58 protein-coding genes (1 of these 58 only partly in view) are annotated in these 53,290 nt (G+C 64.4%); 21 read left to right on the top strand and 37 right to left on the bottom strand.

From position 1 onward, the window contains the following. Positions 1–358 carry the 3' end of a carbon-phosphorus lyase complex subunit PhnI gene (locus tag RXV90_RS09425; protein WP_316648356.1) on the top strand. 755 nt of this gene lie to the left of the window's left edge, so the window shows 358 of its 1,113 coding nt (coding positions 756–1,113); the start codon falls outside the window, past its left edge; the stop codon is at positions 356–358. A 2-nt stretch (positions 359–360) separates the two neighbouring features. Here the strand turns inward: RXV90_RS09425 and RXV90_RS09420 are convergent, their stop codons facing one another. The 3 genes from RXV90_RS09420 to RXV90_RS09410 are packed head-to-tail and all read right to left on the bottom strand — an operon-like array spanning position 361 to position 1,011. Continuing rightward, positions 361–660 carry a hypothetical protein gene (locus RXV90_RS09420; protein ID WP_316648355.1) on the bottom strand — a complete coding sequence of 100 codons (300 nt, stop codon included), beginning with the start codon at positions 658–660 and terminating at the stop codon, positions 361–363. Positions 661–663: 3 nt separating this feature from the next. Continuing rightward, positions 664–822: a hypothetical protein gene (locus RXV90_RS09415; protein ID WP_316648354.1), complete on the bottom strand. Its 159-nt coding sequence runs from the start codon at positions 820–822 to the stop codon at positions 664–666. A gap of 12 nt (positions 823–834) precedes the next feature. Continuing rightward, positions 835–1,011, bottom strand: coding sequence for a hypothetical protein (locus RXV90_RS09410; protein ID WP_316648353.1), 177 nt, complete (start codon positions 1,009–1,011; stop codon positions 835–837). A 47-nt stretch (positions 1,012–1,058) separates the two neighbouring features. Here RXV90_RS09410 and RXV90_RS09405 point away from each other — a divergent pair, with 47 nt between their 5' ends. The 4 genes from RXV90_RS09405 to phnN are packed head-to-tail and all read left to right on the top strand — an operon-like array spanning position 1,059 to position 3,941. Then, a complete protein-coding gene (locus RXV90_RS09405; protein WP_316648352.1) occupies positions 1,059–1,916 on the top strand; it encodes an alpha-D-ribose 1-methylphosphonate 5-phosphate C-P-lyase PhnJ in 858 nt (285 codons plus the stop codon). A 10-nt stretch (positions 1,917–1,926) separates the two neighbouring features. Continuing rightward, positions 1,927–2,703 (top strand): phosphonate C-P lyase system protein PhnK, encoded by a 777-nt coding sequence (gene phnK / locus RXV90_RS09400; protein ID WP_316648351.1) that lies wholly within the window; start codon positions 1,927–1,929, stop codon positions 2,701–2,703. A gap of 12 nt (positions 2,704–2,715) precedes the next feature. Next, positions 2,716–3,399, top strand: a complete 684-nt coding sequence (gene phnL / locus RXV90_RS09395) for a phosphonate C-P lyase system protein PhnL (protein ID WP_316648350.1) — start codon at positions 2,716–2,718, stop codon at positions 3,397–3,399. Next, positions 3,396–3,941: a phosphonate metabolism protein/1,5-bisphosphokinase (PRPP-forming) PhnN gene (gene phnN, locus RXV90_RS09390; protein WP_316648349.1), complete on the top strand. Its 546-nt coding sequence runs from the start codon at positions 3,396–3,398 to the stop codon at positions 3,939–3,941. The genes phnL and phnN overlap by 4 nt, the downstream gene beginning before the upstream one ends. Here the strand turns inward: phnN and RXV90_RS09385 are convergent. Further along, entirely contained in the window at positions 3,923–4,594 is a 672-nt protein-coding gene (locus RXV90_RS09385) for a DUF1045 domain-containing protein (RefSeq protein WP_316648348.1), read from the bottom strand. The two genes, phnN and RXV90_RS09385, sit on opposite strands and share 19 nt — an antisense overlap. Before the next feature lie 34 nt (positions 4,595–4,628). On the opposite strand from RXV90_RS09385, the gene RXV90_RS09380 reads away from it, so the two are divergent. Further along, positions 4,629–5,786, top strand: coding sequence for an alpha-D-ribose 1-methylphosphonate 5-triphosphate diphosphatase (locus RXV90_RS09380; protein ID WP_316648347.1), 1,158 nt, complete (start codon positions 4,629–4,631; stop codon positions 5,784–5,786). 135 nt (positions 5,787–5,921) lie between these two features. Then, positions 5,922–7,133, top strand: coding sequence for an alpha-D-ribose 1-methylphosphonate 5-triphosphate diphosphatase (locus RXV90_RS09375; protein WP_316648346.1), 1,212 nt, complete (start codon positions 5,922–5,924; stop codon positions 7,131–7,133). Between the two features lie 161 nt (positions 7,134–7,294). Here RXV90_RS09375 and RXV90_RS09370 read toward each other — a convergent pair whose 3' ends face one another. The 7 genes from RXV90_RS09370 to RXV90_RS09340 form a co-directional block, all read right to left on the bottom strand. After that, a complete protein-coding gene (locus RXV90_RS09370; RefSeq protein ID WP_316648345.1) occupies positions 7,295–7,894 on the bottom strand; it encodes a biliverdin-producing heme oxygenase in 600 nt (199 codons plus the stop codon). Continuing rightward, complete coding sequence (locus RXV90_RS09365) at positions 7,887–10,769, bottom strand: bifunctional diguanylate cyclase/phosphodiesterase (protein WP_316648344.1); 2,883 nt, start codon at positions 10,767–10,769, stop codon at positions 7,887–7,889. Before RXV90_RS09365 ends, RXV90_RS09370 begins: the two co-directional genes overlap by 8 nt. Positions 10,770–10,948: 179 nt before the next feature. Continuing rightward, complete coding sequence (locus RXV90_RS09360) at positions 10,949–11,887, bottom strand: 3-hydroxyacyl-CoA dehydrogenase NAD-binding domain-containing protein (protein ID WP_316648343.1); 939 nt, start codon at positions 11,885–11,887, stop codon at positions 10,949–10,951. Beyond that, positions 11,887–12,621, bottom strand: coding sequence for an SDR family NAD(P)-dependent oxidoreductase (locus RXV90_RS09355; RefSeq protein WP_316648342.1), 735 nt, complete (start codon positions 12,619–12,621; stop codon positions 11,887–11,889). Before RXV90_RS09355 ends, RXV90_RS09360 begins: the two co-directional genes overlap by 1 nt. A gap of 169 nt (positions 12,622–12,790) precedes the next feature. Then, positions 12,791–13,588, bottom strand: coding sequence for an SDR family NAD(P)-dependent oxidoreductase (locus RXV90_RS09350; RefSeq protein ID WP_316648340.1), 798 nt, complete (start codon positions 13,586–13,588; stop codon positions 12,791–12,793). Between the two features lie 21 nt (positions 13,589–13,609). Next, positions 13,610–14,749, bottom strand: a complete 1,140-nt coding sequence (locus RXV90_RS09345) for an aromatic ring-hydroxylating oxygenase subunit alpha (RefSeq protein WP_316648339.1) — start codon at positions 14,747–14,749, stop codon at positions 13,610–13,612. Positions 14,750–14,846: 97 nt separating this feature from the next. After that, entirely contained in the window at positions 14,847–15,869 is a 1,023-nt protein-coding gene (locus tag RXV90_RS09340; RefSeq protein ID WP_316648338.1) for a GlxA family transcriptional regulator, read from the bottom strand. A 197-nt stretch (positions 15,870–16,066) separates the two neighbouring features. Here RXV90_RS09340 and RXV90_RS09335 point away from each other — a divergent pair, with 197 nt between their 5' ends. Together RXV90_RS09335 and RXV90_RS09330 are read left to right on the top strand one after the other, a co-directional pair. Continuing rightward, positions 16,067–17,014: a DMT family transporter gene (locus RXV90_RS09335; protein ID WP_316648337.1), complete on the top strand. Its 948-nt coding sequence runs from the start codon at positions 16,067–16,069 to the stop codon at positions 17,012–17,014. 158 nt (positions 17,015–17,172) lie between these two features. Continuing rightward, positions 17,173–17,544 carry a hypothetical protein gene (locus RXV90_RS09330; protein ID WP_316648336.1) on the top strand — a complete coding sequence of 124 codons (372 nt, stop codon included), beginning with the start codon at positions 17,173–17,175 and terminating at the stop codon, positions 17,542–17,544. 11 nt (positions 17,545–17,555) lie between these two features. On the opposite strand, the gene RXV90_RS09325 is transcribed toward RXV90_RS09330, so the two are convergent. The 6 genes from RXV90_RS09325 to acsA form a co-directional block, all read right to left on the bottom strand. Further along, a complete protein-coding gene (locus RXV90_RS09325; RefSeq protein WP_316648335.1) occupies positions 17,556–18,203 on the bottom strand; it encodes a phosphoribosyltransferase in 648 nt (215 codons plus the stop codon). A gap of 2 nt (positions 18,204–18,205) precedes the next feature. Next, entirely contained in the window at positions 18,206–20,584 is a 2,379-nt protein-coding gene (ppsA, locus tag RXV90_RS09320; protein ID WP_316648334.1) for a phosphoenolpyruvate synthase, read from the bottom strand. Positions 20,585–20,696: 112 nt separating this feature from the next. After that, a complete protein-coding gene (locus RXV90_RS09315; protein WP_316648333.1) occupies positions 20,697–20,942 on the bottom strand; it encodes an acyl carrier protein in 246 nt (81 codons plus the stop codon). Further along, positions 20,939–22,165 (bottom strand): dihydrolipoamide acetyltransferase family protein, encoded by a 1,227-nt coding sequence (locus RXV90_RS09310; protein WP_316648332.1) that lies wholly within the window; start codon positions 22,163–22,165, stop codon positions 20,939–20,941. Before RXV90_RS09310 ends, RXV90_RS09315 begins: the two co-directional genes overlap by 4 nt. Then, a complete protein-coding gene (pdhA, locus tag RXV90_RS09305) occupies positions 22,162–24,171 on the bottom strand; it encodes a pyruvate dehydrogenase (acetyl-transferring) E1 component subunit alpha (RefSeq protein ID WP_316648331.1) in 2,010 nt (669 codons plus the stop codon). The genes RXV90_RS09310 and pdhA overlap by 4 nt, the downstream gene beginning before the upstream one ends. Further along, a complete protein-coding gene (gene acsA, locus RXV90_RS09300; protein WP_316648330.1) occupies positions 24,168–25,916 on the bottom strand; it encodes an acetate--CoA ligase in 1,749 nt (582 codons plus the stop codon). The genes pdhA and acsA overlap by 4 nt, the downstream gene beginning before the upstream one ends. Positions 25,917–26,270: 354 nt before the next feature. Between acsA and RXV90_RS09295 the strand changes: the two genes are divergently transcribed. After that, a complete protein-coding gene (locus RXV90_RS09295; protein WP_316648329.1) occupies positions 26,271–26,405 on the top strand; it encodes a hypothetical protein in 135 nt (44 codons plus the stop codon). A 56-nt stretch (positions 26,406–26,461) separates the two neighbouring features. On the opposite strand, the gene RXV90_RS09290 is transcribed toward RXV90_RS09295, so the two are convergent. The 5 genes from RXV90_RS09290 to RXV90_RS09270 all read right to left on the bottom strand — a co-directional run bounded on the left by RXV90_RS09290 (position 26,462) and on the right by RXV90_RS09270 (position 29,741). Then, positions 26,462–26,800, bottom strand: coding sequence for a MerR family transcriptional regulator (locus RXV90_RS09290; protein WP_316648328.1), 339 nt, complete (start codon positions 26,798–26,800; stop codon positions 26,462–26,464). Continuing rightward, complete coding sequence (locus tag RXV90_RS09285; RefSeq protein ID WP_316648327.1) at positions 26,797–27,747, bottom strand: DnaJ C-terminal domain-containing protein; 951 nt, start codon at positions 27,745–27,747, stop codon at positions 26,797–26,799. The genes RXV90_RS09290 and RXV90_RS09285 overlap by 4 nt, the downstream gene beginning before the upstream one ends. A 17-nt stretch (positions 27,748–27,764) precedes the next feature. Then, the gene (locus tag RXV90_RS09280) at positions 27,765–28,199 is read right to left on the bottom strand and encodes a thioredoxin domain-containing protein (protein ID WP_316648326.1); all 435 of its coding nucleotides are present in this window, start codon (positions 28,197–28,199) and stop codon (positions 27,765–27,767) included. A gap of 212 nt (positions 28,200–28,411) precedes the next feature. Continuing rightward, the gene (locus tag RXV90_RS09275; protein ID WP_316648325.1) at positions 28,412–28,765 is read right to left on the bottom strand and encodes a phasin family protein; all 354 of its coding nucleotides are present in this window, start codon (positions 28,763–28,765) and stop codon (positions 28,412–28,414) included. Between the two features lie 274 nt (positions 28,766–29,039). Then, positions 29,040–29,741, bottom strand: coding sequence for a DUF1194 domain-containing protein (locus RXV90_RS09270; protein WP_316648485.1), 702 nt, complete (start codon positions 29,739–29,741; stop codon positions 29,040–29,042). A gap of 126 nt (positions 29,742–29,867) precedes the next feature. On the opposite strand from RXV90_RS09270, the gene RXV90_RS09265 reads away from it, so the two are divergent. After that, complete coding sequence (locus RXV90_RS09265) at positions 29,868–30,404, top strand: histidine phosphatase family protein (protein ID WP_316648324.1); 537 nt, start codon at positions 29,868–29,870, stop codon at positions 30,402–30,404. 53 nt (positions 30,405–30,457) lie between these two features. Here the strand turns inward: RXV90_RS09265 and RXV90_RS09260 are convergent, their stop codons facing one another. Together RXV90_RS09260 and RXV90_RS09255 are read right to left on the bottom strand one after the other, a co-directional pair. Beyond that, complete coding sequence (locus RXV90_RS09260) at positions 30,458–30,967, bottom strand: CIA30 family protein (RefSeq protein ID WP_316648323.1); 510 nt, start codon at positions 30,965–30,967, stop codon at positions 30,458–30,460. Between the two features lie 115 nt (positions 30,968–31,082). Beyond that, entirely contained in the window at positions 31,083–32,156 is a 1,074-nt protein-coding gene (locus RXV90_RS09255) for a flavin monoamine oxidase family protein (RefSeq protein WP_316648322.1), read from the bottom strand. A gap of 130 nt (positions 32,157–32,286) precedes the next feature. Here RXV90_RS09255 and RXV90_RS09250 point away from each other — a divergent pair, with 130 nt between their 5' ends. After that, entirely contained in the window at positions 32,287–33,114 is an 828-nt protein-coding gene (locus RXV90_RS09250) for a c-type cytochrome (RefSeq protein WP_316648321.1), read from the top strand. A 117-nt stretch (positions 33,115–33,231) separates the two neighbouring features. Here RXV90_RS09250 and RXV90_RS09245 read toward each other — a convergent pair whose 3' ends face one another. Further along, complete coding sequence (locus RXV90_RS09245; RefSeq protein WP_316648320.1) at positions 33,232–33,627, bottom strand: DUF2177 family protein; 396 nt, start codon at positions 33,625–33,627, stop codon at positions 33,232–33,234. Positions 33,628–33,776: 149 nt separating this feature from the next. Then, a complete protein-coding gene (locus RXV90_RS09240; RefSeq protein WP_316648319.1) occupies positions 33,777–34,766 on the bottom strand; it encodes an aldo/keto reductase in 990 nt (329 codons plus the stop codon). A 720-nt stretch (positions 34,767–35,486) separates the two neighbouring features. Between RXV90_RS09240 and RXV90_RS09235 the strand changes: the two genes are divergently transcribed. After that, on the top strand, positions 35,487–36,674 hold the full coding sequence (locus RXV90_RS09235) for a BaiN/RdsA family NAD(P)/FAD-dependent oxidoreductase (RefSeq protein WP_316648317.1): 1,188 nt from the start codon (positions 35,487–35,489) through the stop codon (positions 36,672–36,674). A gap of 348 nt (positions 36,675–37,022) precedes the next feature. On the opposite strand, the gene RXV90_RS09230 is transcribed toward RXV90_RS09235, so the two are convergent. From RXV90_RS09230 to RXV90_RS09215, 4 genes are all read right to left on the bottom strand, one after another. Next, the gene (locus RXV90_RS09230; RefSeq protein WP_316648316.1) at positions 37,023–37,235 is read right to left on the bottom strand and encodes a hypothetical protein; all 213 of its coding nucleotides are present in this window, start codon (positions 37,233–37,235) and stop codon (positions 37,023–37,025) included. A 206-nt stretch (positions 37,236–37,441) separates the two neighbouring features. Continuing rightward, on the bottom strand, positions 37,442–37,621 hold the full coding sequence (locus RXV90_RS09225; RefSeq protein ID WP_316648315.1) for a hypothetical protein: 180 nt from the start codon (positions 37,619–37,621) through the stop codon (positions 37,442–37,444). Positions 37,622–37,684: 63 nt separating this feature from the next. After that, entirely contained in the window at positions 37,685–37,960 is a 276-nt protein-coding gene (locus RXV90_RS09220) for a hypothetical protein (protein WP_316648313.1), read from the bottom strand. Between the two features lie 282 nt (positions 37,961–38,242). Then, positions 38,243–39,130 carry an alpha/beta fold hydrolase gene (locus RXV90_RS09215; RefSeq protein WP_316648311.1) on the bottom strand — a complete coding sequence of 296 codons (888 nt, stop codon included), beginning with the start codon at positions 39,128–39,130 and terminating at the stop codon, positions 38,243–38,245. 338 nt (positions 39,131–39,468) lie between these two features. Between RXV90_RS09215 and RXV90_RS09210 the strand changes: the two genes are divergently transcribed. The 7 genes from RXV90_RS09210 (at position 39,469) to RXV90_RS09180 (ending at position 47,067) form a co-directional block, all read left to right on the top strand. Continuing rightward, entirely contained in the window at positions 39,469–40,167 is a 699-nt protein-coding gene (locus tag RXV90_RS09210) for a glutamine amidotransferase-related protein (protein ID WP_316648310.1), read from the top strand. Next, positions 40,167–41,393 carry an amidohydrolase family protein gene (locus tag RXV90_RS09205; protein ID WP_316648483.1) on the top strand — a complete coding sequence of 409 codons (1,227 nt, stop codon included), beginning with the start codon at positions 40,167–40,169 and terminating at the stop codon, positions 41,391–41,393. The genes RXV90_RS09210 and RXV90_RS09205 overlap by 1 nt, the downstream gene beginning before the upstream one ends. Then, positions 41,390–42,790, top strand: coding sequence for an FAD-binding oxidoreductase (locus tag RXV90_RS09200; RefSeq protein WP_316648309.1), 1,401 nt, complete (start codon positions 41,390–41,392; stop codon positions 42,788–42,790). Before RXV90_RS09205 ends, RXV90_RS09200 begins: the two co-directional genes overlap by 4 nt. 4 nt (positions 42,791–42,794) lie before the next feature. Next, entirely contained in the window at positions 42,795–43,676 is an 882-nt protein-coding gene (locus tag RXV90_RS09195; RefSeq protein WP_316648308.1) for a TauD/TfdA dioxygenase family protein, read from the top strand. A gap of 109 nt (positions 43,677–43,785) precedes the next feature. Beyond that, positions 43,786–45,450 carry an ABC transporter substrate-binding protein gene (locus RXV90_RS09190; protein WP_316648307.1) on the top strand — a complete coding sequence of 555 codons (1,665 nt, stop codon included), beginning with the start codon at positions 43,786–43,788 and terminating at the stop codon, positions 45,448–45,450. Positions 45,451–45,501: 51 nt separating this feature from the next. Continuing rightward, positions 45,502–46,023, top strand: coding sequence for a DUF2165 family protein (locus RXV90_RS09185; protein ID WP_316648306.1), 522 nt, complete (start codon positions 45,502–45,504; stop codon positions 46,021–46,023). Positions 46,024–46,272: 249 nt separating this feature from the next. After that, on the top strand, positions 46,273–47,067 hold the full coding sequence (locus tag RXV90_RS09180; protein ID WP_316648305.1) for an alpha/beta fold hydrolase: 795 nt from the start codon (positions 46,273–46,275) through the stop codon (positions 47,065–47,067). A gap of 83 nt (positions 47,068–47,150) precedes the next feature. Here RXV90_RS09180 and RXV90_RS09175 read toward each other — a convergent pair whose 3' ends face one another. The 6 genes from RXV90_RS09175 to gstA all read right to left on the bottom strand — a co-directional run bounded on the left by RXV90_RS09175 (position 47,151) and on the right by gstA (position 51,159). Continuing rightward, entirely contained in the window at positions 47,151–47,381 is a 231-nt protein-coding gene (locus tag RXV90_RS09175; protein ID WP_316648304.1) for a hypothetical protein, read from the bottom strand. Positions 47,382–47,896: 515 nt separating this feature from the next. After that, positions 47,897–48,700: a serine O-acetyltransferase gene (cysE, locus tag RXV90_RS09170; RefSeq protein ID WP_316648303.1), complete on the bottom strand. Its 804-nt coding sequence runs from the start codon at positions 48,698–48,700 to the stop codon at positions 47,897–47,899. Between the two features lie 11 nt (positions 48,701–48,711). Continuing rightward, the gene (locus RXV90_RS09165) at positions 48,712–49,671 is read right to left on the bottom strand and encodes a DMT family transporter (protein WP_316648302.1); all 960 of its coding nucleotides are present in this window, start codon (positions 49,669–49,671) and stop codon (positions 48,712–48,714) included. 273 nt (positions 49,672–49,944) lie between these two features. Further along, positions 49,945–50,166, bottom strand: a complete 222-nt coding sequence (locus tag RXV90_RS09160) for a tautomerase family protein (RefSeq protein WP_316648301.1) — start codon at positions 50,164–50,166, stop codon at positions 49,945–49,947. A 4-nt stretch (positions 50,167–50,170) separates the two neighbouring features. Next, complete coding sequence (locus RXV90_RS09155; protein ID WP_316648300.1) at positions 50,171–50,551, bottom strand: nuclear transport factor 2 family protein; 381 nt, start codon at positions 50,549–50,551, stop codon at positions 50,171–50,173. Beyond that, positions 50,551–51,159, bottom strand: coding sequence for a glutathione transferase GstA (gene gstA, locus RXV90_RS09150; protein ID WP_316648299.1), 609 nt, complete (start codon positions 51,157–51,159; stop codon positions 50,551–50,553). The genes RXV90_RS09155 and gstA overlap by 1 nt, the downstream gene beginning before the upstream one ends. A gap of 108 nt (positions 51,160–51,267) precedes the next feature. Between gstA and RXV90_RS09145 the strand changes: the two genes are divergently transcribed. Further along, positions 51,268–52,140, top strand: a complete 873-nt coding sequence (locus RXV90_RS09145) for a LysR family transcriptional regulator (protein ID WP_316648298.1) — start codon at positions 51,268–51,270, stop codon at positions 52,138–52,140. A gap of 678 nt (positions 52,141–52,818) precedes the next feature. Here the strand turns inward: RXV90_RS09145 and RXV90_RS09140 are convergent. Continuing rightward, positions 52,819–52,950 carry a hypothetical protein gene (locus RXV90_RS09140; protein WP_316648297.1) on the bottom strand — a complete coding sequence of 44 codons (132 nt, stop codon included), beginning with the start codon at positions 52,948–52,950 and terminating at the stop codon, positions 52,819–52,821. Positions 52,951–53,290: the final 340 nt, after the last annotated feature.

The raw sequence follows: 53,290 nt of genomic DNA, 5'->3' as shown, positions 1-53,290 counted from the left end.
ATGCGAGACGGTGAACCAGTTCAGGGGGTCGAAGACGGAGCCGCCGCAGTTCACGCGCGGTTATGGGCTTGTCTTCGGCCAGTCGGAGCGCAAGGCGATTTCGATGGCGCTTGTCGACCGGGCGCTGCGCTGGGAGGAGCTGGGCGAGGATTTCGTGGGGGCGCCGGCGCAGGATGCCGAATTCGTCCTCTACCATGCCGACACCATCCAGGCGACGGGGTTTCTCGAACATATCAAGCTGCCGCATTACGTGGATTTCCAGTCGGAGCTTGAGCTTGTGCGCAAGCTCAGGCGCGAGGCCGGGGAAGAGCCGGGGGCGGATCCGGGCACGGGCCCCGGGACGGAGGCGGTGGAATGAGATCAGTGGCCGCTGAAATTCCGGTCGTCCGCGTCCCAGGCGATGCGGGGATCCGTCGGCGCGCTGTGGTCGGCGCCGTCGAGTTCCGCCCAGCGGTAGGTGTCGCCGTCGACCCGCACGCTTCGATAGCGGCGGAGCTTGCGGAGGCATCGGTGCGTGAACCAGAGGCCCGCCGCCGGCAGAAGCAGGAACACCGCCTGGAAGAGCAGGGCGCGGCCGTCCAGGAGGCCGAACGCGAAGAGTGCCGCGACGAGGGCCGCGGCAAGCCCTGTCCAGACCACGCCGAAGATGAGGTGACGCATCGCCTATTTGCGCCCCTTGCGGCGGCCGACCCGGCGAAGATCCCACCACTTCCGGGGCGTGTCGGGATCGTATCTGCCAAGGATCATCGGGCCCAGAACGTAGGCCGCGCACCCCGCGATGAGAAGGGCGAGGCCGGGATTGTCGCCTGCCCAGTCAAACATGCGGCCGCCCCGTCACTCGTCCTGCCCGTCGCGGCGGTGCCAGGGCGCGCCGCCGTCGTGATCGCGCCAGTTGGTGCGGAAGGTCGCCCAGATGCCGTAGGCGAGGATGCCCCAGAGCACGAAGGAGCCCGGCGCGCCGGAAACCATGTAGTCCAAGAGTTTGCCCCAGCCGCGATCGTCTTCGGTCATCCCGGTTCTCCTTCCCGGGCAATCTGCGAGGTGAAAGTGTCGATACCGTGACGGATGAAGCCTATAATTTCGCCTATCTCGACGAACAGACCAAGCGGATGATCCGGCGGGCGATCCTGAAAGGGCTGGCGATCCCCGGATACCAGGTGCCGTTCGCGAGCCGCGAGATGCCGATGCCCTATGGCTGGGGCACCGGGGGGGTGCAGGTTTCGGCCGCCGTGCTGACGCCCGAGGACCGGCTGAAGGTGATCGACCAGGGGGCCGACGACACGACGAATGCCGTGTCGATCCGCAGTTTCTTTCAGCGCACCGCAGGGATCGAAACGACGACGCGCACCGAGGAGGCCACGGTCATCCAGACCCGCCACCGCATCCCGGAGGCGGATCTGGCCGAGGGGCAGATCCTGGTCTACCAGGTGCCGATCCCCGAGCCGCTGCGCTTTCTGGAACCGCGCGAGAGCGAGACACGGAAGATGCATGCCCTGTCGGATTACGGGCTGATGCATGTGAAGCTTTACGAGGATATTTCGCGGCACGGCCATATCGCGACCTCCTATGCCTATCCGGTGATGGTGGAGGACCGCTATGTGATGGATCCCTCGCCGATTCCGAAATTCGACAATCCGAAGCTGCGGGATTGCCCGGCGATCCAGCTTTTCGGGGCGGGGCGGGAGCAGCGGATCTACGCCCTGCCGCCCTATACGGTTTCGGTCAGCCTTGATTTCGAGGATCACCCGTTCGCGCCATCGAAGGCGGATCATCCCTGCGGGTTGTGCGGGGCGGAGGAGAGCTATCTCGACGAGGTGATCGTCGATGACGCGGGCGGGCGGATGTTTGTCTGTTCGGACACCGATTACTGCGAGACGCGCCGGGCGGCGGGCCACAAAGGGAGGAACGCGGTATGAGCGGCCGGGTATGAGCGACGGGGCGCTTCTTTCGGTGCGGGGGCTTTCGAAGCGCTATGGCGCGCAGATCGGCTGTGCCGGCGTGTCGTTCGATCTTTACCCCGGCGAGGTTATGGGGATCGTGGGGGAAAGCGGATCGGGGAAATCGACGCTTCTCAACTGTATGGCGGGGCTGGTGCCGCCCGATGCGGGAGAGGTGATCTTCGACACCCGCAACGATGGACCCCGCGACACCCTGACGATGAGCGAGCCGGAGCGGCGGATGCTGTCGCGCACCGACTGGGCCTTCGTGCACCAGCATGCGCGCGACGGTTTGCGGATGGGCGTGTCGGCGGGCGGGAACGTGGGCGAGCGGCTGATGGCCGTGGGCGCGCGGCATTACGGCGACATCCGCGCGCGCGCCGTCGACTGGCTTGACCGGGTGGAGATCGATGCAGGCCGCATCGACGACCGGCCCACGACGTTTTCGGGCGGCATGCAGCAGCGGCTTCAGATCGCGCGGAACCTGGTGACGGGGCCGAGGCTTGTGTTCATGGACGAGCCCACCGGCGGTCTGGACGTGAGCGTTCAGGCGCGGCTTCTCGACCTTCTGCGCGGGCTTGTGCGGGATATGGGGCTTGCGGCGGTGATCGTGACCCATGACCTTGCGGTGGTGCGGCTTCTGGCGGACCGGCTGATGGTGATGAAATCGGGGCATGTGGTGGAGGCGGGGCTGACCGACCAGGTGCTGGACGATCCGCAGCATGCCTATACGCAACTTCTGGTCAGCTCCGTGCTGCAGGTCTGAGGCGGAATTTCCATGATCGAACTCAGAGATGTCGGGAAATCCTTTACCCTTCACACCCAGGGCGGCGCGGTGATCGACGTGCTTGAGGGGGTGGATCTGACGGTTGGCCCGGGCGAGTGCGTGGCGCTGACGGGTGCGTCGGGGGCGGGGAAATCGACGCTGATGCGCATGATCTATGGCAATTATCGCGCGCAGGGCGGGCATATCCGGGTGGCGGGGACCGATATTGTGGGCGCGGAGGCGCGCGAGGTGATCCGGATCCGGCGCGAGGTTCTGGGCTATGTGAGCCAGTTTCTGCGGGTCGTGCCGCGGGTGCCGACGCTTCAGGTGGTGGCCGAGCCGTTGCGCTCGTTGGGGGTGACGGCGGAAGAGGCGGAGGCGCGGGCGCGGGATCTGCTCATGCGGCTCAATATCCCGGAAGCGCTGTGGCCGCTGTCGCCCACCACGTTTTCGGGGGGCGAACAGCAGCGGGTGAACATCGCGCGGGGGTTTGCGCATGGCTATCCCGCGATGCTTCTGGACGAGCCGACGGCGAGCCTCGATGCGGCGAACCGCGAGGTGGTTCTGGGCCTGATCGAGGAGGCGAAGGCGCGGGGGGCGGCGATCGTGGGGATCTTTCACGACGAGGCGGTGCGGGCGCGGGTGTGCGACCGGGTGCTTGACGTGACGGTGTTTGCGCCCCGGAGCGCGGCATGACGGCGGGCCGGCTGATCGCCGTGGTCGGGCCGTCCGGGACTGGCAAGGACAGCATCCTGCAGGGGCTTGCCGCCGCCGCGCCGCAAATGCGGCTGGTGCGGCGCGTCATCACGCGTGCGCCCGGCCTTGGCGGCGAGGCCTATGAGGCGGTGACGCCCGAGGCGTTCCGGGCGGCGGAGGCGCGGGGGGCGTTCTGCGTGAGCTGGGCGGCGCATGGCCTGCAGTACGGGATACCGGCCGCCGTGCTGGAGGAGGTTCTGGCGGGGGCCGACTGTATCGCGAATGTCTCGCGCGGGGCGCTGGCGGAGGCGGCGGCGCTGCTTCCGCGGCTGACGGTTCTGAACGTGACCGCGGATGCGGCGGTGCTGGCGGAGCGGCTGGCGGGGCGGGGGCGGGAAACGCCCGGGGAGATCGCGGACCGGCTGAGCCGTGACGCCAGCCCCCTGCCCGAAGGGATCGAGGCGATCACGATCCGGAACGATGGCACGCTGGACGAGGCCGTGACCGCCGCCCTGGCCGCCCTTCAACCGGTGAGGGCGTAGCGTTGGATCAGTTCGAAGCACCCGTCCCGGCGTTCGCCGACCAGCGCGATCGTGTCGAGATCGAAGGGGGCGGGGAGGGGCGGAAGCGCGTCGCGAAGCGTGGCGTTCCAGAGATCGAGGGCCTCGGGGGCGAGGCGGCCCGTCAGGGTGATGTGGAAGCGGAACTCCTCCATCACGTAAGGGTAGCCCCAGGTGGCGAGCATCCTTTCCTGCCGTGCGCTGAGACCGGCGGCGCGGCGGTGCGCCAGTTCGGCCTCGTCCGGGGGCGCGCGGAACGCATCGACGCCGCGGACGCAGGCCGCCGCGACACGGGCGATGCCGCCGCCGTCGCCGTTGGGCACGAGGGCGAGGAAATGACCGAGGCGGCCGAGGGCGAGGCCGTCGGCGCGCGCGGGCGCAAGGGATGCGGCGAGGTGCGCCACCGCCCGGGCGAGATCGTCGGGCGTATGGCCGTCAGCCAGCGCAAAGGGCGGCTTCAGCGTGCCGTGACAGCCGTATTTGCGGGGCGTCGCCGTGACGGCGTCTATCCCGTCGAGGGCAGGCTGCGGCACCGGCCGGCCCGCCGCCACATCCCATCCGAGCCAGGCCGCGCCGAAGGCGGCCAGCGCCTCGTCGGGCGGCAGGTAATAAAGCGCAAAGCGGGAATATGACATGAGACCTCCGACGTCTGACGGCGACATGGCAGACATGAGTGACACCAGCGAGTCAAATGCCCAGTGCCTGGCGAATGCGCGGCTTGTGCTGAAGGACCGGGTGGTGACCGGCCGGGTTACGTTCGAGGACGGGCTGATCACGGAGGTCGAAGAGGGCGATCACGTGCCGCCGGGCGCGCGGGATTGCCAGGGCGATTTCCTGATGCCGGGGCTCGTGGAGCTTCACACCGACAACCTGGAGCGGCATATCGAGCCCCGCCCGCGCGTGAACTGGCCGCATCTGCCCGCGATCCTGGCGCATGATGCGGAGCTGGCCTCGACCGGGATCACGACCGTTTTCGATGCGCTGCGCGTGGGATCGATCACCGGCGGCAAGACGCGCCTTGACGCCTATGCCCGGAAGCTTGCCGACGAGATCCTGCTTCTGCGCGCCGATGGCGATCTGAAGATCAGTCATTTCCTGCATCTGCGGGCCGAGATCTGTTCGGAGACCCTGCTGGAGGAGATGGCCGCGTTCGGCCCGGAGGACCGCGTGGGCATCGTCAGCCTGATGGATCACACCCCGGGGCAGCGCCAGTTCAGGGATCTGTCGGCGCTGAAGACCTATATCGGCAAGAAGCGGAACCTGCCGGATGCGGAATTCGCCGATCATGTGGCCCGCCTGAAATCGCTGCAGGCGCGGGTCGGCGCCAGGCACGAGGCCGGGGCCGTGGGGGAGGCCAGACGCCTTGGCGCGGTGCTGGCGAGCCACGACGACACGACCGCCGGACAGGTGCGGGTGTCGAAGGGCCACGGCGTGCGCTTTGCGGAGTTTCCCACCACGCTGGAGGCGGCGGAGGCCTGTCACGCGACCGGCATCGCGGTGATGATGGGGGCGCCGAACATCATTCGGGGCGGATCGCATTCGGGCAACGTTGCGGCGGCGGAGCTTGCGGAGGCCGGGCGGCTGGACATCATCTCTTCCGATTACGTGCCTGCCGCGCTTCTCTTGTCGGCGTTCCGGCTGGCGGAGATCTGGGGCGATCTGCCCCGCGCGGTGGCCTGCGTTTCGGAAAACCCGGCGGCGGCGGCGGGGCTGACCGATCGGGGGCGGATCGAGGCGGGATGGCGCGCCGATCTGGTACAGGCGCGGCAGATCGGCACGACGCCGGTGATCCGGCGCGTCTGGTCGCGGGGCCGGCGCGTCGCGTGAGCGGCGGCGGGGAGGGATTTCGTTCCGACGCTTCTGGCGCTGTTCACCGGTTTCGAGATACTCTGGCGTGAGGATCGCGAGCACGAGCGCCCAGGATCCCGGCACTGGCACATGATCGTGGACCGCGGCTGACCCATGTCACTGACGAGTTTCGAAGGCGCGACGGTATTTCTGCCCGGCGAGATCGCCGAGACGACCGTCTGCGTGGCCGATGGCCGGATCGCGGAGATCGGCGGCCCGCCGATGGGCGAGGTGGTGGATGCGCGGGGGCTGATCCTGGCGCCCGCGATGATCGACCTGCACGGCGATGCCTTCGAACGCCAGCTGATGCCGCGGCCCGGCGTCTATTTCCCGCTGGAGACGGCGATCATCGACACCGACCGGCAGCTGGCCTCGAACGGGATCGCGACCGGCTATCACGCGATCACGCTGGGCTGGGAGCCGGGGTTGCGCGACGTGGCGCGTGGGCGGGCGCTGATGGAGGGCATTCTTGATCTCGCGCCGCGCCTGACGGTGGAGAACCGGGTGCAGCTTCGCTGGGAAACCTTCGCCTTCGAGGCGCTTGACGCGATCCGCTGGGCGCTGGGCACGGCGCTGTGCCCGTCGATTGCGTTCAACGATCACACCTCGATGACGATGCGCGACTATGACGTGCCGGTCCAGGAGCGGGCCTTCGAGTTTTCGCCCGATTTCTCGATCGCCGCGCTGGACGATGCGCGGATGAAGACGCGGACGGCATCGATGGCGCATCGCGCCGGGATGGACGAGGATGCCTATATCGCGCTTCTGGGCGAGATCTGTGGCCGGCGCGATGCGGTGCCCGATGTCATCGCGGAGGTTGCGGAGATGGGGCGGGCCGCCGGGGCGCCGATGCTGAGCCACGACGACACCCGCGCCGAAACGCGCGGCTTCTTCCGGGGCCTCGGGGCGCGGGTATCGGAGTTTCCGATGGTTCTGGAGGCGGTGGAGGCCGCGCGGGCCCATGGCGATCCGATCGTGTTCGGTGCGCCGAATGCCGCGCGGGGCGGCAGCCATATCGGATCGCTGGGGGCCGCGGACATGATCGAGGCGGGGCTGTGCGATGCGCTGGCCTCGGATTATTTCTATCCGGCGATGCTGGCCGCGATCACCCGGCTGGATGCAGAGCGCCGCGCCGGCAGGCTGGCGCTGTGGTCGGTCGTGTCGGACGGGCCGGCGCGGGGGATGGGGCTGGAGGACCGCGGGCGGATCGCGCCGGGGCTGAGCGCCGATCTGGTTCTGCTCGACTGGCCCGACGGCCATGCCCCCGCGATCCTGGGCACCTGGGTTGCCGGCCGCCCGGCCTATCGCGGCGCGCCGAGGCGATAGGTGACCGGCGCGCGGATCGGGGCAAGCCGCCGGGTCGATTTCAATCCATCCCCTGTGAGGTGGTGCGGGACGAGCCCTTTTTGCAGGCCCGGGGGCGGTTCAGGCAGGAGCGCGGTGCGACGGAGTGGACGGCCTTCGGAACGGTCGGCCCGGCGCCGGTTTCAGGCCGCTTCCCCCATTGCTTCGATCTGGGCCCCGAGTTCCGAAAACGCCGCCTGCGCGCCTGCGGCCGCCGCGCTCAACACCGGTTTCCGTGCGGTCAGGCGGTCGATTTCCTTGCAGCTTCGGGCCCACATGGCCGCGGTGCCGGAGCCGTATCCTTTGAAATAGGCCATGTGGTTCCGGGCCTCGGACGGCAGGGCGCGGGTCAGGTGCTTTCGTATCACGACACCCCCCAGCGTCGCCCCTTCCTGCACGTAGAACCTGCCGAGCGCTTCGCCGAGGGTGAGGGGGCCCAGCCGCCCGGGTTCGGGCAGGGGCAGGTTCAGACCGGCGAGATCCCTTGCGATCAGGGGAAGTTTTCGGCGCGGAGCCAGGAAGGAGGCGCCGACATGGGTTTCGAGCGCCTCGAAGACGGCGGGTTCCCACATCGCATGGTAGGCCGCGAAGGCCTGAAGAACCCGGCTGTAGGTTTCTTCGCGCACGGCATCGCGCATCAATGCGGCCAGCAGGGGATGTGCCTCGAGCGTTCTGTGGGCCCGGGCGGTGACGTTCTGCAGCAGGGCGCATCCCGACAGGGCGGGGGCCTTGCGATCAGGCAACCCGGTGCCTCCGGCCCAGCAGGAATTTCGCGAGGTCGTCGGCCGTCATCGGGCGGGCGAAGGCAAAGCCTTGCAGCACGGTGCACCCGAGTTCGCGCAGCAATTGCGCGTGTTCCATTGTCTCGACGCCCTCGGCGGTCACGCCGATCCCGAGCGATTGACCGATTTCGACGATCGACGCGATCAGGGCGCGCGCCTGCTCTGACCGGACGATCGGATCGACAAGCTGGCGGTCGATCTTGAGCCGGTCCGGCCTGAGTCTGACAAGGCCGACGATGGATGTGCGCCCGGTGCCGAAATCGTCGACCTGCAGCGTGATGCCCAGGTCGCGCAGCGCGTCGATCGTCCAATCCATCGCGTCGTCCATCTCGTCGAGGTAGATCGTTTCCAGCAGTTCGAACGAGAGCTTGTCGGTCGGGATATCCGCCCCCTTCACGTCGTCGACCAACTGGGGGTCGCTCAGCCGGCGCGCGGAAAGGTTGAGGAAGATCTTGGGGATGTTCAGGCCGGCGGCCGACCAGCGGCGGTTGTCCTCGATCGCCTTGCGCAGGCTGATCGCGTCGATGGTGGCGATCTGATCCATGCCTTCGGCGAGGGACAGGAACCGTTCCGGCGCAAGAACGCCCTGGACCGGGTGGTTCCAGCGGATCAGGGCTTCGACCCCCACGAGTTCGTGAGTGTCGGCCGAAAACTGGGGCTGATACCAGGGCTTGAACTGATCGTCGCGGATGCCGTTCTGAATCTCGTCGGACATCTTCTTTTTCTTCAGAAGCCGATCTTCCAGCTCCTGCGAAAAGACCGTGACCGTGCCGCGCCCGTTCCGCTTGGATTCGTTAAGCGCGACGTCCGCACAGTGCAGGATGTGATCGAGCGGATGGTTGCCGCCGCCGATGTCGGCGACGCCGACGCTTGCGCCGAACCTGTAGGCCTCGCCATCATGGTCGACCTCGCGCGACATCCTGCTGATGATCTGCTGGCCAAGGCGGCGGGTGGTTTCCAGATCCGTCCCCGCCCGGGTCAGAACGATGAATTCGTCGCCGCCGATCCGGGCGCAGAAATCGCCCTCGCGGCACACGCCGCGCAGGCGTTCGGCCGCCACCGTGAGGACATGGTCGCCCGTCATGTGACCGGCCGTTTCATTGATCTGTTTGAACCCGTCGAGATCGATGTGCAGGAGGGTTGAGAATGCGGAACCCTTCGTGTCGAACACGTGCGACAGGTGGCGGCGGTTCGGCAGCTCCGTCAGACTGTCGTGAAGCGCCTTGCGTTCCGTTTTCGCGCGCGCCGCGGCCAGCCTGGCCTCGGATCTTCGCCACTCCAGCAGCCAGCCGATTTCGCTTAACCCGGTGGCGGTTTCCTGTGCGGCGATCTGATCCGACCTGGTCCACGGTGTAGAGCGGTTTTCGACCTTCTCGCCGTATTTCTCGAACGACGCGCGGGGGTGCAGGCGTTCATCCGCAGACTGGGGCTGTACCCGTTTGTAGGGATCGCCGCCCCATGTCAGCTGTAGTTCCCGTTGCTTCCTGAAGGCGATCAGTTCGTAGAGGCCGGACTGGCCGCGACAGGCCAGCAGACCGGCCGCGCCGGGCAGCAGGCGCCTTTCCAGATCCTCCCACAACCCGGCGGCGAAATGGGTTGAAAAGACCTGCGCGTCACCCGTCAACTGCACCGCGATCCTTTCGCGGAGTTCCGTCAGCAGGCCCGGTTCGGGCACGGCGCCGAACATGTACTCGGTGTTTTCCAGTCGCAGGTAGAGGCCATCGGCATTGACCATCCGGAGGAGCGTTTCCTCGCTGTCGCCGGGTATGCCTTCCATGGCCCCGGCGGCTCCGTCCTGCATCGCGCGGTTGCGCAGATCCGCCATGGCGGCGCGCACGTCGGTCAGGGTTCTGGAATTCTCGCGATCCGCAATCTGCGTCAGGGTGGCGGAAAACGCCTCTGCAAAGATCTGGCAGGCCGAGGACCGGCCCGGCGTCAGGCGGTAGGGCGGGGTGTAGTGATGGCAGGAGATCAGGCCCCAGAGCTGTCTGTCGACCACGAGGGCGATGTTCAGCGTGGCGCCGACGCCCATGTTCTGAAGGTATTCGACGTGCACCGGCGACACGCCCCGCACCGAGCAATCCGACAGATCGATCGGCCCGCCCGTTGCCGGATGCCGGCCCGGGACAAGCGGGACCGGCGGGCGCGACAGGTCGATGATCGGGCGCAGGCGGTTGCGCAGGAACAGCGCGCGGGCCTGGCGGGGGATGTCGGAGGAGGGAAAGCTGAGGCCGAGGAAAGAGTCCGCCACATGATCGGCGCGTGACTCGGCGATCACATCCCCGTTCCAGTCGGTGTCGAACCGGTAGATCATGACCCGGTCGTATCCGGAAAGGCGGCGGAAGCCGCCGGCCACCATCGCCGTCAAGTGCCGGATCTCTTCCGTCCTTGCCGAGCCGGCCTGCGCGGCCAGTTCCGCCATTTCATGGATCGCGTCGCCGGTTCCGAGCCCGTTGGTCACCACGTCTTCTTCGGCGTTTTCGAAGGTATCGATCTCGACCCCAAGAAGATCCTCCGTCCGGAACAGGCGCACCCATTGTTCGCCCGGGCCCGCCAGTTCGAGGTGGCGCGACACGGGAGTCTTCGAGGGGTTTTCCATGAAGCCGGCCAGTGCCTTGTCGTCAGGCGCGCGGACGAACCGGTCGGGCCCGTGGCCGATCAGATCCCTTACGTTTTCGCCGAAATACGCTTCGAGGTTGTCGCTTGCCGCGACAAGTTTCTGTGTCCGGATATCGAACAGCAGCAGGGCGCAGGCCGCCTGAATGGCTTCGGGTGCGTGAATCGGCTCCTGCTCGCAGGCAACCAGATCCAGGGCTGCTTGTTTGTGAGAAGGCATCGACGCCACTCCTGAACTCTTTGCGTTCGCCTAGCGTGCAACCCTTTATCAAAGGTTCAGCCTGGCCAGATGTCATCGTGAATTCACCCGATTGTGCGGGGTTTTCCGGGGCGTTCACCGCGTGTTCGCGGTGACCGGCCGGGGGCGGCGACCATGGGCAGGCCCCGCACCCGGCGCGATCAGGCGGACCGGCGCATATCCCCGAGCGCGCGCTGCAGGGCCACGATCATGGCGTCGCGCCGGGCCGCCAGTTCGGACGGGCTTTGCCCGCCGGCCTCTTGCCGGATGCCGGCGACCAGCGTTTCGATCACCTCGTCGGTCAGGTGGATCTGCCCCAGATCATCCCACCAGCTGTTGAACGTGTCGCGGAAATGGTCGCAGAACGCCTGCAGGCCGCCGTCGCCCGCGCCGAGGTTGAACAGCATCGTCGGCCCCATCGCCGCCCAGCGCAGGCCGGGACCGGCCCACATCGCCTTGTCGATATCGCCGACACTCGCCACGCCTTCCACGGCCATATGCACCGCCTCGCGCCAGACCGCGGCCTGCAGGCGGTTCGCGATGTGGCCCGGCATGCCCTTCCTGATGCGGATCGTGACCTTGCCGATGTCGGCATAGAAGGCCTCGGCCCGTTCCAGGATGCCCGGCCCCGTGGCCGCGTTGGCCGTCAGTTCGACGAGCGGGATCAGGTGCGGCGGGTTGAACGGGTGGCCGAGGATCAGGGGCGCGGGGTTGCGCCAGCCCTGTTGCAGGGCCTCGAGCGTGAGGCCGGAGGTGGAACTGGAGAGGATCGCGGCGGGCGGGAGCGCGGCTTCGATCCGGGCAAAGAGATCGTGCTTGAGGGGCAGCCGTTCCGGCAGGTTTTCCTGGATGAAACCGGCCTCTGCCACGGCTTCTTCCGCCGAGCCGGCGAAGCGCAGCGCCCCGGGCGTGCCGCGCCCTGTGAGCCCCAGCTCCGTGAGCGTGGGCCACGCGGTATCGACATAGGCGCGGGTGCGGGCCTCGGCCGCGGGCGCGGGATCGAAGACCGTGACCGACCGCCCCGCGGCCAGAAACAGCGCCGCCCAGCTTGCCCCGATGACGCCGGCGCCCAGAACTGCGGTGTGCGTGATATCCGGCATCAGAAGGCTCCGGGGGTGAGGGGGGAGGCGGCCGTCATGCCGCCATCGAGGGTGAAGAGCTGGCCGGTGGCGAACCCGGCCTCGTCCGAGGCCAGCCAGATCGCGAGGGACGCGACATCGGCGGGTCTGCCGAAGCGGCGCACCGGGTGCCGGGCCAGCGCGTCGGCCCTGGCCGCGTCCGGATCGCGCGCCAGATCGAACGCGGCGCCGAGCATGCCGGTTTCGATCCATCCCGGGCAGATCGCGTTGCAGCGCAGATCGGGGCCGTGATCGACCGCGATGGAGCGCGTCAGCCCGTGCACGAAGGCCTTCGACGCGTTGTAGAGCGCCATGGAGGGATCGGCGACCTGGCCCGAGATCGAGCCTATGTTGACGATGGCGCCGCCCGCGCGCATCGCCGGGATGAAGGCGCGGCAGCAGTTGAAGACGCCGCGTGCGTTCACGCCCATCACGTGATCCCAGTCGGCATCGGAGGTTTCGGTGACGGTCTTTTCGACCTGGACGCCGGCGTTGTTCACGAGGATGTCGAGGGGGCCGATGGCCTCGCCCACCGCCGCCACCGCCGCCGGATCGCTGACATCGAGGCTGTGCCAGGCGCAGGGGAACCCGCCGGGCATGGGGCCGCGACCGCAGGAGATCACCTCGGCGCCCTCGGCCAGGTAAGCGTCGACGATCGCCCGGCCGATCCCTTGCCGCCCGCCGGTGACGAAGGCGCGTTTGCCCAGGAGCCGCATCAGGGTGCCGCCGTCATCGGTGGGAGCGGCGCCGGAGCGGCGGGTGCCGTGGCGCCCCTGTCGCGCCCGTTCATGAGGGCCGGGGCGCGGGCCATCGCGATACTGATCGATGTCGTCATGTTTCCGTCCCTTCGCTTCGTGAGCCCTGCCGGTATGCCCGGGGCAGGCCTCACAGCTTCATTTGCTGGACCTGCGCGCTGAGCCCGCCGTCCAGAACCCAAAGCTGGCCGCTGGCATAGCGCGCCTCGTCGCTGGCAAGCCAGGTGACGAGGTTCGCCACGTCTTCCGGCGTGCCGTAGGTGCGCAAGGGGTGTACGTCGCGCACCGCCTGTTGCAGTTGGTCGATCGTCTTTCCGCCGCCGCCCGACCCGTCGCCTTCGAAGAAGCCCTGCAGCATCGGGGTGTCGATATAGCCCGGGCAGATCGCGTTGACGCGGATGCCTTCCGGACCGTGATCGCAGGCCATCGCGCGGGTCAGGGCGTGGACTGCGCCCTTGGTCGCGCAATAGGCCGCGAGGCCGGGATCGGCGATGAACCCGTCATAGGAGCCGAAGTTGATGATGGAGGCGCCGGCCCCCGACCGGGCCGCCGCGCGCAGAAGCGGCAGGGCGTGTTTCGAGGTCAGGAACGTCCCCGTGACGTTCACCGCGAAGGAGCGGTTCCATTCCTCGAGCGTCGTGTGTTCGATGGTTTTCTCGATCTCGATGCCGGCGGCGTTCACCAGGATGTCGAGCCGCCCATGATCGGCGCGGACCTGGCCCATCGCCGCGACGACCGCGTCTTCGCGGGCGACGTCGAGCCGGAGGAAGCGGCTGTCGTCAGGGGCGGCGCCGGGGCGGCTGCCGCCTTCCGCAAGGTCAGCTGCATAGACCTCGGCCCCGTCGCGGCGGAAGCGCGCGACGATGGCGCGCCCGATGCCGCCGCGCCCGCCCGTGACGAGCGCGACCTTGCCGTTAAGCCTGGTCATGGCAGCCTTTCCCGACCGATGTCATGTGCTGGCGCGTTCGTAGGCATCGAGAACGAGCCCGTGGAAATGGTGCACCGCGTGTTCGGATCTGCCCGAACCGTCCGGGTCGTGGACGATCCGGCCCTGGGTGAAGGCGGGCGTGGACATGCCGCGCTGCACGCTTTCGACGAGGCCGATATCCTCGACCTGGAGCACTTCGTCGAGATAGCGGATCGCGTCACGCTCCATCTCGTTCGGTTCGGGCGTTTCGAGGAAGAAATCATAGGTTTCCAGCGTCCTGTCCGGCCCCAACGGGATGATGTTCAGCACGATCATCGAAGACCGGCCGGGATAGCGCATCAGGCAGGTCGTCGGCCAGAGCCACCAGACCGCATGCGTGCGCACCGTCGCGTTCGAGACGTCATAGGCGCTGTTGGCGCCCTGACCGGCCTCTGCCATGTGGCTGGAATAGATGCCGTGGGTCGTGACCTTGTAGGTGTCCATGTCGACCAGATCGCAGAAATCCTTGTGCGCCGTGGGGCAGTGATAGCATTCCAGGAAATTGTCGACGACGTTCTTCCAGTTCGCGCGGATGTCGTAGGTGAGCCGGTGGCCGAAGGTCAGGCTTTCGATATCGGGCGCCCAGTGGCGGATTTCGGTTTCGAGATTGCCGGACTGGTCGCGCAGGGCCGGAGCGGTGGGATCGAGGTTGACGAAGACGAAGCCGCAGAACGCCTCGACCCGGACCTGATCGAGGCAGATATCCTTCACGTCGAAACCCACGAGGTTCTCGGTATGGGGCGCGCGCACCAGCCGGCCTTCGAGGGTGTAGACCCAGGCGTGATAGGGGCACATCAGCCGCCTGGTTTCGCCTTCGCCCGACAGAAGCGCGTGTGCCCGGTGCTTGCAGATGTTGTAGAAGGCACGGAGCGTTCCGCCCGTATCGCGCAGGATCGCGATGGGATGGCCCGCGATCTCGGCGGTGACATAGGCCCCGGGGGTGCGCAGCTTTTCGACATGGCACACCCATTGCCAGCTGGTGCGCAGGATCGCGTCGCGATCGGCGGCGAACCAGCAGGGATCCGTATAGGCCTCTGCGCGGAGGGAGAGGGAGCGCGCGGGATCGGGATCGTACCCGGAGCGGATCGCGGCGACATCCTTTCGGGTCGGTCCTGGCGTCATCGGGGGCCCTTTCGCGCGGGGTGCGCACCGGCAGAGTATGCGCTTTCCGTCGGGTGCCGGTATTGATCTGGGTGGCCGTCGATTTGATGCGAATGGCCTAGCGTTCGGGGCCGCGATGCATCGGCCAGGCCCGGAATTCGAAGGGTATCCGGCCTTCGATCCGATCCTTGCTGGGGGCGAGGCCGAACCTGTCACGATAGGCCCGGCTGAAATAGGCCTGGCTGGAAAACCCGCTGGCATAGGCGATTTCGGCCATCGAGAGATTGGTTTGCGTCACCAGCCCGCGGGCCCGATCAAGGCGGATGTCGCGGTAGTAGAGCGCGGGCGAGGTGCAGACATAGCGATCGAAGAGGCGATCGAGCTGGCGGTGCGAGATGCCGATCCGCCGGCAGATTTCGGCGATTGGCAGCGGCAGTTCCAGGTTGTCTTCCATGACGTCGATCGCGCGGCGGACGCTTTCGGGGACGGTGACGCCCAGAGGCTCTGTCGTTTGCGGATCCTGCGGCGCGTTGTGATCGCGCAGCGGCTGGGAGAACACGTAGCGGGCCGCGGCATTGGCCAGCGCGCTGCCTTTCAGGCGCTGCAGGAGGTGGAGGGCGAATTCGGTCGTCGCCGCGCCGCCGCAACAGGTGATCCGCAACCTGTCGAACACCCACAGGGTTTCGGTGACGTCGACCTTTGGGAAAAGCTCTCGAAATGCATCGATATGTTCGTAATGCACCGTTGCGCGGTGGCCGTTGAGCAGCCCGGACCGGGCCAGGATGAACGCGCCCGTGTCGATCCCGCCCAGCGTGACACCGGCCGCAGCCGCGCTGCGCAGGGCCGCGCGCAGGCGCCCCGTCAGATGGGCCTCGGGTTCCCAGCTGGACGACACGATCAGGACATCGGATTCGCCGGCCCCCGGTTCCAGCGGCTCCGTCATAACGGCGGCCGCGTTCGAGGCGCGCACCATCCCGCCCTCGCCGGACAGGAACCGCCACTGGAACAGGGTCACGCCTTCGAGGTAGTTTGCCGCGCGAAACGGATCGACGAAGGCCATGGTGGCCGCGAGGTTGAAATCGGGTGTCAGCACCAGATGCAGGCGGGCGGGGGCATCCCGTGTCTTCTGCCCGTGTTTCAACGCCGATGATCCTTCCCGGTTCGATGGCTGATCAATTAGAGTATGCGTCCAGTCAGGTAAAATGTCAGTGCCTGGTGCCGTGCGGATCCCGTGCGCCGGGCCGGGAAGATCGACGATTGATTTTGCCGCAGGCGGCACGGCCCTTCGACGTCGGAATGCGCATGGACGGGGCATGGTGATGGGCGTAGGTGCTTCCCATGAGCGACGCGACATCCCCACCCCCCTCGACGGACCGGATCCTTGCCGGTGTCGCGCTTATGCTGGGCTTCTGCCTGACGGCGCCGCTTCTGGATGTTGCCGCCAAGCTGGCCTCCGACAGCGTTCCGGTGGGGCAGATCACCGCCGCGCGGTTCGTGGTGCAATGCGCGCTGATGGCGCCGTTCCTTCTGGGGATGGGGTTGTCGCTGCGGGTGGCGCGCGGGCGGTGGCTGGCGCTGTTTCTGCGCGCGGTCTTCCTTCTGGTCGCGACCTTCTGTTTCATCGCCGCGATCAGCGTGATGCCGCTTGCCGATGCGCTGGCGATCGTGTTCATCGCGCCCTTCATCGTGTTGCTGGTGGGCAAGTTCTATCTTGGCGAGGATGTGGGCCCGCGCCGGGTTGGGGCGGCGCTTGTGGGGTTCGCGGGCGTTCTGTTCGTGATCCAGCCGAGTTTCGCGGCCTTCGGCGCGGTGGCGCTGTTTCCCCTGGGCACCGCCGTTTGCTTTGCCTCCTACATCCTGGTGACCCGCGGGCTGTCGCGCCAGATGCATCCCGTGACCCTGCAATTCTATACCGGGCTTGTGGCCAGCCTGCTGTGCATCCCGGTTCTGATACTCGCCGATGGTTCCGGCTCGGCGGTGCTGGATCCGGTCTGGCCCGCAGGCAGGGCGTGGCTCTGGCTGTTCGGGGTCGGGTTCTTCGCCGCGCTGAGCCACATGATGATGACCTATGCGCTGTCGATGGCGCCCTCTGCCACGCTGGCGCCGCTTCAGTACCTCGAATTGCCGGTGGCGACCCTGCTGGGATACCTGGTGTTCCGCGACTTCCCGAACGCGCTGACCCTGACGGGCATCGCCATCATCATCGGTTCGGGGCTTTACATGATCCACCGCGAGCGGGTGACGGCGCGGCAGCTGATGACCGAGCGGGCGGCGCCGCCGATCTGATGCCCCTGCCCGGACCGGACTTGCACGACCGCGGGCCGCTGGCGGTTTCTGCCGATTGACCGGCATCAATCCCCGCAAGCTTCGGGGTTTCTAGGATCGTGACAGAGGGCGTTCGGCCTGGCCGAAGCCCGTCCTGGACGATTGGAGGGACCCCGGAGATGCAGAACCAGGAACTTCAGATCCTGATCGATACGCTGGAAGAGTGCAGCGATCTGGGCCCGGCCGATTTCGACGGGGTTGCGCGCGCGCTTGGCTTTCTGTTGCCCGAGCTTTCGACCGACCTTCAGGCGCTCGGCCATCCGATCGGCAGCACGGATGGCGCGGTGCTGATCGTCGACCGGGCCTATCCGGACTGGAGCATTCATATCCGGGGGCGGGCGAACGACAGGGACGGGCACTGGCGCTGCACGCTTCGCGAAGGGGGCATCCGCGACAATGACGCGGTTCTGGGTTCGGGAAAGTCGCCGGTGCTCGCACAGGCGATCCTGGCCGCCTTGATGCGGCTGACGGCGAACCTCAAGCGGCTTTGAGGTGAAGGGGCTCAGCCCCCTGGTGCGAAGGCCTTGAGAAGGGTTTCGACCGTGCCGTCGTCGACCTGTTCGAACGCGCGATAGGACGCGCCCACCGCGCCCCAGGACAGATCGCCCAGGCAGATGACGCGGTCGGCCAGGCCCGCGAGCCGGGCCTTCAGATCGTTCGGCCCCACGGGGACGGCCACGATGATTTCGGCGGGATTGCGGGCCTTCAGGGCAGCGAGGCTGGCGCGGAGCGTCGTTCCCGTGGCGACGCCGTCATCGACCACGATCAGGGTTTTGCCGGCGATTTCCGGCCGGGGACGATCGCCCAGATAGCGGAGCCTGCGGCGTTCGATTTCCTCAAGGAGCGGTTTCGACAGGCCTTCCACCTCGGGGCGGGAGAGGCCGAACTGCCGTGCAACGGGTGTGTTCACGGTGACCTCTGGCCTGTCGCCATCGACCACCGCGCCGACCGCGAGTTCGGGCTGGCCCGGGGCGCCGATCTTGCGGACGAGGACGATATCCATTGGCAGATGGCGCGCCGCGCAGATTTCGGCGGCCACGGGCACGCCGCCCCTGGGAAGGGCGATCACGACGGTGCTGTCCGGGTCTGTCTCGGGCAGGGCCGCGGCAAGCTGGCGGCCCGCATCGGCACGGTTTTCGAACATCGCCATGGTCAGGCCGATTCCGCCTGGCTGACGTTTCGCAGGACCTGCACGAAACTGTCGGGCGTCACCGAAATGCTGTCGATGCCGAAGCCGACGAGACGGCGGGCATAGGTGGGATCGTTGCTGGGCGCCTGGCCGCAGAAGCCGACCTTGATGCCGGCCTTGTGCGCCTCTCGCACGACCGTTTCGATCATCCAGAGCACCGCGGGATCGTCTTCCCTGAAGAGATCGGCAAGACGATCGGAATCGCGGTCTATGCCGAGCGTGAGCTGTGTCAGATCGTTGGAGCCGATGGAAAACCCGTCGAAGAGCGCCGCGAATTCCGCCGCGCGCACGACGTTCGAAGGGATTTCGCACATCATGTAGACCTGGAGGCCTTCGGCCCCGCGCTTCAGCCCGTTTTCGGCCATGACGGAGAGCACGCGGCGCGCCTCGTCCGGTGTGCGGCAGAACGGGATCATGACGATGACGTTCTTGAAGCCCATCTTGCTGCGCAGGCGCTGGATGGCGCGGCATTCAAGTTCGAAGCCCGGGCGATAGGCGTCGGCGTAGTAGCGCGAGGCGCCGCGAAAGCCGATCATCGGGTTTTCTTCCAGAGGCTCGAAGTCGCGGCCGCCGAGAAGATCGGCGTATTCGTTGGTCTTGAAATCGCTCATCCGCACGATGACCGGATTCGGATAGCAGAAGGCCGCGATCCGCGAGAGGCCGCAGGCGAGGCGTTCGACGAAGTATTCCGGTTTGCTGGCATAGCCGCGCGTGAGGTCGTCGATCCGGGCGCGTGCCTCGGCGTCGGTCACCCTGTCGGGGGCGAGAAGCGCCATGGGGTGGATGCGCACCGCGTTGTTGATCACGAATTCCATGCGCGCCAGTCCCACGCCCCGGGCCGGCAGGCGCCACCACCGGAACGCCGCACTCGGGTTCGCGAGGTTCAGCATGACCCCGGTGCGGGTTTCGGGGATCTGGTCGAGCTTTTCTTCCGCGATGTCGATCTGTGACAGGCCCTCGGTGACGATGCCTTCGTCGCCCCCGGCGCAGGACACGGTCACATCCTGTTCGTCGTGCAGAATGCGGGTGGCGTCGCCGCAGCCGACGACGGCCGGCAGGCCCAGTTCGCGGCTGACGATTGCCGCATGAGAGGTGCGCCCGCCGTGGTCGGTGACGATGGCCGCCGCGCGCTTCATGATCGGCACCCAATCGGGGTTCGTGGTGCTGGTGACGAGGACGGAGCCGTCGACGAAACGGCCGATATCCTCGGGATCCTCGATGATCGAGACGCGGCCCGAGACCGCGGCGTTGCCGACGCTGAGCCCCGAGACGAGGAGGGGGCCGGGGTTCACGACCGCATAGGATCTGAGAGATCCGGCCTGGGCGCGGGACTGAACGGTTTCGGGGCGTGCCTGCACGATGTAGAGGGTGCCGGTCACGCCGTCGCGGGCCCATTCCATATCCATCGGCTGGCCGTAATGCGCCTCGATGATGCTGGCTTGCCGGGCGAGATCGAGGATTTCGGCATCGCCCAGCACGAACTTTTCGCGTTCGGCCCTGGATGTCGGGACGTTGCGCGGCGTGCCGTCGCGATCCTGGATCATCTTGATCGCCTTCGCGCCCAGCCGTTTTTCGAGGATCGGTTCGAGCGCCGCGTCGTCGAGAAAGGGTTTGTAGACCTGGTATTCGTCGGGATCGACCGCGCCCTGTACGACGTTCTCGCCCAGGCCCCAGGCCGCGTTGATCAGGACCGCGTCCGGAAAGCCGGATTCGGTATCGATCGAGAACATGACGCCGGACCCGCCGCGATCCGCCCTGACCATCTGCTGAACCCCGACCGAGAGCGCGACGTCTTGATGGGCGAAGCCCTTCATCTCGCGATAGGAGATGGCCCGGTCGGTATAGAGGGAGGCGTAGCATTTCTTGCAGGCCGCGAGCAGGGCGGTTTCGCCGATGACATTGAGGAAGGTTTCCTGCTGGCCCGCGAAGCTGGCATCGGGGAGATCCTCGGCGGTGGCGCTGGAGCGTACGGCCACGGGAAGATCGGGCTCGCCGGCCGTTTCGCACAGGGCCTTGTAGCGTGCCCCGATCTCGTTCGCCGTGGCCTCGGGCCAGTCACCGGTGAGAATGAGGTAGCGGATCCTGGCGCCGGTTTCCTGAAGCGTGGCGGTCTTGCAGGCCAGCATCTCGAGTTCCCGGCGGATGGCGCTGTCGAGATCGTTCTGTTTCAGGAAATCGCGGAATGCCGCAGAGGTTGTCGCAAAGCCCGGCGGAACGAGAATGCCTTTCGGCCGGAGCGCTTGGATCATCTCGCCCAAGGAGGCGTTCTTGCCGCCGACCTGGCCGGTGTCGTCGCGGTCGACCTCGGAGAAATCCATCGCGAGGGTGGGTGTTTGCGGCATGGGACCGGTCTCCATCTTTGCGCTGAGCAGGGTGGCTGACGGATCGGGCGGGGTGTTGATCGACGTCAGTTCGCCGACGACGGATTGACGCGAAGGCGCGGTGCGCCTGTGGTCAGCCCGATTGCCTGGCCAGATAGGCGGCGAGGGCGTCGAAGCTTTCCATCAGCGGGTAGTCCGCCTCGGGCATCGGGATATCGAGGCGTTTGCCGAGCGCGGTGACGAGGGTCAGGAAATCCATCGAGTCGATGTCGAATTCTTCGCGCAGGTCGCCGCCGCGATCGATGTCGGCGGGATCGATATCGGGCGCGATGCGGCGCAATTCTTCCGCGAGGATGGTTGCGGCGTCTGTTTCTGTCATAGGAGGCCCGGGTGCTGGAGGGTCTTGTCGATGGCGCGCAGGAACAGCGCGCCACGGTGCCCGTCGCTGACGCGGTGATCGGCGGCGAGGGTGAGCGTCGTCATCAGCCGGGGAACGACCGCGCCGTCCCGCACCACCGGGCGCTGGCGCGGCGCCCCCATGCCGACGATCGCGACCTGCGGCGGGTAGATGACACCGAAGACCGCATCGGTGCCACGCTCGCCCAGGCTGGTGAGGGTGATGGTGGCGTCGGAGAGTTCGCGTGCCCGGAACCGGCCCGCGCGCACGCGCGCGGTGAGATCGCGCAGGTTTTGCATGAGGGCGTCGAGGCCCAGCGCCTCGGCGTCGAAGAGGGCCGGGGCGACCAGACCCTGTGAGCGGATGTTGATCGCGAAGCCGAGATGAACCGCGCCGGACGGGGTGAATGCGCCGCCGCTGTAATGGCCGTTGAATTCCGGGAAGCGGGCGAGGGCGAGCGCGAGGGCCTTGGCGCAGAGCGCGCCGATCAGCAACCGGTCGGAGGGCGCGCGCCCCGCGTTCGCCTCGGCCACGAAGGCCTCGGCCGCGGTGAGATCGACATCGTGGGAGAGGTAGTAGTGGGGAATTTCCCGCTTCGAACGCGACATGGCGGCGGCGATGGCGGTTCGGAAATCCGGCGTGCCCCCGGCGGCGGGGGCCGGGGCGGCGGCTTCGAGATCCCGGCGCGTGACCGTCCTGCCGTCGCGATATTCCGGCGTGTCGAGGTTCATGCCGCGCGCCGCCGCGAAGCGCCGGGCGGCGGGCGTGATCCGCGGGCGTGTCGGCAGGGCGCCGAATTCGGGACCGGGCGGAATTTCCGTCGGCGGAAATTCCGGGGCCTCGTCCGGCGGGGAGACCGGAACTTCCTGCGGCGGCGGCCCGGGTTCGGGCGGGGGCGCTTCCGGCGGTTCGGGCGGCGGAGGCTCGACCTCCGGCGGTTCCGGTCGGGGTTCCGGTTGGGACGGTTCCCCGTCCGCGAGGATCACCGCGAGCGGCGCGCCGACCGGCACTTTCGCCCCGATGTCGGCAAGCCAGCGATCCAGCGTGCCATTCTGAAATACCTCGATCTCGATCACTCCCTTCTGGGTTTCCACTGCGCCGATGACATCGCCGGCGCGCAGCCGTTCTCCCGGCGCGACGGCCTGTTCCACGAGAATGCCCGCTTCCATGTCGGACCCGAGCGAGGGCATTCGGAACTCGGTCATGGTTTCGCGTCCATGACGCGCCGGGCCGCGTTGATGATGGTGCCGGTTTGCGGGATGGCGGCCTGTTCGAGATGGCGCGGGAAGGGGATCGGAACCTCTGCGCTGCAGACCCGCGCCAGGGGCGCGTCGAGTTCGAAGAACGCGTCCTCCGCCAGGCGCATGCCGATTTCGGCCGCGAGGCTTCCGCTGCGCCAGCCCTCGTCGACGATCACCGCGCGCCGTGTCTTCACGATCGAGGCGAGGATTGTTTCCATATCGAGCGGCCGCAATGTTCGCAGGTCGATCACGTCGGCGCTGATCCGGTGTTCCTGCCACAGCCTGTCGGCGGCGAGCAGCGTCTTGCCGAGCGAGCCGCCATAGGTGATGAGCGTGATGTCGTCGCCGACGTGACGGAGGGCGGCGCGGGTGATGTTCACCGGTCCCGCGTCTTCGGCAAGGGCGCCTTCCATGTTGTAGAGCATCACGTTTTCGAAGATCAGGACCGGGTCGGGATCTTCCAGAGCCGTCCAGAGCATGCCGCGCGCGTCTTCGAGCGTGGCCGGTGCGAGGACGCGCAGGCCGGGGATGTGGGCGTACCATCCTTCGAGGCTGTGGGAGTGCTGTGCCGCGAGTTGCTTGCCCGCGCCGGTGGCCATGCGGATCACGAGGGGCACGCCGAACTGGTTGTTCGACATGTGCCGCAGCGTGGCGGCGGTGTTCAGGATCTGGTCGAGGGCGAGCAGCGAGAAGTTCACGGTCATCAGTTCGACGATCGGCCTGAGCCCGGCGAGCGCCGCCCCGATGCCCGCCCCGGTGAACCCGGATTCGGACAGCGGCGTGTCGCGGATACGGTCAGGCCCGAACTTGTCGAGCAGACCCATGCTGACGGCGTAGCAGCCGCCATACCGGCCCACGTCCTCGCCCATCAGGAAAACGCGCGGATCGCGGGTCATCGCGTCGTCGATCGCCTCGCGCACCGCGTCGCGATAGGTGGTGACCCGCATGGCCGACGTGGCGGGGGCGGGCGGTGGCGGCGGCGGGGGATCGGGCGACATGACGAACCGGGAGAGGGTTTCGACCGGTTCGTCGGTTCCCGCTTCGGCAAAAGCCACGGCCTCGTCGATTTCCGCGTCGACCTCGGCGATGATGCTGTCGATTTCCGGGCCATGGAGCAGGCCGTTCGTTTCAAGCCAGGTCTGGAACCTGACGATCGGACCCTTTTCGCGCCATTCGGCGACCTCGTCCTTCGAGCGGTAGAGCTGGGCGTCGAACATGGAATGCGCGCGGAACCTGTAGGTCTTGCATTCCAGGAAATAGGGCGCCCCCGTTTCGGCGATGGCCGCGAGCGCCTTGCGCGCGGCGACCTGGACCGCGACCACATCCATGCCGTCGACCGAAGCCGCGGCGATCCCGTAGCAGGCGGCCTTTGCCGTGATGTCGGTTTCGCTTTCGGTGCGTTCCAGCGCGGAGCCCATGGCGTAGCCGTTGTTTTCGCAGACGAACAGGACCGGCAGCCGCCAGAGGGCGGCGAGGTTCATGCTTTCGTGGAATTCGCCTTCGGCCACCGCGCCTTCGCCGAAGAAGCAGGCGGTGACCCGATCGGCGTCTTCCAGCCGGTCGGCGAGGCCAAGGCCGGCGGCAAGGGGCAGGCCGCCCCCGACAATGGCGTTGCCGCCGAAGAGGTTGTGGGCGCGGCTGAAGAGGTGCATCGACCCGCCCCGCCCGCCGGCACAGCCTTCTGCCTTGCCGTACATCTCGGCAAGGACCGCGCCCATCGGCACGCCGCGCGCCAGGGCGTGGGCGTGTTCGCGGTAGGTGGCAACCACCCGGTCGGCTGGCCCGAGGAGCGGGATGATGCCTGCCGCAACCGCTTCTTCCCCGTCGTAGAGATGCAGAAAGCCGCGGATCTTCTCCTGCGTGTAGAGATCGGCGCATTTGCTTTCGAACCGGCGGATGCGGATCATTTCCTTCAGAAGCGCCCGGACATGGGCGTGGTCGAGGTGCGGTTTCAGGGTGCTCTCGGTCATTGCTCATCGCTTTCCAGGGTGGAGATGTCGCCTTCGGGCAGACCGAGTTCGCGGGCCTTCAGAAGCCGCCGCATGATCTTGCCGCTGCGGGTCTTGGGAAGGTTCGTGCGAAAGGCGATGTCTTTCGGGGCGACGGCGGGGCCGAGCTTTTTCCGGGCGTGGCCGATCAGATCGAGTTTCAGCTCTTCCGTGGGCGCGTGCCCGGGTTTGAGGGCGACATAGGCCTTCACGATCTCGCCCGAGGTTTCGTCGGGGATGCCGATCACGCCGACCTCGGCAACCGCGTCATGCTCCATCAGGGCGCTTTCCACCTCGAAGGGGCCGATCAGGTGGCCGGCGCTCTTGATCAGGTCGTTGCTGCGCCCGACGAACCAGTAGTACCCGTCGGCATCCCGCATCGCGAGATCGCCGCTGAGATACCAGCCGCCGCGGAAGCATTTTCGGTAGCGTGCGTCTTCGTGCAGGTAGCCGCGCATCATCGAAGGCCAGCCGGGGCGCAGGGCGAGTTCCCCCATGGCCAGCGGTTCCGTCAGTTCACGGGCGCCGTCTTCGGTGACCTCGACGATGCCCGCCTCGATCCCCGGCATCGGTTTGCCCATCGAGCCCGGCTTCACGTCCATGCAGGCGTAGTTCGCGATCATGATCCCGCCGGTTTCGGTCTGCCACCAGTTGTCGTGAAAGGGTTTGCCGAAGGTCTCGTATCCCCAGATCACCGCCTCGGGGTTCAGCGGTTCGCCAACGCTGGCCATGAACCTGAGAGCGGGGAACGCGTGCGCCCTGGCGGCCCCGGCGCCGGCCTTCATCAGCATGCGGATCGCGGTGGGTGCGGTGTACCAGACGGTGACGGCCTCGCGTTCGAGGGTGGCGTACCAGCGTTCGACGTCGAATTCGGCCTCGTCGACGATCATGGTGACGCGGTTGGTCAGGGGCGCGATGATGCCGTAGGACGTACCGGTCACCCAGCCGGGATCGGCGGTGCACCAGTAGACATCCCCGGGCTTGAGATCGAGCGCGATCCGGCCGGTCGCGTGGTGGGCGACCACCGCCTCGTGGACGTGGACGACGCCTTTCGGGGTGCCGGTCGTGCCGGATGTGAAATGGAGGAGTGCCTTGTCCTCTGGGGCCATCGGCACGGTATCGAAGCTATCCGATGCCGCGTTCATGAGCGGTGCGAGGTGGTGCGTGCCGTCGTCTTCGCCGTCGGTCAGAAAGACCTCGCGCAGTTCGGGAAGCTGGCCGCGCAGCCCTTTGAGCTTTCGGGCGTAGAGGCGCCGGGAGGTGACGACGGCCGCCGCGTTGCCGATTTCCATCCGCGACCGGATCGGTTCGGGGCCGAAGGCCGAGAACAACGGGCAGAACACCGCACCGGCCTTGAGGGTTCCGAGGGCTGCCACGTAAAGCTCCGGCACGCGCCCCAGCAGGGAGTAGACCCTGTCGCCCCTGCCGATCCCCCGGGACCGCAGAACATTGGCGAAGCGGTTGGTCAGTTTCTGAAGATCGGCATAGGTGTAATCGGTCGCTGTGCCCGATTTCGCGATCCAGCGCAGGGCGATCTGGCCGCCGTGCCCGGCCTGGACGTGGCGGTCGATGGCATTGTGGACGATGTTCAGGCGTCCGCCCGGGAAGAAATCGATGTCGCGGCGCGCCATGTCCCAGGAGAATGCGCGTCTGAAGCCCGGGTAATCCGGCATGTTCGCGGCGTTGCGAACGCCGGGCGGTTTTTCGATGAGCGGCGGATCTGCCATTGTCCCGGCCTCGCAAGAACGGTTCCGGGCGGAAGCGTGGCACGGTCAGGACCGGCCAGACTGACGCGCGTCAATCTGCGGGCGGTGGGGTGCGGGTGCGGCCGTGCCTCATCATCGCTTTCCCGAGGAATTTCAAAGCCGCCGACTTACACCGGGGCTTCGTCATCGGGCTATCGAGACCCGCGCGCTCATGGCCGGCGGCGCGCCGGAGGTAACGCATCTTTCCGTTGGTCTTCACGAGCAGCCCGACAAGGTGCCATCTTCAGCGGCCAGACCGCATTCCCTCGATCCGGCCTTGCCGATCTCGGCGGCAGACTTCGGGCCGAAGCGGCGCCAGCAGAAGCGGGGAGGTTCATGGCTGACGTCGATTTCGCGTTCAGGCAGCAGAGCTTCGGCGTTTCGGAGCGGGAGTGGGAAGCGGAGGTACATCTTAGCCGCGAGGCGGATGATTTCCGGGCCGGTCCGGATGCCGCGAAAGAGTTTCGATAGGGACATCGCCGAAGGCCGGGCTGCCCCCCCGGCACCGCCACGTCGAGCCTATGGCGTCACTCACCGGTCTCCGCCCGCCGGCGGACCGCGGCGACAACCGCACGTTTGACCTCGGCGGGTTGTTCATCGAGCGCCTCGGTGATCCGCCTGAGCTCACGCCGGGTGCGATGCAGGTGGTCGATCAGTGTGAGGACCGTCGGCATCACGTCTGTCGGAAAGGCCATATCCTTGCGGAGGTCGCAGAGAAGCCGGAGGCGCGCAATGTCGAGTTCGTCAAAGACAGGGCCGCGTGCGCCTTGAGCCGGACGGACCCAGCCTTGCTTAACCCAGAGGCGCAACTCGCGCAGGGTGAGACGCTCTATTCTGGCGACGACGGTGCGTTCGTCGAAGCTCATGTCTTCCTCCTCAGGTCCGCGCGCGGGTCGAACGAGGCCGCATCCCGCCAACGTTCGGCGAGCGCCTTCATCGTCTCATCCATTTCCTTCGGCAGGACGATCTTCAGCCTGACCATCTGATCCCCCGCAGTCTTGCCGCGCCTGATACCCTTGCCTTTGAGCCGAAGGCGCTGGCCGGAAGATGCCCCTCGGGGGATCGTCATGGAGACAGGGCCCGATATCGTGGGCACATCGACCTTCGCACCGAGAACCGCCTCGTCAAAGGTGATCGGAAGCTCGATCTCGATATCGTCACCCTCCCGGGAAAAGACCGGGTGTGGTTTCACGCTGATGGAGACAAGCGCGTCGCCGGCCGGGCCCTGCCCGATGCCCTGCGCGCCCTTGCCTTTGAGACGCAGGGTCTGCCCGTCGCGGACGCCCGCAGGCACGGAAATTTCGATCGACTTGCCATCAGGCATGGTGATGGCACGCCTGGCCCCGAGCGCAGCATCGAGAAAATCAACCTCGAGATGATACCGGAGGTCCGGCCCGCGGGCATGGAAATCACGCGCGCCGTCGGCCCTTCGGGCGTGCTGCCCGAAAAGTTCCGAAAAGAGATCCGATAAATCTTCGTCGCCGCCCGTGCCGAAGCCCTGCCCGAACCCGGGCCCGCGGCCCCGATCGTAGCGGGCACCGGCATTCTGACCGGCGTAGTGATGGTAGAATTGGTTTTCGGGGCGCTCCTGACCCTGGGCGTCAATCTCTCCGGCATCGAACCGCCGGCGTTTTTCCGGATCACCCAGCACGTCGTAGGCCGCCGCGACGGCCTGAAACTCGGACTGCTTGCCGGGGTCGTCGGGATGAAGATCCGGGTGCAGGGATTTCGCGAGCTTCCGATAGGCCTTCTTGATCTCTTCCTGCGAGGCGGTCTTGGAGACGCCGAGGGTCTTGTAGGGATCGTCACTCATTTCGGGATCTCACCCTTTCACGCCCCGGCCCCAGCCGTCACCCAATCGGTGATGTCCCGGGAGGATATCGCGCCGGTCCGCCGCCCCATCTCGCGTCCGCCACGGAAGGCAATCAGCAGGGGAATGCCGCGGATTCCATATCGCCCGCCAGCTTCGGGGAATGCCTCGGTATCAAGCTTGGCAAAGCGGGCATGTCCTTTCAGGGCCTGCGCCGCCTTCGAGAACTCCGGCGCCATCATTCGGCAAGGCCCGCACCAGGACGCCCAGAAATCGACAATCAGTGGGAGTTCGTCGATCCGCTGCGCCTTCTTCAGAATGTCGATCGAGATATCCACGGGCTTGTCCTCGACAAGCGGCGCACCACAGGTGCCGCATTTGTGCCCGGCATTCAGCCGTTCCCGCGGGACCCGGTTTCCCTGTCCGCATGCCAGGCATGTCAGCTTGATACCCATCGGAGAAATCCCCCATATATTCCTTTATCTGCATATATAGGTAGACGACGATGTTTTTTAACCGTTCGACGGCGAATATCGCGGCAGGCCAGGCTTTTCGCCTCTGCTTCTGCCGGAGGTGTCCGCTGACGATGACGTCGACCTTTTCCGCACCACGAGCCGCCCTCTGACGACAGTACAAGGCTGACCGAACGAGGTTTACCTCTGCGCTGTCATAGCGGAACGTCGTCGTAACCCCGGGCAAACATCGATCTGGATGATGCAAGCGGCCCGCTGATCGCGCCGGACATGAGCTCGAAGATCCGGCCAGCCTGCGCGGTGTATTGCTCGACCGCAGTCTTGTAGTAGCCGGACTGCACCTGCATCACATCCGCCGGCGTCCTGCATCCGAGAAACGCCTGCTGGGTCTTCAGGTCTTCTTCCAGGCGCTGAGCAATGAAGCGTCCGCTTGCTGTCATCACTTCAAGCCATTGGGCCGTGACAGCCGGAGGAATCGCCGGCATTGCAAGGCCAGGAGCCGCTGCGGCACCGTTGGCTTTCGTTGGCGATGGGCTTTTTCCTGTCATTGGATGTCTCTCCGCTGTCTTTGTGAACTTCCGTTAATCCATAGCCTACCGGCCGGGCTGAACCATGACCTTGATCAACATTGCGTGCCTATCGTTCACAGAGAGATGGATTTGCCTGTGATCGGGCCGGGGCCGAGACGGACCTGGCCGTCCGAGCATCAGAGGGCCGTCGAGCCTGCAGAGCGGCCTCTGTTTCGCCCGGCAGGACGGGAGCGCGTCTTCGGGACATGACGGCCCGATCCATGACAGGAGGGCAGATCGAGATTTCCAGGTCTCAGTTGGAAGCGAAGGCCTCGGACGGCAGCAAGCCCGAGATTTCGAGGATCAGTTTGCGCCTGATCGCCTGTGCGAGATCTTCTTCATTTTCGGCCGTCACCACAAAGGCCCCAAGTCCACCTATGATCCTTTCTTCATAGATTTCAGCCAGATCCGGGAAGCGGGCGGGCGTATCGCAGAAGCGGCAGAGGATCGGAAGACCGTTTATCGTGATCCCTGCCGAGACCACCTCGTCCCGGGCCGAGGCAATCGAGGGTCCGGAGTAGCTGTTCGGGCTGTCGCCAGAGAAATCGATGACCTTGCGCCAGCCCAGGAAATCGTTCTGCTCGATGAGCCTCTTGCCGTCGAGAAGGGCCGCGCCAATCGCGTTACGCCCATATGCCTGCCTTGGCGGCGCGATCAGCGCATCGGCAAAAGCCCGGGCACTTTCGGGCCCATCGATTTTCGTCCAGTCGACAACAACTGCGGTGTTCGCAGCCCATTCGACGTATGTCACGGCGATGGCTCCGTAAGCCGAGTTCTGAATTGCCGACAGAACGCGAGGATCGGTGATCGCCTCGGCGTAACCCTGGCGCTGGAATTCTATTTCAGCCTGCGTGATCGAACCTGAGGCATCGGCGAGAAGAACGAGTTCAAGGTCAACCTCCTCTGCGACGGCAGGCAGGGCGAAGAAGGCAAGCAGGGCGATGACACTGCGCATGCTTGAATCGTAGCGCATCGTCGCGGTTTGGAAACTGCCGAGATGCAAGGCCGGCCGAATGGGACAGAGCATTTGCGTCCTGCAAGCGCGACTCGACGCCCTGCCAATCCGCCATAGATCAGGGCAATGCGTTGGTTTGTGCTTCTGCTTGTCCTCGTTCCCGGTTTCGCCTTGGCGAATGACTGGGATGCCCTGTCCGAACCGGGAGCGCTTGCAATCATGCGCCATGCCCTGGCACCCGGCACGGGGGATCCCGCCAACCTGACGATTGGCGACTGCTCCACGCAACGGAACCTGGATGATCGGGGACGGGCCCAGGCACGGGCCATAGGATCCGCCATGAAAGCCCGGGGCATCAGATTTGATGCTGTGCTGAGCAGCCAATGGTGCCGTACACGGGAAACGGCTGAGCTTCTCGATTTGGGACCGGTGAACGATGCGCCGTCACTCAATTCGTTCTTCCAGGATGCCTCCACCCGGGATGAGCAAACCGCGGAGACACGGGAGCTGATTTCCAGGACCGATGGCCGTGTTCTGCTGGTGACCCACCAGGTGAATATCTCGGCCCTCGCGGGGCGGGGTACGCGCTCTGGAGAAGTGCTCGTCATCCGTCCGACCGATGGGGGCATCGAGGTGCTGGGCAGTATTCTTATCGAGCCGTGAGAAGACATGCCGGGCCCGCCGGAGAGATCGCTCGGACGGCCTGAACCGCCGGCCTAGCAGAACCCCACCGCACGGATATCGATCTTTGCGTCATGGTCTCTGCCATATGCGACTATGGCGAGCGACCTGAGGCTGTCTGCGCGAGGAACGGCGCGAAGGAGCTGGCCGGATCGCCTGAAGGTGTCGAACGGCAGCTGAACGGCTTCCCAGGCCTCTGTCACCTGAAAGCCCGCCTGATAATATTGCCAGGGCAGCCGCGTTCCGCTGGTTCGGAGATGCACGAAGTATGGCTGGTTGTTTCCGCGCACGACAAGACGAACACCTGTGGCGTCTTCGGGTGCACCGTCAGGCAGTTCCGTCCGCATCTGGATGAATCCGCCGTTGTTTTCGGTGCTTACACGACCGGTCAGATGCGCATACGCGTGCTTACCTTCCCTGAGGAATGCGACCTGACCGGAGGAGACACCGCCCATCACGCCGTCTGTGAAGAAGCGCCAACGGGTTTCGGGCCGTGACTTGAAGGTTTCGATCATGAGGACGTCACCCAGGGCCGGTATGGGCATCAGTAGGAGGGGCGCAAGCAGGGTTTGCCTTACGGCAAAACGCATTCTTCGGCTTCGCTTTCCTGACCGATTGCATTCCGATTGGCCGGTTCCTTCCGCGCCCGTGCACAGCGCCTCAAGACGTGCGGTTTCCGAGACTATCCAAGGCCGCTTTCTCGCCGGCTGCAAGGGCACCTTCAATGAGCCCCGGGCTTGTTTCCGATACCTCTGAAACAGCAAACCGAACGCGGCCATCGAGGTGAGCCTGTCTCAATAGTGCCGGGCCGATGTCAGGGTGGTTTGCCGGCTGTGAGAGATCGGACTCGGTGACGATGTTCGAGTGCGTTGCCCAATCCTGCACGATCAAGTCAATCGGGTGCGCGGCAGGTGGCCCAAAGCATTCGGTGAGCTGTCTCAGAATTGCCTGTTTGAGCCCCTGCGGGTCTTTTCTTCGCATGTCCGGTGGCCATCCGACGAACCCAAAGAGTGCGGCGGGATGCCCACTGGCGCCGGAATGGTCATGGGCTTCGACGAGCGGGCCGGATCTGCTGGCAATCCGACCGGCCAGGCCCTTGTCCCTCCAAAAAGGCCGGTCATAGAGCGCCACGACCTTCGCATGCGTACTCATCCACGTTGGCGTCCGTCGCATGGCCTCTGACAGCGGCGGGGGCGCCCAAGGCATGTCGATGCCTGCGGCGGCGACACGGAGAGGAGTGGAGACGATCACCCGCCCTGCAGAGACGATTTCACCTGACGCCAGGTAAACGCTGACCTGCGCGGGGCCATCCTCGTGAATACCGATGACAGGCGCCGACGCTCGAATGCCCGCAGCATCCATTCGATTGGAAAGAGCGTCGATAAAAGCCGTGGGCCCGCCGACGATGCGAACCATTCCATTCTGTCCGGGCAGAGGTTGCCGAAGCGGTGCGGGGCCATACCCGAGGATGACCGCATCCCCTTCGTTGAACTGCTCAAAGGTCGCCAGACCGAGCGATCTTATCCATCTTGCGACGACCGGCTGATACTTTGGCCAGACCCAGGTTGGTCCCAAATCGGCAAGGTATTGATTGGTATCAGGGGCGCGAATGGCCTGGATGCGACCTCCGATCCGTGCGTGGGCTTCGAGCAAGAGAACATCGGCGCCCGCGTCTCGCAACACGGTCGCGGCGGTGAGGCCCGCCAATCCAGCGCCGATGATAACAACGTCCAAAAGTCACCCCGCCATCCAGTGAGCGCACCTCAACACGGTAGAGAGGAAATTGCACTCACCGAGAGGCAACATGGCTTCCGATTGCACCCGACCGTGGGCTTGCGCGCGCAGGTCGAGAGACGCCGGGAGCATGTGGAACGTCGCCGCAAGGGCGTTGGCTGGCACGGGATGCGCCACATTCCTGTTGCGTAGTTTACGTAGGGTAAGTACCGTCACGGTTGTGCTGCCAGCCCTCCTCATCCCCGAGGCGTCTGAAGGTGAGTTGCGTTTTCGTTTTTCCCTTTTCGCTGGCAGCACACGATTTCCGCCAAGCCACCAGCGCCTCTTCAAGGCAGGGCGCGCATTCCTTCCGGCATTGGATCGCGCCGGCCAATCAGCATTTCTGAAGCCGCCGCCTGCGTCGGTCCTGATTTCGATCAAGGCGCTCGAGCGAGCAGTGCCGGATAAGGGAGAGACTTGGAAGAGACGCCCCCTGGAAGGTGTGCACGGTGCCCTTCATGGGCTTGGGCTGACAAGGAGTTGGCAAGCCATGAGATGTCTATCCCTCGTGACGGCCATGTGCGTGCTGATCGGTGCAAACGGAAGTTCGGCGGACGTGACGATCGCGGAAGGCAAGACCCTGTTTGGCCAGTACTGTGCCGTCTGCCACGGCGACGATGCAAAAGGCGACGGCAGGGCGGCGCGATCGCTGGAAACCAAGCCGGCGGATCTGACGCGAATAGCCGCCCGGCGAGATGGTGTTTGGCCGATGCTTGAAGTGATGTCGATCATTGATGGCTACACGAAGCAGTTCAATCCACGCGCGGACATGCCGGTCATTCCTGAACTCTCTGGCGGAAGGATGATAGATTTCGACACCGGGAATGGCATCGTGACGCCCGCCCCCGCGCGTCTGGTTGCGCTGGTGGAGTATCTTGAGGCCATACAATCTCCGCGACCGGAGTCTTACGTTCCGTGAGATCGACGGCGCAGGCCTGTGTTTCCGGATGCCGATCGACATCGCGCGCGCGAAACAGGCCCGATGCCTTTCCCGGAAACTCGAGGACGCCGGAACCGGCGGGCCGTCACTGACACCTCAGGTCAGCGCGCGGGCAATGAGCACTCCACCCGTCACGGACACCGCAGTGACCGTCGCACCCCAGATCATATCAGCCGCGACCATCGACGGGTGCCAATCGCGCATCACCGCCCAAGACGTGAGCTCGTAGGTTCCGTAGGCGACGAGGCCGAGGATCGCACCGTTCAGGGCGGCGACGCCGACACCTTCCCGCAGCCCCGGCAAACCGGCGAACCAAACCATCCCGAACAGATAGACCAAATAGAAGCCAAGTGCGGCCGGCATTCGGATTCCTTCCAGCAGACTGTCGCCAAGATGCTCGCGGAAGAGCGGCCCCATGACCCTGGAGAGCATGATCGCGTCGGCGACGAGGAAGATGATCCCGGTGGCAAGTGTGAGAATGACAATCGGCATGTCCGGAGAGATAGAGCGCGGGCACCTTCAAGGAAGGGCTTTGACGTGTGATACGTCCGACACGCGGAGTGGGCTTTCTATCCGAAACGCGGGACGAGGCGGCCTTTCACCGGGTTTGTTCCGAAGGCCCGCTTTCCTGGTGCGGGCGCTCAGCCTGTCGGGACCGGTGCGGTCTCGTCCATCAAGCCGTTTTCTTTCAGCGCGCTCCAGAAGTCGGCGGGGATCGGTGTGTCGAACCAGTCCAGCAGCTGCTTCAGTTCATCCTTGTGACGGGGCCCCGGAATAACCGAGGTCACGATGTCGTTGCCGAGCGGGAATTGTAATGCGGCTGCTGCCAGGGGGATTGCGAACTGGTCGGCCACCGCACCGAGCGCGCGTGCCCTGTCGACGATTTCGGCCGGTGCCTTGGCATAGTTCCACATCTCCCGCCCTACGAGGATGCCCGAGTTGAACGGCCCGCCGCAGATGATCGTCGTCCCCGCAGCGCGGCAGGCGGGAAACAGCGATTGCAGCGCGGTCTGCTCAAGAAGGGTGTAGCGGCCGGCCAGAAGGAAGACATCCCATTCGCCAATGCCAAGGGCATCGATGCACACCTGGTTTTCGTTCACTCCAAGCCCGATGGCTTTCACGTGACCGGACCGGCGCAGTTCGTCCATCGCGCGATAGCCACCTTCGCTCAGATCCCTGAAGTGGCGGGCGTTTTCCTCGCCATGCTGGAAGGTTCCGATATCGTGCGCCAAGAGGATGTCTATGCGGTCAAGCCCGAGGCGTTGCAGGCTGTCCTCGTAAGCACGCATGATCCCCGCGTAGCTGTAGTCGTAAACGACATGGAACGGCAGCGGATCGATCATGCCGTAATCCATGGGGTTTGCGACGGCCCCGGGCTTCAGAAGCCGTCCGACCTTGTCGGACAGGACGTAATCCTGACCGCGCAGCATATCCCCCATGACGCGCTCTGACCGTCCGAACCCATACCACGGGGCGGTGTCGAAGTAGCCGATACCGGCCTCTCTGGCGGTCTGGATGAGTTCGGCCGCCTGCCGGTAATCCAGATCGACGAAGTTCCCCCCAAGTGGCGCGCCGCCCAATCCGAGTACATCAATGGTTAGTCCGGTCTGTCCGACCTGCCGCTTCTGCATTGCTGCCACTGCCTCGCTGTTTTCGGCGTGATGGGCACTGCCACCACAGGTTCCGGTTCCGGTCTTACAACACCATGGGCCGTGCCGACAAATGGCGAGCTGGCCATGGATGTGCTTGCCGAGGGGCCCGCGAGATGTGGGGGACGGCACTGGCGGCAGTCGCGGGGTTCTTCCCGCTGTTGGGGCCGATGGTCTTGCCGCTGGCCGTCGACAGGCGGATTCGGGCCAGGGCCCGCTTTCAGTGACAGCGGACCCTGGCGCCATCAGGCCCGATGTCGGGGATGCGGGAGGACCAGCGCGTGCGCTGCGGGAACGTCCGCATTTGCGAATTGGCCGAGATATCACTCGGTCTCGCAGGCGGCGGCGTCATTAGAGACCACCACCCCGCAGGAGATTGCCGCATGCTCCATTCCGGCAAGCGACACGTTGAATAACGATGGGTTGCCCGAGTAGCCCTCACTTGGGCCACAGAAGTCTGTCGGCTTTATCCGCACTCCTACATTTTCGATGGAAACAAGAGGCCTCTCAATGGCTTTGCGGACCTGCTGCCCTTCGTCGACGCCGTGAGGCTTCTGATCAGGAATGCTGGGTTTCGGTCACGCCATTGCGGTGGAAAGAGCATGCCGTCGATCGCCGGCCATGTTCCTCGAGTGGAAATTGTGCTGATAGGACAATATGACGGCGGCCTGGCCGGACATGCGCAATGGGCTCTGGGCGAGAATGACGGAACGCGACTATGACGTGATTGTTCTTGGCGCGGGCGGCGCGGGGCTGATGGCGGCGGCGACCGCCGGGCAATCCGGTGCGCGGGTGCTTCTGATCGACCACGCCGACAAGCCCGGGAAGAAGATCCTGATTTCGGGCGGGGGGCGCTGCAACTTCACAAATACCGGCACGGGGCCGGAAAACTTCCTGTCCGAGAACCCGCATTTCGCGAAGTCGGCGCTCAGCCGCTACACTCGGTGGGAGTTTGTCGCGCTGGTCGAACGCTACGGCATCGCGTGGCACGAAAAGACCCTCGGGCAGCTTTTTTGCGACGGCTCGGCCCGGCAGATCGTCGCGATGCTTCTCGAGGAATGCAGCCGGGGTGGCGTCGAGATCCGACTGTCGACACCCCTGGGTGAAATCGGCCATGCGGACGGGCGGTTCGAGGTGGCAGGGGCCAAGGCGGGCCAGCTGGTGATCGCGACCGGCGGACCGTCAATACCGAAGATGGGTGCGACAGGTGTGGCCTATGACATCGCCCGCCGCTTCGGCCTGCCGGTGGTGACGCCGCGCCCGGCGCTGGTGCCGTTCACGCTGGGGGACGAGGATGCGCTGTTCAAGGCCATTCCCGGCGTGTCGTTTCCTGCCGTCGCCCGGGTGGGGGATATTGCCTTTCAAGAGGCCGCACTCTTCACGCACAAGGGGCTTTCGGGGCCCGCAATCCTGCAGGTTTCCTCCTACTGGACACCGGGGGAGCCCGTTGTCCTATCCGTCTTGCCGGACGCTGCGGCGGTGCTGCGGGCAGCGCGGCAGGAGATGCCGAGGGCGCATCTGAAGGCAGCGCTGTCCCGTCATCTGCCGGCCCGCCTTGCGGAGGTGCTTGCCGCACGGATCGGGCTGGAGCAGGAACTTGGCAATTGTTCGGATGCCAAGCTTTTTCAGGCGGCCGAAACGCTGACAGCACTCACGTTTTGGCCGACGGGCACCGAAGGCTATGCAAAGGCCGAGGTGACGGCAGGCGGCATCGCCACGGCCGGGTTATCGTCGAAGACCATGGAGGCGCGCGACGTCCCGGGCCTTTACGCCATCGGAGAGGCGGTCGACGTGACCGGATGGCTTGGCGGGTACAATTTCCAGTGGGCCTGGTCCTCGGGCGTAGCAGCGGGACTGGCCGTGGCGGAGCGGGCTTTGGGTGGGCGATGAGGGCCGCACCGGGCCACTGAGATCAGATTTGACCCCCCCAAGGCAGGGTCACGGCACGGCCGTCACACATCCCGAATACCCGTTTCAAAATGTGCCGCTCAATGCCCCTCACGCCGCATGAGTTGCCTGCGGAATTCCCCGAATACGAAGCCCGCCTTCGCGATCACAAGGTTTCAGGCGCGCATTTCGCCGAAGAGAACCTGCGTGACCTGCCCCCGAGGCTCCCTCATTCATGGCGGGGGTGTGCGATGGAGATACCGTGGCTCTGCTGACGTCGCCGATGTGGGCGATCGCGACAAGCGCCCGGCGAGAGTGCCGGAGCTTCGTTTGCCGATTGAAGGCCGCAACCTAACAGTCGTCCGCTGCGCGATACGCGTCCGCGATGATCTGGGCGCCTTCATGCTGCATCATGGCAGTGGCCAAAGCGATTGTGACATCCGTGTGAGAGTGTTCTGCGGCGGGACCGAACTCGTTCATGACCATTCCCTTGGCAAGGTGCAGGTACTGTTCCGCGCGGGAGCGGGAGAGTTCCATCATCGCGTCCAGATGCGCTTTCGACATTGCAGAATTCCTCCTATCTCGGTCGTTGCCTCTTGCGGGGGGGAGTGTAGTTCTCTTCGCCGTCGCGCCCGGGAACCCCTGCCTGCAGGCTTCCCCCCCCATCCGTTCCTGAGGCCAGCTGGTGCGAGCATATCGTAAACATGGAAGCGCATGCGCCGTTCTCGCGTTCCGGCATCATACTGACGCCGGGGCCCCTGCCGGAAAGACTAGAAACTGGGCCCGGCAAGCAAGTTGAAGATCAGTATGAGTACAAAGACTGCGCCCCCGACGATCACCGCCCGCTGCAGTTTGCTTTTCGCCTTGAAGAAAGCCCAGTCTTCCAATGCCAGAACCACGGCAATTGCGATCACAGCCGGGACGACTGACCTCAGGATATCTAATTCCATGACGTGACCTGTTCATGCAATTGAAGCCGGCACAGCGAATGCGAGGGGCACACCTTCATTGCTTCAGATCGCTCCCCGGGCTGCTTCTGGATGATCCGCGAGGAAGCCGCGCAGTACGGCATATAATTCGCGGGCGTGCAGTAGGTTCCCGTCATGCAATGCTGTGCGGATATCGTCGCAAAGGATCTCATTCACCCGTTGCGGCCCATGGTGAAGATGCATGAGATACTCCCCCATCAGGGTCGCATCGAATGTCGTCAGATGTTCGTGTTCCGCGAGAGCATCAATTTCCGCCCGAGTGAGAGCGGACATGTCTTCGACGTCTTCCAGAGCTATCATTTCGGCCGCCCTCCTACACGTTGTAATTTTAACAGATCGGACTGACCGGCGCTTTGACCCAGCGCAGTCCGAGCGAGTGCCACCTTGATACACTTGACGCTTTCGGCAGGGTTTCTTGCCCCGTTCCGGAATTGGTTTTTCAGCGCGGACATACGGCCATCTGCTGCCCTCGAAACGCGGTTTCAGGCGGAAGCGAACGCTTCTGCCGATAGCAGCCATTCATCGGAAGCCGGGCAGGCGCTGCCTGACCCGTTCCTTGCGTGAGCATGGGCCGGCCAAGCCTCAGGTAACGCGGCGCGCCAGCTTTGTTACATGGTCAACAATCATGGCCGGCACGGCGCCTTCCAGATCGTGGCCCATGCCCTCGATCTCGACCAGCACGGCATTGGGAATGCGCGAGGCGATATCGCGTCCGTGCTCGATCGGAAGAAGGGTGTCGTCTGTTCCGTGGATCACCGTCACGGGCATCCGGAGCGCGGACAACGACCTGTGGCGAGAGGTGTCAGCCGTAATCGCGGCGAGTTGCCTTGTGGCGCCTTCCGGGTAGTAGCTTCGGTCATAGGCGCGCCCTATGAGGTTGCGTCTTTCGGCCTCGTCGAAGGGGTAAAGCGGGCTGGCCCAAGCCCGGTCGCACATCAGAGTGTGGGTGACCACGCTTTCGCGATCGGTCTTCGGAGGGTGAGAGGTGAGCATATCCATCACCTCGGAAGACGCAGCCGGAAGGCCCGGCGCTCCGCTTGAAGACATCACGATCGCGGCGGATTTCACGCGTCCGGGATACCGGTGCGCCATGACTTGCAGGATCATTCCGCCCATCGAGATGCCAAGCACATGGGCCCTTTCTATCTCAAGGGCATCCAGAACTCCGACCCCGTCAGCCGCCATGTCGTGAAGGGAATAGGGAACGCGCACGGCCTCGCCCTTACGAACGAGATCCCGCACCGCACCGATATCCGGGATGCCGGCGCCGTCGAGTTTCTGGGAAAGCCCGGCGTCGCGGTTGTCATAGGCGATGACCCGAAACCCGCTGTCGACAAGACCGTCGATCAGACGCGTGGGCCAGTGGATGATCTGCGAGCCGAGCCCGCGGATGAGAAGGATCGGGGACGCCGAAGGGCTTCCGAATTGCTCGACCTCGAGTTCAAGACCGTTTGCGGTGATCCTGGCCATCGGCCTTCCCTGTTACCAGAGCGATATGGCTCGCACGCTGGAAGAATGCCGGAGCTTTGGGGCACAGGCAAATCCTGGCGCGCCAGATCCCCGACACTGGCGCAGGCGGCGTTCCGACCTTCCGTCGGATGCTGGCAGACGCGGAATCACTGTGCCTCTGGAATAGGCGCCAAAAGCAGAAAGAAAGAGGCCTGAGCGGCAAGGCCTTCATTTCGTTCTATTTTCAGTGTCGAAATTAAATGCTTGCCAGTGTCGCGGAGTTTTGGAAGCTTTAAGCCGCATCTCTGGCACAGATTTTTCTTAGGGCCACGCAACCAGTTCCTTTTTCGGGGAATGACATGGGACCGCGTGTGCTTTCCGTGCGCCATGGGGATGAGCCCCTGGACGATCGTGCAACGAATTGGCTTGAGAGATCGGGCTACATCGTCGACACGCGCCGCCCGTTTCGGGGCGAGGCGCTTGGTGCGCCCGGGGACGATCTTGCCGCCACGATCGTTTACGGCGGACCCTACAATGCCTGCGAAACAGATCGGCATCCTTTCCTTCGCGACGAATACCGCTGGATCGACGCCTGCATGAGCGCAGGGGTGAAGGTGCTTGGCATCTGCCAGGGCGCGCAGATGATTGCCCATCATTGCGGCGCCTGGGCCGGGGCGCGCGAGACCGAGATTTTCGAATTCGGGTATTATGAGATCGTTCCGACCGAGGCGGCGGGTGATTTCCTCGCCCGGCCGCTGACCGTATGCCAAGCGCATTTTCACACCTTCGATCTGCCGGACGGTGCCGAGCGGCTCGCCGCCAACGACAATTACGAGAACCAGGCGTTCCGGCTGGGTGAAAGCGTCTATGGGCTTCAGTTCCACGCCGAGGTGACGGAGCCCGGATTTCGCCGCTGGCAGGCGCAGAAGGCCGAGGCCTATGGCCGCCCCGGCGCGCAATCCCGGGCGGAGCAGGACCGGTTGCTGACAGAACATGACGCGGCGCAGGGCCTATGGTTCGAGGGTTTTCTGGATCGCTTCATCGGAGTGGCGTCGTGATGCGGGTGGATCGGATCGATGCCTGCCTGCCCGGGGTTCTGGTGCCCCGCGCGTTGCTCGCCCGGGCCGATGATTTCGGCGGATCGCAGGCGGCGGACTGTCTGGCCGGTGACCTCGTCATAAGGAACGGGCGAGCCGTCGGGCTGGCCGCCTCGGATGCTGCGGCGTGCCGGATGATCCTGCCGCGCTTCACCGAACCCCATGTGCATCTGGACAAGTGTCACACCGTCGGTCGGATGCAGGATGTCGGCGGGGATCTTGCTGCGGCGATCGCGGCGCAGAAAGCCGACAAGATCAACTGGACGGCCGACGACATCAGGGGCAGGGCCGCCCGCGGCATGAGAGAGCTGGAAGCCGCCGGATGCGGCATTGTCCGGACGCATGTGGACTGGGGTGATGATCGCGATCCGGGCGCCGTGCCACCCGCCTGGGAGATCGTCGGCGAACTCGCGTCGGAGAGCGCCATGACGGTGCAGCTTGCCGCACTGACGGACATAAGGCGGATGGCCGACGCCGAGTATGCCCGAGGTTGCGCGCGGCGTCTGGCGCGGGAGCAGGGGGTGCTGGGCGCCTTCGTGTTCGACCAGCCCGAGCGTGACGCCGGACTGGCCAATATGTTTCGCGAGGCCGACAGAGTTGGCCTGGCGCTGGATTTTCACGTGGACGAAGGGCTGGAACAGGGGCTCGACGGGCTTGAGCGCATCGCCGACGCAGCACTTCGGGTTGGCTTTGAAGGACCGGTCGTTTGCGGCCATGCCTGTTCGCTGGCGAACCTGCCCCATGCGGATGTGACGCGCATCGCGGAGAAACTGGCCCAAGCCGACATCGCCGTCGTGATGCTGCCGCAGACCAACCTCTATCTTCAGGGCCGCACCACAGGCACGCCCGATCGGCGCGGCATCACGCGGCTGCACGAGCTTCGGGCCGCCGGTGTCACCGTGGCACTGGGCGCCGACAATGTGCGTGACGCGTTCTGTCCCATCGGCCGGCACGATCCGTTGCATGTTCTTGGTCTGAGCGTGCTGGCCGCGCATCTCGACCCGCCGCTTGGCGACCACCTGCCGATGATCACCACCAACGCGGTGACCGCGCTGGGACTGGCGCCCCGGACCGTCGACGGGGCTGCCATCGGGGATCTTCTTGTCTTCGACGCAACCGACAGTTCGGAGCTGCTGTGCGGGGCCAGGCCCCGCAGGCTGCCCGACGCTCTGGGGGCCTTTACATGACCGATACACTGCAAAAGACCGACTGGCGTGCCATCGCCGCCGAACTCGGCCCGGTCGAGGTGATCGACGAACCCGTGCTGATCAAGAAGCGGTCGCGGGATTTCTTCTGGTACTCGCCGATCCTGAATGCGCAGCTCAAGACATGCTTCGGCGACCTCGTGGCACGGCCCGCGAAGCGCGAAGACCTCGCGCATTGCCTTGCCGTCGCCTATCGCCACGACCTTCCCGTGGTGTTGCGCGGCGGCGGCACCGGCAATTACGGGCAGGCCGTGCCGCTTTGCGGCGGGCTGATCGTCGAAACGACGGCGATGAACCGGATCCTCGAGATCGGGGAAGGATACGTGCGCGTCGAGGCGGGCGCGCTGATGGCCGATATCAACGCGGCGCTGATCCCCGAAGGTTGGGAAATGGCGATGTTCCCCTCGACACAGGACATCGCGACGATCGGCGGCTTCGTTTCGGGCGGCAGTGCCGGGATCGGATCGATCGCGAACGGGGCGCTGCGCGAGAAGGGCAACATCATCAGCCTGAAGGCGCTGTCGGTCGAGGCCGAGCCGCAGGAACGGATCTTCGACGCTGAAGAGGCGCTGCAGGTGCACCATGCCTGGGGCCTGAACGGCGCCATAACCGAAGTGACGCTTCGCACTGTGCCGACCCGTGACTGGATCGGCTGCATGGCCACGTTCGACAGTTATCGGGCCTGCTACGCGGCGGGATACGCGCTTGCCACAAGCGAAACCATCGGGCGCAAGCTTTGTTCGGCGGTCGATGCGCGGATCGTCGATTACTTTCCGCGCCTCGACGGCCACGTGCCGAAGGGGCGGCATCTTCTGGTCGCCCTCGTTCCGCGCGAAGACATGGAGGCCTACCGCAGCCTGATCGCGGCGCAGGGCGGCACGGTGGATCTTGCGCTGAGCGACGCGGACCGGCAGGAGCGCGGGATCCCGCATGTCTTCGAGTTCGCGTACAACCACACAACGCTTCAGGTGCTGAAGGCCGACCGGACCGCGACCTATCAGCAATACGGCGTCGGCGATCCGTCGGATGCCGATGCCGTGGCAAGGCTTGGCGAGACGGTGGGGAATGACGTCTGGCAGCACCATGAGTTTGCCCGGGTGGACGGTAGGATCGTTGCATTCGATCTGCCGATCATCTGGTTCACCGACGAGGCACGGCTGCGCCAGATCGACGGGGCCTACGAGGCCGCCGGGTTCACCGTGGCCGATGCCCACACCTTTCACGTCGAAGGCGGGGGATTGAAGAACGCCGATTACAGGCATCTGGCCTGGAAGAAGCGCATGGACCCCAAGGGACTTCTGAACCCCGGCAAGTCACGGGCCTGGGAGACGGTGCGCCACCTTTCCGCAGACGACATCGAAGCCATGGCCAAGGATTGAAGCAATGACCATCCGCACCAGACCGCTCACGCCGCAATTCGGGGTCGATGTTCAGGGGATCGACCTGAACGCCGTTACCGCGACGCATCTTTTCCCTCAGATACGGGCGCTGTTCGAAGAACACTCGGCCCTGCTTTTCCGGGCGCAGGACATGACGGACGAGGCGCACCTTCGTATCGCTGGTCTGTTCGGCCCGATCGAGGACCGCCAGGCGGACGAGCGCAAGCCTGGCGAGGGCTTCGAGATCCCCAAGGTTTCCAACGTGCAGGAGGACGGCACGACCTCGGGCGAGATGGACCTGAAGACGCTCAACCTCAAATCCAACTTCCTGTGGCATTCCGACAGCACCTTTCTGCCGACGCCCGCCCTGACAAACATCATCACCGCGCGGGTCGTGCCGTCTTCCGGCGGGGCCACGGAACTGGCCTCGACCCGAGCGGCATGGGCCATGATGCCCGAAACGATGAAGGCCAGGATCCGGGGGCGCGGCATCTGGCATCGCTACAGCCATTCGCGACGAAAGATATCGCCCGAGCTTGCCGAACTGCCGATGTTCAACAAGTGGCCGGACACGCATTGGAATGCTGTCTGGGAAAACCCGATCAACGGGCGTGAGGCGCTGTACCTCGCCAGCCATGCCTTCAAGGTCGATGGCTGTGACGAGGCGGACAGCGAGGCGCTTCTGGCCGAACTGATCGCGTTCTGCACCCAGCCCGCCTTTGTCTATTCGCATCAATGGCAGGTGGGGGATGTGCTGATCTGGGATCAGCGCGCGGTGATGCACCGCGGCACGCCCTGGCCCTATGCGGAACCCCGCACGCTGTCGAGCATTTGCACAACGGCAACCGAAGACGACGGGCTGGACCGAATGCGCCGTCCGGCCTGATCCCGAAGCCCGCGCAGCCGACCGGACCATTTCCGGCAGAGCGCTCCCCGCAGTCCTCAAGCTGCTTCCTGACACGGCGGCCCACCTGACCCAACAGAGAGGAAAGAACATGACCTTCACGACGTCCAGCGGCAAACGCCTTCCGGAATTCCTGAACCAATCGGCAAGGCGCGTCGGCGACGATGCCGTCAGCCGCCGCGAATTTCTGGCCACCGCCTGTTCCTTCGGCGCGACGGCCACCACGGCCTACGCCATGCTGGGGATGAGCGCCCCGGCTCAGGCGGCCGGTCATGCGCAGGCGGGCGGCACCGTTCGGATCCAGCAGGAGATCGTTGGGATGCGCGACCCGCGCAAGTTCGATTTCAACAGCCTAGCCAACTTCACGCGCGGGTGGCTGGAATACCTTGTGCAATACAATTCCGACGGCACGTTTTCCCCATCCCTGCTGGAAAGCTGGGAGATCAACGACGATGCGACGCTTTATACGCTGAAGGTGCGTCCCGGCGTGACGTGGAACAACGGCGACGCCTTCACCGCCGCAGATGTGGCGCGCAACATCGAGCGGTGGTGCGACAGCACGGTCGAGGCGAATTCGATGGCGATCAGGTTCGGATCGATCGTCGACCCCGATACCGGAAAGATGTTGGCGGGTGCGGTCACGGTCGTCGACGACCTGACGGTGACAATCGCCCTGCCCAAGCCCGATATCTCGCTGATCGCGGGCATGTCGGACTATCCCGCAGCCATCGTGCATGAAAGCTTCGACGAGGTGAGGATGCTCGACAATCCCATAGGGACCGGTCCGTACCTGCCGGAATTCTATTCCGTCGGCGAGGCCGCGGCGCTGGTTCGCAACGAGGATCACGCCTGGTGGAACGCTGGAAACGGCGCCTACATGGACCGGGTTGAGCTGATCGATTTCGGAACCGATCCCGCCGCCCATTTCGCCGCGGCGGATGCCGATGAATTCGATGTGACCTATGACACCGAGGGCGATTTCATCCCTGCCTTCGACGCATTGGACGGCTGGACCAAGCACACCGTCACCACCGGCGCCGTCGTGCTGGCCCGGACCAATCAACTGGCAGAGGTTGACGGTGCGCAACCCTATGCCGATGTCCGGGTGCGCCGCGCGCTGGCGCTGGCGGTGGACAATGCCATCGTTCTGGAACTTGCCTATAACGGTCTCGGAGCCGTGGGCGAGAACCACCATGTCTCGAAGGTTCATCCCGATTACGCCGATATCGGCCCGGCCGTTCATGACCCCGAACAGGCGGTTGCGCTTCTCGAAGAGGCGGGAATGATGGAGTTCGAGCATGATCTGATCTCGCTCGATTCCGCCTTCTGGAAGGCGACGGCGGATGCCATCGCGGGCCAGCTGCGCGACGCCGGCATCAAGATCAAACGCAGCGTGATCCCGTCATCCAGTTTCTGGAACGCGTGGGCCCAGTATCCCTTCTCCGTCACGAACTGGAACCACCGCCCGCTGGGCATTCAGACCTACGCGCTTGCCTATGTCTCGGGCGTGTCGTGGAATGAAAGCGGCTTCGCCAACGAGACGTTCGACGTGCTGGTCGAACAGGCGCTGGCGACCCCGGATGTGGAGGCACGCCGCGGCCTGATGGCAGAGCTTGAACGCATCATGGTGGATGAAGGCGTGATCATTCAGCCTTATTTCCGCGGGTTGGCGAACCACACCAAGACCAATCTGAAAGGCGCAGGCATCCACATTTCCCAGGAAATGTATCCACAATACATGTACTGGGAAGCCTGATCCGCTTACTTCGGCCCGCCCCCATGCAAGGGCGGGCCACACGTCTTCAGGATGCGATTTGCCGATATGCTCGATACCGCCATACTCGCCCTTTGCGGCGTCAATCTCGTCTTCATGGCCGCGTGGATGACCGTTGGCGCGCTGGAAAACCTGTTCCATCCCTACCTGAACGAGACATACACGGCCGAAGTCATGGATATGGCGAGAATGCGCGAGGATTATCCCGAGGCCTACGCGCATGTCGCCTATCGCCGTCTTACCAATGCGCGCCTGCGCCGGTGGCTGTTCGGCGCGATCGTGATCTGCGAGTTGCTTGAGATGGCCCTTCTCTGGATCGGAGCGGTGGGTGTGATCCTGGCCGTGTTCGGCAACGTGCACATTCCGACGGCACTATCCCTTGGCCTGATCGCAACCGGCGCCTTCACCGCAATCTGGGCCGGGTTTCTCGTGGCCGGAAACTACTTCTGCTACTGGTTCGGCCACGAGGGCGGCCAGAACACCCATTTCCAGATGCTGCAATGGGGGATCCTGAGCGCGGTTCTTCTTATCGCGGCCGCCATTGCGCTGACGTAACCGCCCCGCCGGTTTGGCCGGGCGCGGGTTTCGGGGCGAGGACAAGGCCGCCAACGCTTCCCATGGTCAAAACCCCGAAGGATAGAACCGCATCATGTTCCCATGGCGGACGCTTGCCGAAGCCCGGCCAGCGATCCAGACGCAGGCGGAGTTGTTGTCGCCCGGATCTGACTTTGCGGCTGGAGACCACGAACAGGTTGCGTCTATGCTGCCCGGAACTTGCTCATCGGGGTATTGGAGCTTTCGGCAATGGAAAGACCCTCGCAGGTGGATTTTCTGGAAGCGGGTTCCGGTCGGACGGTCATCCTCATTCACTCGAGCGTGGCGGGAGCGCGTCAGTGGAGAAGTCTGATAGACCTGCTTGCCCCCAACCATCATCTCATTGCCATAAATCTTTTCGGCTACGGCACCACACCACCGTGGAACAGCGAGGCGCAGCAAACCCTTGAAGACCAGGCGCGACTGGTTGCTCCGTTTGTTCCGTCGGATGGCAGCATGTTCTCGATCGTAGGGCATTCCTTCGGTGGTGCGGTTGCGATGAAAGCGGCTGCGATGTTTCGGCACCAGGTCCATCGACTTGTCCTGGTTGAGCCCAACCCTTTCTATCTGCTCAGATCACATGGCCGCGTGGACGCATTCCGGGAGGCCACCGCATTGCGGGATGTTATCAAGGAAAGCGGGGGCAGGGGCGACTGGCGCACCGCTGCGGAGGTGTTTGCAAACTATTGGGCCGGCGAAGGAAGTTGGGCTGCCATGCCCGATGATCGGAGAGAGAAATTCGCAGCCGCCCTGGTTCCGAACTTCCACGAATGGGACTGCGTTATGCACGAAGAAACACCGATTTCGACATGGGCGAAAGTTCTGCCTGAGGCAACGACGGTGATCTGGGCCGATGACACGGTCGGTACCATCGCAGAGACTGTGGGCCTGTTTCGCGAGAACATGCCTCACTGGCGCTTTGAGAATCTATCACAGGGCGGGCATATGGCAGCGGTCACGAAGCCGGACCTCATCAACCCACTCATTCAGTCTGCGCTGGAATGATGCCGCTTCGCACTCGTATGCGAGCTTTGAGCCAATGCATCATCCGTCCGGTCCGGGGTGCAAGGACAGGCCGGAGGCAGAGATCAGCTTCTGATTGCCATTGGCTCGTTGAGCAGGCCTTCGTCGATCTCAAAGAGATCGGCGTTCTCAAGAAGGGCTGTGACCACCCAGTTCCGTCCATTTTCGCGCAGGCCGTAGCCATACCCACGCAGCCGGAAGTGCCATTCCCGTTCGCTCAAGCTCTTGCGGCGTTCGCCAAGCACGAAGTTCTGAACCTTGGCAATTTCTGCCGCACTGAAAGTCAAAAGGGTCATCGGCGCTACTCCAAGATCGATCTGTTCCCAAGGATCAGCAGTGGAAGGCATTTTTGTTCAGATATTTGCATCAATAAGGCAGAAACCCGGCATTTGGTGCCGGGTGCGGCGTCAAACATCGGTTTGGGAGCGATGCTTTAATTTCAGGCTGCCACTCGATTGCTCTGACTGCTTTGGGGTCAATGGGGTCAATGGGGTCATCCGAGGCGTTCGGTCAGATGGCTGATCTGCAAGGGCAACTGGCCATCCAGGGCCGTCGATAGGCGATTTCGCGCAGGAATATCGCTTTCAGTGACGGCATAGCCTGGCCGGATCAGGCAGGCCAATACGCGGTTCCCCTGAATTCTCGTTGCGGGCGGAATGTCTTGATACGCGAGACGGGCGCGTAGCAGCGCGCGGGAGGTTTCCGCGTCGCCCCTTATTCAGGTGGTCCGACGTCGATGCCCATTTCCAGCCCGCCCGTCCTATGGCGACGTACCTTTCCAGGGCCGGTTCGCGTCAGACGCGCGAAAATCTCAACATGCCAGCGGCTTGGTATCCCCTTCCGACAAGCCCGCCACCTGGCGCGAACGGACAATGTGAGCCGGGACACCCGCGACCGTGCATCCGGGCGGAACGTCTTTCAGTACGACACTGCCCGCAGCGATCTTGCTGAAGGCACCAATTTCAATGTTTCCAAGGACGCACGCACCGGCGCCGATCATGACACCTTTGCGCACCTTGGGGTGCCGGTCGCCGCGAACCTTCCCGGTGCCGCCGAGCGTTACGTTATGCAGGATAGTGACGTCGTCACCGACAACAGCAGTTTTGCCTATCACTATGCCAGAACCGTGATCCAGCAGGATCCCGGACCCGAGATGAGCGCCGGGATGAATGTCGGGCCCAAGAGCTGCAGACGCCCGGTTCGACAGCCAGGCGGCAAGCTCTTGTTGTCCCGTCTTCCACAAGGTGTGGGCAATGCGGTGGGCCACCAGTGCGTGGAAGGCTTTGTAGTTCAGAAAAGCATGAATATGCGTTCCGCAGGCCGGATCCTTCAACCTGACGGCCGCGAGATCCCGCGCCGCGGCCGTATCGATGGATGGATCGGCATTCAGCACATTCAAGAGCAACATATGCAGGGAATGCTTGCTGACGTCCGGGCTGGCCAGCGCTGAGGCGATCCGCTGTGCCAGAGCCTCCGGCAGCGAGGCGGAAGACAAGAGCGTGTCGTTGAGGATTGGGGCGAGAAACGGCGTCCTGTCCGCCAAGACGCGCGCTTCCCGCCGAAGCAAATGCCAGATATCTTCTGGCGCCCTCTCTGTTTTCAGAATGCCCTTCATGACCAAGGCTCCTATCTGAGGCGGGATTTCCGCGGTTGGACGGGCGGTGTGGCCTGCACGGATGCGCCCACTTTGCCCGGAATGTCTTTCCTGCCCGAGGCTCTGATGATCAGACCCGTCACCACGAGAACGAGAGCGAAAACGTCGACAGCGCTCGGGACCTGGCCCAACACCGGGATGGCCAGGAGAGCCGCGACACCCGGCGTCAGAGCCGACAGGGCGGCGGCCTGAGCACCCATCAAACGAAGCCCCTGGCTGAAGGCAAAGACTGAAACCAGGCCCGACACTATCCCCTGAAAAACCGCCTGGAACGCAATGTCGGCCCTTGGCGCGATGTCCAGGTTGGACAGATCTGCCAGCATCCAGACCGGAGCAAGGACCACTGTCGATAGTGCCCCAACGATCGCAGTGGCCAAGAATGGCGGGAGGTCCTGCGCCCGCGATGTGACGGTGAAGCAGGCCCAGAAGAAAGAGCCCAGAAAGAAAAAGACGTGTCCGGTCCAGAGCTGATCCGAGGCCGATGCCTGGGAAGAGCTAGAGAGGATTGCCACGGGGCCCGACAGGATGAGAAGGACGGCGACCGCCTGTCGCTGGTTCAGCCGCTCGTTCAGAAAGACGGCTCCGATCGCGATTGAAAAGATCGGCATCAGGCCGGGCACCATGGCACCGGCATGCGCGACGGGCGCGAGGCTTAGCCCGTATCCGACGCAAAGCGTGAAAGGCGCGCCATAGGCGGACATGAGCAGGCATCGTTTGACGCCCAATCGCGCGACCGTCTGGCGATGTCGCCAAAGTAACGGCGCCAGCATGAGAGCCGGAATAATGGCCCGAAACCCCGCCAGATCGAGGATGGACAGAGCGGTTGTGTGCCCCGACGAGGTGAGGACAAGCCAACTGGCCCAGATCAGGACGGCCAGAGACATCCAGGTGTAACCCGCCAGGGCCGACATCGCGCATCTAGTGCCTGTCATGGCGAGCCGTTTTCGGGTTGGAACGCCGCGTTTTCTCAGGCGGCAGGCAGCTCAGCAGGACGTGCCCGGTGTTGCCGGGCAGAGCGTACCAATCCACACTGCTTGGTGGCGCGCCCTTGAAAATGCGCAAGGCCGCACCGGGAGATACGGCCGCGGCGGCCGAGTTTGGATTTATGCGACTTAATCGCGACATCGAATCTCTCCTTGGTATCGGCGCGCCAAAGCGGGCGCGCCGACACCTTTGTGCTTTCCAGTCAGATCGGGTGGATGGGTTCAGGTTTTCTCGGCGCGGATGGTCGTGACCTGCCGGCCTTCGATACCCCAATTGTCCAACGGCACCTCGTCGATCACGACGAAGGTCGTCGCCGGAGGCTTGCCCAGAACCTGAAGCAGCAGATCGGTCACGCCCGCGATCAGTTGCGCCTTTTCGTCTGACGACGGGCCGTTGCCTTTCGGGCCACCCTCCTGGGTCACCTTGATGTTGACGTATGGCATGGCGTCAGTCCCCTCTTTCGACGAATGAGAATACCTTCGTCAGCACCCGCCACCCATCGTCAGTGTTGAGGATCGTCAGCAGGTCCTGGTAGTTCCGGCCCATCATCGTCATGCGCGCTTCCACAATGCCGATGCGGTTTCCCTTGAATGCGATCCTTTCGATCACCTCGTCACGGAGGTCTCCGCGCGATGCCGTTGCGGTACGGGCATCGATGCGCGCCATGTAAGGTTCGAGACCCATGTTCTCGTAGGAGCCTTCGGTCCCGTTCACATAAGCAAGATCCGTGTGAAACACGGTCCGCAGGACCGCACTGTCAGAGTGATAGATACCATCGAAATAGCGATCCATCAGGTCTTGGATTTCGCGCTCCTCGGATCCGGGCATCACGCAAGGCCTTCCGCTTCGAAGGCGGCCTTGGCCGCAGGGCGCGCGGCAATCCGGGCGACGAAATCCGACAGATTGGGCCAATCGCCCAGATTGATATCCTTGAAGTTCGCCCAGAACACCAAAACGAAGGAATAGGCATCCGCAGCAGAAAAACGATTGCCGACAAGAAACAGGCGGCCATCCGACAAGACGGTTTCAAGATAGTCGAACTTGCGTTTGACCTTTGCCGTTGCCGCTACCTTTTCCGCCTCGGTCGAATTGTCGGCAAAGAGCGGGCTCCAGGATTTGTGCAGCTCAGCCGCCGCATAATTCAGGAACTGCTGTAGCCGCGCGCGGTCGAGGCTGCCGATCGCCGGCGAATAGGCGCGTTCTGCGTTATTGTCGGCAATGTACTGCAGGATGGCGACACCTTCGCTGATGGTTTCGCCTCCTTCGATCTCAAGCGCGGGCACGTAGCCATTTGCGTTGATCTCGCGGTAATTGCGGCCGGCTTCCGTCGTTCCAGCGACGGTATCGACGGCTTCGATGTCAAAGGTGGCACCGACCTCGTTCAGCATGATGTGGCTGGCGAGAGAGCAGGCACCGGGTTTGTAATAGAGTTTCATCAGACGCTCCGTATTGAGTTGCGCCCGACTGGTAGCAAGCAGGATCGTCGATTGATAATATCGAGTTTTCATGATTACGATCTAAAAAAATGATTATGTGAGTGACCGATGACTCTGGATCAACTTGTGGCCTTCGACGCCATCGTGGCCTCCGGCACCTTTCGCGCGGCGGCGGAACGGTTGAACAAGGCGCAATCTGCCGTGAGCCATCAAGTCGGAAAGCTTGAGGACGAGCTTGGCTTCGATCTGTTCTCGCGCGACACCTACCGACCCAGCCTGACACCGGAGGGTGAGGTCTTCTTCCGCGAGACCACGCGCGTCCTAGAGCAGGTGCATGTTTTGAAAGCTGTCGCCGCGGGGCTTCGGAGTGAGCAGGAACCCATGATCTCGATAGCCATTACGGCCACCATGTCACTGGATCCGATCCTGAAAGTCTTGGGAGAGGTCGGTCGATCCTTTCCCGGTACTCATATCAAGGTCGTGACCGAAATGATGGGAGGGCCGCTGGGGCGCCTTATGAATGGCGATGCGGATCTGATCGTTGCGGGCCTCGCTGGCGTTCCGGTCGACGAGGTTGAAACACTGCCGGTCGGTGCGATCACGATCCGGCCCGTGGCCAGCCCGACCTTCCCCGCCGCCCGGCGTTCCGGGGTCAGATCCAGGCGCGAAATGCAGAGCTACACGCAAGTCGTCGTCTCCGGCACGGGCGGACGGGACTACGACCAAAGTCGTGACTTGCTTTCGGGGGGGCAGCGCTGGACCGTTTCAGACTTTCAGGCGAAGAAATCGATCATCAAGGCCGGGCTGGGATGGGGCGGCATTCCGGAGCACCTGATGGAGGAAGAATTGTCGACAGGTGCGCTCGTCCCGCTGGCGGTCGAGGGCTATCCGCCGCGTCACAGCGAAATTTTTGCGATCCGACGCCGGGATCGGCCCATGGGAAAGGTCATGTCGAGCCTCTGGGAACGGCTGTCGGCGTAGGCGATCGTATGCCAGCACTGCTCCTCCACAATCCTGGTTTCGTTTTCTTCAGTTTCGGGGCGATGCGGAATGATATCGGCGTGCCCTAGTCCGCCCTCTTCGAGCCTGTATCCTTCTCGCAAAGAGTGCTGTGACCAAACCGTGAGCCCCCAATTGACCCAGTCGCAGTCGATCTGTGCGGGATAGCGGCTTAATGGCGCCGCATCGCCACCGGGCAAAGGGCAGATCGGAGTTTGGTTGGCGTCACAGCTTTTGCTTTTCACTGGACTCCGAAAGCCAATCCCCTTGTCGGGCGGGGAAATCCTACCGAGGCAAACCAGTAAGCCGTCAGTGTTCAATGATGGCGCGAAACGTAAGGGCTGCTTTAGCGCAACATCGAAACCGGTGCTGATCCCTGAATGTTGTGGCCCTTGTTTTCGTCTAGTATCCTCGAATTCGTGCCGTCAGCGGTCTCGTTTCCGACAATCCTCATTATTCAGTTTTTCGCTTTTCGCTGGCGGCACATCATTCCCGGCGTTGCGGCCGCTTGCTGGCCCTTCGCTTGCGTTGCGTTCCGCGGGGCAAATGAATTTTGACGATGTGGTGCTGAAGGCTGTCGCCAATTGCCGAAATTCCTGCGACGAGACAGATTAGCAGGTATTCAATCGGTCGTTTCGGGAGGACGGGGATCGCGCGGGTCTAGACGCTGGCGCCGCGCGGCGTGATGCGTGCCAGCAAGAAGCTTTCCCCTTCGGACTGGACCGTGATCAGCCCAAGCCGCTCAAGGTCAGAGAGGTGGCTGCGGATGCAGTACACGCAATCGTCTCTCATATGAGGACTGCCGATGCACTTTTTCATTTTCACCGCAAGGTCGATGCACCTTGCTTCACCGCCGAACTCTCTTACGAGCACCGATACGAGCAAACCCGGTTTGATTTCAGAACGGCAGGGGAATTTGCATTCCCAGTGTTCGTCTCGTCTTTCCGTTCTCATCAAGTGACCATGGCCTTCCAGACGCTTCGCGCTTTGCGTCTCGCGAACGCAACCAAATCCACCCGAACGCGCCCCGGCGTAATCAAATAATTAGCATTACTTATCTTGTATTAGTTGTACTATATAGTGAGCGGCGGGTCGCGCAACCTTGCTCGTTTGTACCGTTCGATTTTCTTTG

This window comes from Ovoidimarina sediminis (genome assembly GCF_032586175.1).
GTDB classification, from domain to species: Bacteria; Pseudomonadota; Alphaproteobacteria; order Rhodobacterales; family Rhodobacteraceae; genus Ovoidimarina; species Ovoidimarina sediminis.
Note: the sequence above shows the minus strand (reverse complement) of the source record. Positions and strands in the feature narration are given on the sequence as shown.

What these genes read in the sequence shown, in the direction of transcription:
- RXV90_RS09275 (WP_316648325.1), bottom strand. Translation starts at nt 28,765, where the DNA reads ATGACAGGAAAAAGCCCATCGCCAACGAAAGCCAACGGTGCCGCAGCG.
- ppsA (WP_316648334.1), bottom strand. Translation starts at nt 20,584, where the DNA reads ATGCCGCAAACACCCACCCTCGCGATGGATTTCTCCGAGGTCGACCGC.
- RXV90_RS09200 (WP_316648309.1), top strand. Translation starts at nt 41,390, where the DNA reads ATGACCGATACACTGCAAAAGACCGACTGGCGTGCCATCGCCGCCGAA.
- phnN (WP_316648349.1), top strand. Translation starts at nt 3,396, where the DNA reads ATGACGGCGGGCCGGCTGATCGCCGTGGTCGGGCCGTCCGGGACTGGC.
- RXV90_RS09185 (WP_316648306.1), top strand. Translation starts at nt 45,502, where the DNA reads ATGCGATTTGCCGATATGCTCGATACCGCCATACTCGCCCTTTGCGGC.
- RXV90_RS09155 (WP_316648300.1), bottom strand. Translation starts at nt 50,551, where the DNA reads ATGCCCGGATCCGAGGAGCGCGAAATCCAAGACCTGATGGATCGCTAT.
- RXV90_RS09335 (WP_316648337.1), top strand. Translation starts at nt 16,067, where the DNA reads ATGAGCGACGCGACATCCCCACCCCCCTCGACGGACCGGATCCTTGCC.
- RXV90_RS09410 (WP_316648353.1), bottom strand. Translation starts at nt 1,011, where the DNA reads ATGACCGAAGACGATCGCGGCTGGGGCAAACTCTTGGACTACATGGTT.
- RXV90_RS09285 (WP_316648327.1), bottom strand. Translation starts at nt 27,747, where the DNA reads ATGAGTGACGATCCCTACAAGACCCTCGGCGTCTCCAAGACCGCCTCG.
- RXV90_RS09235 (WP_316648317.1), top strand. Translation starts at nt 35,487, where the DNA reads ATGACGGAACGCGACTATGACGTGATTGTTCTTGGCGCGGGCGGCGCG.
- RXV90_RS09205 (WP_316648483.1), top strand. Translation starts at nt 40,167, where the DNA reads ATGCGGGTGGATCGGATCGATGCCTGCCTGCCCGGGGTTCTGGTGCCC.
- RXV90_RS09385 (WP_316648348.1), bottom strand. Translation starts at nt 4,594, where the DNA reads ATGTCATATTCCCGCTTTGCGCTTTATTACCTGCCGCCCGACGAGGCG.
- RXV90_RS09165 (WP_316648302.1), bottom strand. Translation starts at nt 49,671, where the DNA reads ATGACAGGCACTAGATGCGCGATGTCGGCCCTGGCGGGTTACACCTGG.
- RXV90_RS09145 (WP_316648298.1), top strand. Translation starts at nt 51,268, where the DNA reads ATGACTCTGGATCAACTTGTGGCCTTCGACGCCATCGTGGCCTCCGGC.
- RXV90_RS09215 (WP_316648311.1), bottom strand. Translation starts at nt 39,130, where the DNA reads ATGGCCAGGATCACCGCAAACGGTCTTGAACTCGAGGTCGAGCAATTC.
- RXV90_RS09230 (WP_316648316.1), bottom strand. Translation starts at nt 37,235, where the DNA reads ATGTCGAAAGCGCATCTGGACGCGATGATGGAACTCTCCCGCTCCCGC.
- RXV90_RS09220 (WP_316648313.1), bottom strand. Translation starts at nt 37,960, where the DNA reads ATGATAGCTCTGGAAGACGTCGAAGACATGTCCGCTCTCACTCGGGCG.
- RXV90_RS09330 (WP_316648336.1), top strand. Translation starts at nt 17,173, where the DNA reads ATGCAGAACCAGGAACTTCAGATCCTGATCGATACGCTGGAAGAGTGC.
- RXV90_RS09175 (WP_316648304.1), bottom strand. Translation starts at nt 47,381, where the DNA reads ATGACCCTTTTGACTTTCAGTGCGGCAGAAATTGCCAAGGTTCAGAAC.
- RXV90_RS09240 (WP_316648319.1), bottom strand. Translation starts at nt 34,766, where the DNA reads ATGCAGAAGCGGCAGGTCGGACAGACCGGACTAACCATTGATGTACTC.
- RXV90_RS09365 (WP_316648344.1), bottom strand. Translation starts at nt 10,769, where the DNA reads ATGCCTTCTCACAAACAAGCAGCCCTGGATCTGGTTGCCTGCGAGCAG.
- RXV90_RS09350 (WP_316648340.1), bottom strand. Translation starts at nt 13,588, where the DNA reads ATGACCAGGCTTAACGGCAAGGTCGCGCTCGTCACGGGCGGGCGCGGC.
- cysE (WP_316648303.1), bottom strand. Translation starts at nt 48,700, where the DNA reads ATGAAGGGCATTCTGAAAACAGAGAGGGCGCCAGAAGATATCTGGCAT.
- RXV90_RS09380 (WP_316648347.1), top strand. Translation starts at nt 4,629, where the DNA reads ATGAGTGACACCAGCGAGTCAAATGCCCAGTGCCTGGCGAATGCGCGG.
- RXV90_RS09345 (WP_316648339.1), bottom strand. Translation starts at nt 14,749, where the DNA reads ATGACGCCAGGACCGACCCGAAAGGATGTCGCCGCGATCCGCTCCGGG.
- RXV90_RS09210 (WP_316648310.1), top strand. Translation starts at nt 39,469, where the DNA reads ATGGGACCGCGTGTGCTTTCCGTGCGCCATGGGGATGAGCCCCTGGAC.
- RXV90_RS09360 (WP_316648343.1), bottom strand. Translation starts at nt 11,887, where the DNA reads ATGCCGGATATCACGCACACCGCAGTTCTGGGCGCCGGCGTCATCGGG.
- RXV90_RS09415 (WP_316648354.1), bottom strand. Translation starts at nt 822, where the DNA reads ATGTTTGACTGGGCAGGCGACAATCCCGGCCTCGCCCTTCTCATCGCG.
- RXV90_RS09260 (WP_316648323.1), bottom strand. Translation starts at nt 30,967, where the DNA reads ATGCCCATACCGGCCCTGGGTGACGTCCTCATGATCGAAACCTTCAAG.
- RXV90_RS09160 (WP_316648301.1), bottom strand. Translation starts at nt 50,166, where the DNA reads ATGCCATACGTCAACATCAAGGTGACCCAGGAGGGTGGCCCGAAAGGC.
- pdhA (WP_316648331.1), bottom strand. Translation starts at nt 24,171, where the DNA reads ATGACCGAGAGCACCCTGAAACCGCACCTCGACCACGCCCATGTCCGG.
- RXV90_RS09250 (WP_316648321.1), top strand. Translation starts at nt 32,287, where the DNA reads ATGTGGAACGTCGCCGCAAGGGCGTTGGCTGGCACGGGATGCGCCACA.
- RXV90_RS09325 (WP_316648335.1), bottom strand. Translation starts at nt 18,203, where the DNA reads ATGGCGATGTTCGAAAACCGTGCCGATGCGGGCCGCCAGCTTGCCGCG.
- RXV90_RS09420 (WP_316648355.1), bottom strand. Translation starts at nt 660, where the DNA reads ATGCGTCACCTCATCTTCGGCGTGGTCTGGACAGGGCTTGCCGCGGCC.
- RXV90_RS09265 (WP_316648324.1), top strand. Translation starts at nt 29,868, where the DNA reads ATGCGTTGGTTTGTGCTTCTGCTTGTCCTCGTTCCCGGTTTCGCCTTG.
- RXV90_RS09315 (WP_316648333.1), bottom strand. Translation starts at nt 20,942, where the DNA reads ATGACAGAAACAGACGCCGCAACCATCCTCGCGGAAGAATTGCGCCGC.
- phnL (WP_316648350.1), top strand. Translation starts at nt 2,716, where the DNA reads ATGATCGAACTCAGAGATGTCGGGAAATCCTTTACCCTTCACACCCAG.
- RXV90_RS09270 (WP_316648485.1), bottom strand. Translation starts at nt 29,741, where the DNA reads ATGCGCAGTGTCATCGCCCTGCTTGCCTTCTTCGCCCTGCCTGCCGTC.
- acsA (WP_316648330.1), bottom strand. Translation starts at nt 25,916, where the DNA reads ATGGCAGATCCGCCGCTCATCGAAAAACCGCCCGGCGTTCGCAACGCC.
- RXV90_RS09195 (WP_316648308.1), top strand. Translation starts at nt 42,795, where the DNA reads ATGACCATCCGCACCAGACCGCTCACGCCGCAATTCGGGGTCGATGTT.
- RXV90_RS09295 (WP_316648329.1), top strand. Translation starts at nt 26,271, where the DNA reads ATGGCTGACGTCGATTTCGCGTTCAGGCAGCAGAGCTTCGGCGTTTCG.
- RXV90_RS09245 (WP_316648320.1), bottom strand. Translation starts at nt 33,627, where the DNA reads ATGCCGATTGTCATTCTCACACTTGCCACCGGGATCATCTTCCTCGTC.
- RXV90_RS09180 (WP_316648305.1), top strand. Translation starts at nt 46,273, where the DNA reads ATGGAAAGACCCTCGCAGGTGGATTTTCTGGAAGCGGGTTCCGGTCGG.
- RXV90_RS09280 (WP_316648326.1), bottom strand. Translation starts at nt 28,199, where the DNA reads ATGGGTATCAAGCTGACATGCCTGGCATGCGGACAGGGAAACCGGGTC.
- phnK (WP_316648351.1), top strand. Translation starts at nt 1,927, where the DNA reads ATGAGCGACGGGGCGCTTCTTTCGGTGCGGGGGCTTTCGAAGCGCTAT.
- gstA (WP_316648299.1), bottom strand. Translation starts at nt 51,159, where the DNA reads ATGAAACTCTATTACAAACCCGGTGCCTGCTCTCTCGCCAGCCACATC.
- RXV90_RS09290 (WP_316648328.1), bottom strand. Translation starts at nt 26,800, where the DNA reads ATGAGCTTCGACGAACGCACCGTCGTCGCCAGAATAGAGCGTCTCACC.
- RXV90_RS09355 (WP_316648342.1), bottom strand. Translation starts at nt 12,621, where the DNA reads ATGCGGCTCCTGGGCAAACGCGCCTTCGTCACCGGCGGGCGGCAAGGG.
- RXV90_RS09140 (WP_316648297.1), bottom strand. Translation starts at nt 52,950, where the DNA reads ATGAGAGACGATTGCGTGTACTGCATCCGCAGCCACCTCTCTGACCTT.
- RXV90_RS09310 (WP_316648332.1), bottom strand. Translation starts at nt 22,165, where the DNA reads ATGACCGAGTTCCGAATGCCCTCGCTCGGGTCCGACATGGAAGCGGGC.
- RXV90_RS09375 (WP_316648346.1), top strand. Translation starts at nt 5,922, where the DNA reads ATGTCACTGACGAGTTTCGAAGGCGCGACGGTATTTCTGCCCGGCGAG.
- RXV90_RS09190 (WP_316648307.1), top strand. Translation starts at nt 43,786, where the DNA reads ATGACCTTCACGACGTCCAGCGGCAAACGCCTTCCGGAATTCCTGAAC.
- RXV90_RS09225 (WP_316648315.1), bottom strand. Translation starts at nt 37,621, where the DNA reads ATGGAATTAGATATCCTGAGGTCAGTCGTCCCGGCTGTGATCGCAATT.